The organism is Streptomyces melanosporofaciens (assembly GCF_900105695.1).
Classification (GTDB): domain Bacteria; phylum Actinomycetota; class Actinomycetes; order Streptomycetales; family Streptomycetaceae; genus Streptomyces; species Streptomyces antimycoticus.
This window is the reverse complement of the sequence record NZ_FNST01000001.1, coordinates 281335-338214: the sequence shown is the minus strand read 5'-3', so window position 1 is coordinate 338214 and position 56880 is coordinate 281335. Positions and strand designations below refer to the sequence as shown.

Below are 56880 nucleotides of genomic sequence, written 5' to 3'. Positions count from 1 at the left end.
GGGTCCGACAGCCAGCCCGGCGGGCTCGCGGCGCCCAGCCCCCGCAGCAGGGTGTTGACCAGGCCGTCGTCGGACAGCAGAGCCATCCACACCACGCTCACCACCACCGAGCTGAGCACCACGGGCACGAAGAACACGCCGCGCAGCGCCGTGTAGAGCCGGCCGGGCCGGTCGAGGTCGAGCAGCAGGGCCACCGCGATCCCGCCCACGTTCGGCAGGATGACGATCATGAGCGTCAGGATCGTGGTCACGAGCAGCGAACGCAGAAAGGCGTCGTCCGACAGCAGCATCGCGTAGTTGTGCGCGCCGACGGACTCCGCATCGGGGTGGAAGAGATCGGCGTTGGTGAGGCTGTAGCCGAAGGCGAGCAGGATCGGGGCGAGGACGAAGCAGATGTAGACGAGGAGCCCGGGAGCGGCGAAGACGAGGGGGTAGGACCACCTTGCGCGCCGGCGGACACGGGCGCGGGGCATGGCCGCGGGCGGTGTGCCGGGGGAATGGGTATCAGGCGAGGTGTCGATGAGTGCCATGGATCACCGCCCGTCCGCCTTGGCCCACTCCTGGTCCAGGAGCCGGCCCGCCTGGGCGCCGTCGGTCTTCCCGGCGACGATCTGCTGGGCGATGGCGAACACCTTGTCGCTCACACCGGGCAGCAGTGCGTCGTCGCCGGTCTCCACGGTGAAGGCATTGGCGACCTTGCCGGATCTCAGCACCTTCAGGGTGTCCTGGTAGACCGGGCCCATCGCCGGTGGCTTGTAGCCCTTGATCGCGATGATGGCGGCGTCGGACTTCACCAGGACGTCGTTGTTGGCGGCGTTCTGGTTGAACTCGAGCGCGAAGGTCTTGGCCGCTTCGAGGTTCTTGGCATGAGCGTTCACGATCGGGCCGCCGCCGGTGTACGCGGGGACGACGGTCGTGCCGTCGTCGGTCGGCCAGGCGAAGACGCCGATGTCGAAGGGGAGTGTCTTGGCGTCGGCGGAGGCGGCGAACCATGAACCCATCGGATACATCGCGCCCTTGCCGTCCAGGAACGCCTTCTCGGTCGACGGGTAGTCGCGTGAGAGCCCCGCCTTGTCGATGTATCCCTTCTCCACCAGATCGGCGAACTTCTGGGTGGCCTTCACGAAGACCGGGTCGGAGAACGTCACCTTGTCCGCGCGCCGCTGGGCCAGGAAGTCGGGCTGCTCGCGGTAGACATCGGCCCCGACCAGCGCGATCCACAGGTAGGCGGCAGCGAAGGCGTCCTTGCCGCCACCGCCCACCACGAAGGGGTTGATGCCCTTGGCCTTCAACGCGGCGCCGTCCGCGAGGAGTTCGGCGTAGGTCTTCGGCGGGGCGGTGATGCCCGCCCGCGCGAAGAGCTTCTTGTTGTAGTAGACGAGCGGGGTCGGCTGGGTGTTGTAGGGGAGCTGGTAGATCTTGCCGCCCAGTGGGTTGGAGTGCGGGTACTGGTAGGCGGCCAGCTCCTTCTCGCGCCACGCGTACAGCCGGCCGCTCTCGGCGAAGCCGGACGGTGCGACGGCCTGCATGACGTCGGGGAGTTGGCCGGAGGCGAGGAGCTGCTTGGCGTAGGCGTTCCGCTCGCCCGCACTGGGCGCGACGATCTTCTTGACGTGGATGTCCGGGTGTCTGTCGGTCACCCGCTTGATCGCCTTGTCCCAGTACTCGGGTGTGAGGTTGGGCGTCTCGAAGACGAGGAAGGAGACCTCCTTCGCCCCGCCCGCGGGGCGGCGGATCCGGAGCCGCTGCCCACGGGGGCGCAGGCGGCGATCAGTAGGAGCGCGAGTGCGCCGGGACAGCGTGCCTTTCTCATGGTTCTCCCAGGTGGACCAGGGGGTCGGGGACCCGTGGATGCGGCACTGTATTATTAAATCTTGGAGGGTTTAATAATTCACGCCATCTTCTAGCATTGCTGCCTACGGTGCGGCAAGGGCAACCGCACCATGAGAACGGGGAGTTGCGTGGCAAAGCTGTCGGGCGGGGATCCGTCGTTGCTGCGTCGTCTCAACATCGCGGCCGTCCTGCGCACGTTGTACGACGCCGACGAGCCGACCCTCACCGAACTGGTGAAGTGGAGCGAGGTCTCCCGGGCCACCGTGGAGGAGATCATCGCCGACCTGGAGCACCAGGGGCTCGCCGAAGAGGTGAGGCTCCCGCCCGACGCGCCGCGCCGCGTGGGCCGGCCGGCCAAGCGCTACCGGTTCCGGCAGGACGCCGGGCATGTGGCGGGGCTGGACGTCGGCCCGCACAAGGTGCTGTGCCTCGTCGCGGATCTGCGGGGCGAGATCGTGGCCAGTGCCCGGGCGGACGTGGGACCACACATGAGCGCGGCCGAACGGCTGGACGTGGCCCGCGACATGGTCGAGCGGGCCACCGAGGGCCACGACGAGCTGCGCGCCCTGGGCGTGGGGACCACCGGTGTCATCTCAGCGGGCAAGGTGGTGCGCAGCGAGCGGCTCCCGGACTGGCAAGGACTCGATCTGGCCGCCAAGTTGGGCGCCGGACGCCCCTATCCGGTGCTGGCCGGCAACGACACCAAGCTCGCGGCGCTGGCCGAGCATTGGCGCGGAGCGGCGCGGGACGTCGACGACGTCGTCTACCTCCTGGTCGGGCGGAGCATCTCGCTCGGACTGCTGATCGGCGGGAAGCTGCACCTCGGCCACAACGGTGGCGCGGGCGAGATCGGCGTACTGCGCGACCTCGGCTGGTACACGGCGCTCGACCGGATGCCAGCGTTCGGCGAGGACGACCCGGACGCCGCCTCGGACGGAGAGGCCGCCAAGCGGGTCTTCGACGCGGTACGGTGCGGCGACCCACGGGCGGAGGCGGTCGTGACGGCGTTCGTGGCCGACCTCGCCACCGGCGTCGCGGCCACCGTGCTGACCGTGGATCCGCAGCTCGTGGTGATCGGTGGCGGACTGTCCCAGGCGGGGGCCCTGCTGGCCGAGCCGCTCCACGCGGAACTGAACCGGCTGTGCCTGTTCCCCGTACAGGTCGAGGCGTCGGTACTGGGCGACGAGTCGGTGGCACTGGGCGCGGTACGGCTGGCACTTGACCGGGTCCAGGCGGAGCTCTTCGACGTGGCGGAGGCGGCGGGCGGGCAGGCGCCGGACCGTGCCTAGGTGTGTTGTCCCGACACGTTGGTGACGGGCGACGCGCCGTGAGGGGTGCTTGAACGGGGCGAGGGCCTTCTGGTTTCGGTGGAGATTGCCACACCTACCGCCGATGCCCAGGAGGCCCTCGTTGATCCACCGTAACGCCCCGCTGACCCCAACCGGCAGGCTGCGCCTGGCCCGGTGCGTCGTGGACGACGACTGGCCGCTACGACGGGCCGCTGAACGCTTCCAGGTCAGCCACACCACCGCCGCCCGCTGGGCCCGCCGCTACCGCCACCACGGGCGGCAGGCATGACCGACCGCTCCAGCCGCCCCCACCACTCCCCCACCGGACACCCGCCACGTGGAAGAACAGGTTCTACGGATGCGCCGTGAACACCACATCGGCCCACTGCGGCCGGCCGCCCGTGCCGCCGTCGCCGCCTCCACCGTCCACCGCATCCTCCAACGCCACGGCCAGCCACCACTTGCCGCCTGCGACCCGGGCCACCGGCGAACCCGTCCGCCGCTACGAACGCTCCCAACCAGCCGAACTGGTCCACATCGACGTCAAGAAACTCGGCCGCATCCTCGACGGCGGCGGCCACAAAGTCCTCGGCCGCGCAGCCGGCCGGGCCAACCAGGACCGCCGCAACGGCACCGGCTACGCCTACCCGCACACCGCCCTGGACGACCACTCCCGCCTGGCCTACACCGAGAACCTGTCCGACGAGAAAGCCGCCACCTGCGCGGCCTTCCTGCGACGGGCCACCGACTGGTTCGCCGCACGCGGCGTGACCGTCGCACGGCTACTGACCGACAACGCCTGGGCCTGCACCAAGAACACCTGGCGCGACACATGCCGCGACCTGGGCATCAGGCCCCGCTGGACACGCCCCTGGCGCCCGCAGGCCAACGGCAAAGTCGAACGCTTCCACCGGACCCTGCTGGACGAGTGGGCCTATCAGCGGCCCTACACCTCTCGGGAAACGCAGCCTGGCGTTCGGTGTCCTAGCTGTTGCTGGCCATGAGGTTGTTGACGTTGCGCGGCAGGCGTGATGGCGCGGCTTCAGGCAGGTGATACAAGCGATGCGAGTCCGGCTTCTCCCTCACGGGTGATGTCGACGCTGCGTGGGACTTTGTTCCGGACGATCCACCCGAGGTCGAAGAGCCGGTCGGTGATCGCGGTGCCGAGCGGGCCGGCGAGGTGGTGGGCTTGCTCGGTCCAGTCGATGCAGTAGCGCAGCGGTCGAATGGTCGAAAGCACCCTGGGCGCGATGTCCCACGCTTCAAATGCTCGCGCTCCACTGGACGTGAGCCGGTACTGATCACCCTTGCTCGATGAGGAGAGTCTGTCGCCGGTGACCTCTGGGCGGTGGAGCCCGTCTCCGCCGATGATCCAGCCTGCCCCGATGAACCGTTGGAAGAGATCGACCCCGGCCTGCCCGGCGAGGTGGCGGTAGCAGGTCCGGGCGGTCCGCACCGCGTGCGCGCGGGTGTGGGCACGCAGCGAGGTGATCGGGGTTCGAGGTGCGAGCCTGGCAAGGGCTTCGAGGACTCCTTCGACCTCACTGGTCGTGAGGCGGTAGTAGCGGTGGCGGCCCTGCTGCTCGACGGTCACCAGGTCGTGGTTCAGCAGCACTGTCAGGTGGTTGCTGATCGTGGATGCGGACACGCCTGCCTCCTCCGCGAGACGTCCGGCCGGGAGCGCGCGGCCGTCGGCCAATGCCATCAGCACGTGAGCGCGCCGGGGATCGGCGAAGGCCGAGGCGACACCGGCGATGTCCGGCTCACCTCGTGTCGTCCCATCCTGGCTCATGCCTCGATGCTACGCGCGGAGTGCTTCGACGGCCGCTGAAACGTCCCGGACCGAGGATCAAGAACATGACACCGAATGACTCCCGATGGCCGCTGACCCTCGCGCTGTGCGGCGGATACTTCCTCGTCCTGCTCGACGTGACCGTCGTCAACGTCGCGCTCCCTCAGATCGGCGCTGAGCTGCACGCTGAGAGCACCGGGCTGGCATGGACCGTGGACGCCTACTCGGTGCCCCTGGCGGCGCTCCTGCTGGCATCCGGGGCGATCGGCGACCTCATCGGCCACCGCAGAGTCGTCCTGCTCGGCATGGTCGGCTTCGGCGCGGCTTCCGTGCTGTGCGCCCTCGCCACGACGATCGGCGTGCTTGTCGTAGCCCGCGCGGTCCAGGGCATCGGCGCGGCGCTGATGCTGCCCGGCACTCTGGCCCTCCTCGTCGACAACAACCCCGACGAGACCTCCAGGAACCGTCTCGTCGGGGTATGGGCCGCCATCGGCGGTGCCGCCCTCCCAGCAGGCCCCGTCATCGGCGGGCTCTTGGTCCAGGCAGCGGGGTGGCGAGCCGTGTTCTGGTTGTCCGTCCCGGTGATCGCCCTCGCACTGGTGCCGGTCGTGCAGCTGCGGCGGTCTCACCCGCAGCAGGGGTCGGAGCGGAAGGTGGACTGGATCGGCGCTGCGCTGCTCGTGATCGCGCTGACCTGTCTGGTCACCGCGATCATCCAGGCCCCGGCGTCGCTCGTCCTGGCGGCGGCGCTCGCCGCCGCCGCCGTCTTCGCGCTGCTCGGCTTTCTCGCCGTCGAACGGCGGGGGCGCAACCCACTCCTGCCCGTACCCCGTGAGGCGCGACACTCACTCGGGCTCGCGTCACTGGTGGCAGGTCTGATGAACCTGTGCGCGCTGGGCGGGCTGTTCCTGCTGACCCAGGTGTTCCAGGACGTGCACGGGCTGGAGCCCCTTGCGGCAGGTCTGCTGACGCTCCCGGCGATGCTGCCGCTCCCGCTCCTTGGCGCGCCCGCCGGGCGGCTCGCGAATCGCCTCGGGGTGTGGCGCACCGCCGCACTGGGCTTGGTCGTCGCCGCTGCTGGAATGGCAGGCATCGCCGCCACCCTCACCAACACCGGGATCAGCTACGTCGCCCTAGCGTTCTTCCTCGCGCTGTGGGGCACCGGCCTCGGCGTCCTCACCCCGGCGATCGTCTCGGCGGCGCTGAAGGCGACACCCTGCGCGCCCGGCCTCGCCTCCGGCGCGAGCAACACCGCCCGACAGACCGGCGGCGCACTCGGTATCGCAATCTTCGCAGCGGTCGCCGGCGCGGTGACCTCGCCAGGCTTCAGCTCGCAATCGGCCGCGCTGTTCATCGGTGCCGCTGTCGTATTCGTGCTCGCCGGTCTGCTCTGCTTCGGAATCGCGGTCAGTCAATGCGCTCGACTTTCATGACCCACCGCAACAGCCCCCTGACCTCAGAAGGTCGAAAGCGGCTGATCGAGCGTTGCCACACGCGTCCGATCGCGCACGTGGCCGCTGAGACGGGCATCTCCCGCGCGACCGCGTCGAAGTGGGTGAGCCGTTACAAGCAGTTCGGCGATCTCGGCCTCCTCGACCGTTCCTCAGCACCGGTCCGGCAGCCGACCGCCACACCAGGGCGTCTCGTGGAGCGGATCGAGTCGATGCGGCGTGAGCACAAGTGGTCGGCATCCCGCATCGTCTTCGAGTTCGAACAAGATGGGATCTCGATCAGCCGTCGAACGGTTACGCCTCTGCTCGCACAGCTCGGCTTGGACCGTCGAAAATTCATCGACCCCAACGGTGAGGTCAACCGCGAGCCGCAGAAAATCACTGCTCGCCGTCCCGGGCACATGGTCCACATCGATGTGAGGAAAGTCGGTCGCATCCCCGACGGCGGCGGGTGGCGTGCCCATGGTCGCGGAACTGACCGGGACAAGGCTGTCGCCCGCACCAAGAAGCGCGGCACACGGACCGGATACGTCTACCTCCACTCCGCAATCGATGGCTACTCGCGCTTCGCCTACACCGAAGCTTCCCGACGAGAAGGCAGTCACCGCGATCGCCTTCATGCACCGCGCCCACGTCTGGTTCGCAGCCCACGGCATCACGCGCGTCGAGCGAATCGTCACCGACAACCGAGCCTGCTATCGCGCCGACGCATATGCCCGGGCGCTGCTCGGCTCGCGCCATCCAGCGTCACGGCTGCCGACCGGCGTAAGCAAGGTCCTGGCCTCCCACAGCTAGGGCTGTTGGTCCACAGCATCCTCGGCGATGACCACGTCATGGCCTCCTCCGCCCTGTTGATGAATCTTCACGGATTACTCAGGGCTGCGGCTCTCTTCGTGCCGACACTGCTCTCGATACGCACCGGACTCTCCCACGCCGTGACGCATGGCGGCTCTGGTCGCTCTGGCGCGAGCTGGTGGCTGCCGTCCCCGAGGTCACCCTCACAACTCCCCGTGGGAGGTGCACGGAGCTGCTCTTCCCTCCTGTCCCCCACGACGTGTTGGCCTACCGCAAGGTGATCGAGATCCGGGACGCCCTTCTCGAACTCGGCCACTACATACCGCCGTACGCGTCCGAAACGTCGGGCGTCGAGACACGCCGGACCGCGGTCTCCGGATCCGCCGCCGACATCGGGCGCCTCTCAGCCCGGGTCGAGGAAGCGCTGGCCGCCAAACTGAACGGGGGCCTCGGTATCGGCGCTCGGAGGCAGACTTCGTCACCGCCTGCGAGGACCTCAGCGGCGAGAGGGACTTCCTCGTCGCCTTGTCCCAGGCATACGGGTCGCGTGCCGCGCGGGTGCCGACCGCGGCCTCCGGCCGGCTCTGAGGGAACGGCACCCTCACCGCGTACCGCTCCGCGCGGCGGCCCTTTGCCTCGCGGGCGCGAGAGGCGCGCCCGCCCGGTCGCGCACCTCGTCCGGAACGCCCGCTGGAGGCCGGACCTCCAGAACCCCCTACGGTCCGTAGTGGCCCCGTGCCCGGTGGGGGGGTACTCACACCGGGCGGCTCTTCTCGCGCGAGCCTGAGATCGTTCACCGTCGTCGCCGTACAAGGGTGTACCGCCAGAACAACCGACGCCGCTCTCGCGCCCCTGGAAGGATCTCGCGTGCTTCCCGATTTCGCCGAACGCCATGTCCGCCGGCCGGGTACGTGCCGTCATGGAGACCGGTCGGGGCGCGGGGCGGCCCCTGTTCTTCAACCACCCCACGACGGCATTGGCCGGACTGTCGAGGGCCGCCAAGATGTGGTCCACAGGAGCCTGGGCACGGTACAGGCCGACGACCACCACGGTCCCTCCCGGCGCCAGACGGCGGCGGAAGCAGGTGAGTACCTGGGCGAAGCGCGGGTGGTGGATCGTGGCGACACAGCTGATGGCGTCGTAGGGACCGTCGGGGAGGCCGGTCACCGCGTCGGCGACGGTGAAGATCACAGGGAGCGTGTCAGGGGTCAGGGGTCAGTGCTCGAGCCCGTGCCGTGATCATCGGATCGGCGTCGACACCTTCCACTGTGGCCGCGCGCTCGGCCAGGAGCCTCGCCAGGTCGCCGCTGCCAGACCCGGCGTCCAGCGCCCGGTCGAGTCGTCTCGGCAACTGCGGATGAAGATGCTGTCGCCCCGCCTCCTTGAGGCCCTTGAGCGGTTCAACGCGACCTACCCCTGGGACCACAACGCTCACTACCACCGCTGGATCCTGCGGGTCCAGGATCCGTCTTCTGACGGGCCCGCTGAGGCAGGAGGGGTTGGATGTCGGTCACCACGCTCGGCAGGCGTCGGGGTTGCCCACGTCACCGGGTTCGCGCGCACATGCCGTCACCGCCGACCGGGCCCTGCGGCACCACGAACCGCAGCCCGTCGACGGACGCGAGCAGGCCGTCGCCCCAGTGCTCCACGATCGGCACCCGCCCCTGGGCTTCGATCAGCTTCGCGTTCGCCGCGGCGATGGTGTCGGCGCGCAGGTAGTACTGGTCGACGTGGACCAGCCGGGCCCGGGTGAGTGCCTCGTCGTCCGCGTCGATGACGGGGGTGTAGCCGATGTCGCACGCCTCGCTCACCAGCAGCGCGACCAGGGATGTCTTCAGGTTCTCCATCCGGGTACGGCCGTCCCCGAGGTGCACGAAGGCGTCCAGGAACCCGGTCCAGGAGTCGACCTCGAACAACAGGTCCGGCAGGTCGATCTTCGGGAGCATCTTCGCGGTGGTCTTGCGCAGCCACTTCAAGGACTCGCTCTCGCCGAGCGCGCCGAGCCTGTCGACGTTCAGCTTCAACCGGCCGTTGGGCTGGACCTCGAAGCTGAGCTTCGCGTCCTGCCCGGCCTCCTCCAGTCGTTCGGCCATCAGCTGCCAAGCCGCGTCCAAGGCCCGCACCCGCCCGGCCAGGTGTTCGGCGACCGGCTCGTCCAGGCTCAGGCCGTGCAGTACGTCCTCGGAGACGGCCTCCCACTGCTTGCCGTCCAGTAGCCGCGCCCGCGGGTCCGCCCACCGGTTCGACGGCGAGGCGAACACGTCGCGCCGGTTCAGCGCGGAACAGCTGCTCCAGCACGCACACCGCATACGCTCGCGGTCCACCGCGCCCTCGGGCAGGTCCGGGTTGGAGTACACTGCCTTCTTCCAGGCCGCCGGCACCAGCTTGGCGTCGATCTCACGCGGCAGCAGCGGCTTGGCCTTCACCTTCCGCCGGGCCAGTACCGGGAGGCGCTTCACCGCCTCCAGAATCCGCTTGCCGCCGGAGGCCGCCCCCAGCGCGGGCGACTCCCCGAGCAGCGACAGGAAGGGGCGAACGGTGTTGTAGCGGGTGGCCAGCAGGCGTCGCATCTCCGCCTCCGCCTCCTCGTCCGCGGGCCCGATCAGCTCTCCCAGCAGCGCCGAGGCAGCCATCACCTCCTCGCGCGGCCCGATCTCCGTCTCCAGCGCCCGCCACATCGCACTCGCGTCGAGATCGGTGCCGCTCTCGGTGATCAGGTCCAACTCGCTCCACAGCCGGCCGTCGAGCATCCGCGACGCCTTCGCCATGCGAGGCCGGGCCGCGAGCCAGTCCCGGTCTGTCGCCCGCCGCGCGGCGCTGATCAGCTTCACCTGCATCAGCACCGAGAACAGATCCAGCGCGTCGTCTATCGCGGACGCCTCCAGGTGCCGCGGTCAGTAGCGAGGTGCGCTTCGGCTCCGGGGTGCGCCCCAGGATCGGCGCCTTCGACCCCAGGCCGACCCGTGCCAGCGTCGCCAGCCGGTTCGGCGGCACCTTGTCCAGCTGCACCCGGCCCAAACGGAACGCCGAGATCTCATCCACCCGCTCCGACGCCTTCGCCAGGCTCGCGCCCGTCGTCCGCGTCGGCGGCCGGCGCAGCCGCTCCAACTCCGAGATCCGCCGCCCCTCCGGCACGCCGAGCAGCGCCACCAGGTCGGCCGACAACGACGCGTCGCACGCCACCGTCGCGTACAGCCGCTTCTCCGCGACCTGCCGCACGGAGGCGACCTGCTTGGCCAGCACGGTCACGCCCGGCAACAGCACCCGGTGGCGCCGCCTACCGGCCCACGAAGAGAGCCGAGTACGTGCACATCGACGCCCTGTTCGGGGAGAGCGGCCGCAACGTCATCGACTTCGACCTGATCGAGTCCCAGTTCCGGCACCTGATGCGGGTGGCGATCTCGGTGCGCGAGGGCGTCATCTCCTCCACCCTGCTGCTGCGGCGCCTGCGGGCCGGGTCACGCAAGAACGCGACCTACACCGCCTTCCGCGAGGTCGGCCGCGTCATCCGCACCGTCCGGCTGCTGCGCTACCTCTCGGACGCCCCGCTGCGCCGGCGGGTGACCGCCGCGACGAACAAGGTCGAGGCATTCAACGGCTTCTCCCAGTGGATCGGCTTCGGCAACGGCGGCGTCATCACCGACAACGATCCCGTCGAGCAGGAGAAGACCGCGAAATTCACCGCGCTGCTCACCAACGCGGTGATCTTCCACAACGCGCTGGACATCGCCGAGATCGTGCGCCAGCTCCAAGAGGAGGGCTGGGAGATCGACCCCGAGGACCTGGCCCACATCTCGCCGTACCTGACCGAGCACACCCGCCGCTTCGGCGAATACTTTACCCACGAACTCGGCATCCAGCCCGAGGCGTACGACCCGCACCTGGACGTCGACTTCAGCCCGTCGCGCGGCGACGACCCCGGCACGGACGGATACGGCCAAGCGGCCTGATTCCGCCCCTGCCGGGGCCCACAGCCCGCCCCTAAAACGTAGGACAGCTTCTCAGCTTGTCCTACCTTCCAAGCGTGGGTTTGAGCCGGTCATTCGTAAGATCGGCGGACCCAGGGGTTCTGGGTATGGCTGTGAGCTTGTCGCCGTTGGATGGCTCAAAGAACTTGGCCGCCCGGAGCCCCGCGACGACTCGACCGCTAATTGGGATACGCGACTCGATCGCTGTGTAGGACAACGTCGGCGAGGTCGTCTGCGGGATCGATGTGTGACGACGAGCTGGCGGAGGTGACCCGTGCCCCAGATCTGGGCCGGAGTGGACATCGGCAAGGAACACCACCACTGTGTAGTGGTCGACGAACGCGGCGAACGCCTCCTTTCACGCCGAGTCTTCAACGACGAACCGGCCCTGCTGGAACTGATCGCAGACGTACTCGCGCTCTCCGAGGACGCCCTGTGGGCGGTGGACATCAACCACGGTGGGGCCGCCCTGCTCATCGGCCTCCTGCTCAGCCACGACCAGCCGATGGTCTACATCACCGGCCTGGCCGTGCACCAGGCGTCGACGGCCTACCGCGGCCAGGGCAAGACCGACGAGAAGGACGCGTTCGTCATCGCCGACCAGGCACGCATGCGCCAGGACCTTGGTCTCCTGCGGCCCGGCGACGAGATAGCCGTCGACCTGCGCACCCTAACCGCCCGCCGCCTCGACCTGGTCAACGACCGCACCCGTCAGACCAACCGGCTGCGGGCCCAACTTCTGGAGTTCTTCCCAGCGTTGGAGCGCGCGCTGAACCTGAGCAAGAAGGGTCCGGTCGTCCTGCTGACCGGCTACCAGGTGCCGGCCGCGATCCGTCGCAGCGGCGCCAGGCGGATCGGAACCTGGCTGAAGAATCGCAAGGTGAAGAACGCCGTCGCGCTCGCCGAGACAGCTGTCGAGGCGGCCAGGGCCCAGCACACCGCCCTGCCGGGAGAGACCCTCGCGGCCGCCATGGTCGCCCGCATCGCCAAGGGTGTGCTGGCCCTCGACGAGGAGATCGCCGAACTCGACGCGCTCATCGAGGCCCGGTTCAACGAGCACCGACACGCAACGGTGATCCGGAGCCTGCCCGGCATGGGCGCCCTCCTCGGTGCCGAGTTCATCGCCGCCACCGGTGGCGACCTGGAGGCTTTCGGCACGGCCGACCGCCTCGCGTCCTTCGCCGGCCTCTCACCCGTGCCGCGGGACTCCGGCCGCGTCAGCGGCAACATGCGTCGCCCGCGCCGCTACCACCGCGGCCTACTCCGTGCCTTCTACCTCTCCGCGATGGCCAGCCTGAGAACCTGCTCCGCCTCCCAGGCTTACTACGGGCGCAAGCGGAACGAGGGCAAGGGACACAAACAGGCCCTGCTGGCTTTGGCCCGTCGACGGGCCAACGTCTTGTGGGCCATGCTCCGCGACGGAGCGTGCTACCAGGTACTACCAACCGTCACGGCGGCGGCTTGACATCGTCATTGGGAAGTCCTTTGACCTCCGTCAGCGCCGTGAGTGCCGGGCCGTTGGATCCACTCCATCTGGCTGAACCAGTGTCTGTTGCCCTGGTTGGCGCCGCCCCTGACGCCATGATGGGCCGCTATGAGTACCGATATGTCTCGCACCGTAGTGCTATTCCGCCATTCGAAGCCGACTCCTCGTTCGAGGGCGGTGATCACCAGCGTCCGCTCGCCGAGCGCGACCGTCGTTTTGCCGGTAACCCGGGAGACGGACAGGACCATCCCCTGGGCGCGGGCTTCGCAGGGGGTGCCACGGACAGTCAGCGGAACAGGCGGAAGAACCCGCGCACCTGCTTGACCAGCGACTCCGGCTGCTCCAGCGCGGCGAAGTGGCCACCATGCGGCAGCTCCTCGAACCAGCGCAGGTCGGTGAACCGCAGCTCGGCCTCCCGCCTCGACGGGCGGGTTATGTCGCGCGGGTAGACCGACAGCCCGGATGGCGCGGTCACCTTGTCCCGGAAGTTGGCGAAGCTCTCCCAGTACAGGCGCGCCGACGACGTGGCCGACGCGGTGAACCAATAGACCGAGATCTCGTCGAGGATCGTCTGCCGCGACAACGCGTCCTCGGGATGGCCGTCGTTGTCCGTCCACGCCCAGAACTTCTCGGCGATCCAGGCGGCCTGCCCCGCCGGGGAGTCGGTGAGGCCGTAGCCGAGCGTCTGCGGCCGGGTCGCCTGGATCGCCGAGTACCCCCGGCCGGTGCGCTGCATCTCGTTCTCGGCCTCGAGGTTCGCCAGCTCCGCGGGCGTCGGGTCGTCGAACGTGCCCGCCGCCACGGATCCCAGGTTCAGGTGCACGCCGGCGACCCGCTCGGGCGCCACCTCGCCCAGCGCCGCGGACACCGCCGAACCCCAGTCACCGCCCTGCGCGCCGTACCGTTCGTAACCCAGCGAGACCATCAACGTGTCCCAGGCGCGCGCGGTGCGAGTGATGCCCCACCCGGTCGTCGACGGCTTGTCACTCCAGCCGTACCCGGGCAACGACGGCGCGACCACGTGGAACGCGTCCGCCGGGTCACCGCCGTGCGCGCGCGGGTCGGTCAGCGGGCCGAGGACCTCCAGGAACTCGAGCACCGAACCCGGCCACCCGTGCGTGAGCACGAGCGGGAACGCGTTCGGCTCCGGCGAGCGGACGTGCAGGAAGTGGATGCCCAGCCCGTCGATCGTGTCGCGGTACTGCGGGAACACGTTCAGCCGCTCGGCGAACCCGAAGTCGTAGTCCTCGGCCCAGCTGCGGCAAAGCTCCTGCGCATACGCCAGCGGCAAACCCTGTGACCAGTCGTCCACCGGCTCGCACTCGGGCCACCGTGTCCGTCGCAATCGTGTCCGCAGGTCCGCGATCTCGGCTTCGGTGATGCTCACCTCGAATGGCTCGGCGGACATGGCAAGGCTCCTTACCTGTCAAGGCGTTATCGGATCAGATGCAGGTGGACCGTCATCGCGGGCTCCCACGGGTGGCGTCGGGTTCGGGGCGGCGGTCGGCGGTAGGACGCCGGGTCAGGCTGAGGACGAGTCCGGCCAGAGGGAGTGCCGCGAGCACGGCGAGGGCCACCGGCACCGGCACGATGCCGGACAGACCCGCGACAGCGGCCGGACCGATCCCGCCACCCAGGGCGTTCATGAAGTTGAACAGGCCCTGTGCGGTGTCGCGGTCGTCCGCGGCGACCAGGTCCGGCGCGAGGCTCACCAGTACGGCTTGGGCGCCGGCGAACCCGCACACGGTCAGCGCCGTGCCGACGACAATCGGGATCGGCCCGGTGAAGATCGCGACCACGAGCACGCCGACGACGGTGAGTGCCGCAAGCCCGGCCGACACCTGCCAGCCGGTGAACCGGTCGGTCAAGGTGCCGACCAGCCGCCCGGCCAGCACCGAGCAGGCGGCGGCCGGGACCAAGAGCACGCCGGCTTCCAGGGGGCCGCCGCCCGTGGCCTGCTCGATCAGGGACGGGGCGCGGAACAGCACCCCGTAGTAGCCGGCGAAGACGGTCCCGCCGATGAGCCCGGCCGCCAGGAAGCCGCAGGATGCGATCACCCGCCGAGGCACGAACCCGTCGGGCGTGCTTCGCACGCGCCACCACAGTCCCACGGCGGCGAGCGCCCCGGCGGCGGCCACGACGAGCGTGACCGGAGCGGGCAGGCCGACCGAGTGTGCCTGCAGCAACGTGATCAAGGAGCCGGCGAGTACCGACAGCACGGCCGCGCCGACGATATCGAGTCGCCCGGTCGAGCCGTTTCGCTCGCCGCTACCGCTCCGCGTCAGCGCGCGCCTACTTGGCAATGCGGCCAGCAGGAGGGGCAGCGCGAGGACCGGGATCGCGAGCACGGCACGCCACCCGAGCCATGCGGTCACCGCCCCGCCCAACAGTGTCCCGCACCCCGACGCCGTCGCGCTGGCGGCCGCGATGATTCCCACGGCGCGGATCCGTTGCCGCCCGGGAAGGGCGGTGGCCGCGGCAAAGACGGCGATCACGGTCGCGCCCGCCCCGGCGCCGCCGATCAGTCGGCCGACGATCACGACGGACAGTGTCGGCCCGGCTCCGGCGAGCGCGGAGCCCGCGGCGAGCGCCACGACCCCGGCGACGAGGACCTGGAAGGGGCTCCAGCGGACCAGCAGCCGACCCGCGACCGGCATCGCGAGCGCGGAGGTCAGCGACCACGCGGCGAGAATCCATGCGGTGGCCCCGAACGGCACCGCGAGTGCGCGGCCGATGGCCGGCAGGGCCACCGACGGCGCTCCCAGTGCCACGTACATCGGCAGCACCAGCATCCCCAAAGTCAGCCCCAGCCGACGCCCGTCCGGGGCGTCGGTTCGCTCCGGTGCCGGGGCCCCTCCAGACGGGATCGTCTGCGGCGTCGTCCCCTGCCGGGTACGTTGTGACATGCGAAAGCTCATTTGCGTGTAACATTACGGAGCAGTGAGGAGATACGTCAAATGCGGGATGCGTGTTACAGCCCATTGGTGGTCCAGACGGCCGTCGACCTGGCCAACACCTTGAGGCCGATCAAGGGAGAGGACGCGCTCGAGACCGTGGAGCAGCTCCGGGACTTCCTTGACGACCATCCCGCGGCTGAGCCTCCGAGTTCGGCCGCGAACCAAGGGACCGGTCTGCGGCATCTCACCCGCGCCGACCTGGCGGAAGTCCGCGCGTTGCGCGAGACGGTGCGTGAGGTGCTCGAACGGGCGAACGCGGACGCGGTCGAAGCTGCGGCTCTGATCAACGACGGTCTGCGTCGCAGCCGCGCCACCCCGGTACTGCGCCACGAGGACGGCCGCTGGTGGACCGAGGTGACCTCCGACACCGACCGCTGCTCGGCGCACCTTGCCGCGACTACGCTCAGCGCACTGGCCTCCGTTATCGCCACGCTCGGTCCCGCTCGTCTCGGCGTATGTGCCGGGCCGACCTGCCGGGCCACTTTCGTGGACCTCTCGCGCAACGGCTCGAAGCAGTACTGCACCCGAACCTGCTCACACCGGGCCAGCGTCGCGGCCTACCGGAGCCGGCGCAGCCCGCGTTGAGCGCCGGCACCTGACCCTGCCAGGTCGGCACCGGGGTTTCGTCCGAGCCCGCCTTCGACGAACTCGCTCGGGCCTCCGGGGGCGTTCCTCGCGATGCAACCTACATCGCAGCGAAAGCCGCACTGCAGGCCCGAGACCGCACGCGCGATTCGACGGGCAATTCTCGACCTCGACGAGTTCCAAGCAACGGCGGATCTCAAGCAAGGTTGAGCCGAGCCATGGGGGCTGGTGACGGAAGCAGGCCCTGGGCACCCATGCCACACAGCAGGACTTGACACGGAAGAAGAGTGGGCCAAGGACCCGGCAGTGCACCCGATCAGCCGTTCAACATCCGGGATCGCAAACAGCTACTCACTCCGCGCTACACGCCACCTTGCCGTAGCGATACGAGAACAAGGCCGAGACCGGCAAGAAATGAACCGCACGAGGCCCTGCCGCACCGGGACACAGTTTCGTTTCACACCGCCCCCGCGCTGCCGGCCGCCGGTGCGCGGCCGGGTGTCCTGCCTGTGCGGGGGCCGCCGGTACAGCAGGCGCTGCCTCTGGGCGGCGGTGGGCGTCGCGCTGCTCAACTCAGCGTCGTGACCCGCCTGTCGGTCCTCTGGTCTAGGGTCGCCCGCATGGCTGAGCCCTCCTATCCGACCGCGGTGCCCGAGTCGTACGACGCGGTCGCCGCTGATTATGTCGAACGCGCCCCGCCTCCAGCCGCGATGGACCCGCTGTCACGTGCGATTCTGGCGGGATTTGCCGAGCTCGTGCGGACGGCTGGTCTGGGGCCGGTCGCGGACCGGGATGCGGGCCCGGCCGCGTGACGGCGCACCTGGCCGGGCTGGGAGTGTCCGCCTTCGGTGTCGATCTGTCACCGAAGATGATCGGGCTGGCCCGCCAGGCCTATCCGAACCTGCGCTTCACCGAGGGCTCGATGACCGCGTTGGAGATGAGGGGCGACGAGCTCGGCGGCATCCTGGCCTGGTACTCCACCCACCACACGCCCCCGCAGTGGCTGCCGGCGGTGTTCGCCGAGTTTCACCGCACGCTCGCGCCCGGCGGCTACCTGCTCTGGGGAGACTATGTCGGCGATGAACGGCTGCAGCCGACCCAGGGCTATGGCCGTCCGGTCTCCTACGAGTCACACCTCCCAGCAGGCCCCCGCCCAGTCGACGACGCCGGCGATCCGGACGCCTGCCGGCCTTGGGGGCTCCCCGTCGAACAGCACGTTGCCGGGTTGGAAGTCCCGGTGCGTCGCCTGGCAGCGGCACATCACGCTCGCCATGCTCGCCCTGGCCTTCCTGGCTGCCGTCGCCGCCGATGCCACCCCCAACCGGCCCACCGATCCTGACCACCCCGCCCACAGCAGCGACCCGATCAAGCTGACCGTCCCCGAGATCCGCCACCTACTCACTGCCGCCTTCAGCCAACCGGTCATCTCCGTGGCCAGGCTGCTGCACCGGTCCAACTGGCGCAGAGACCGCCAGGCAACGGCCCACCGCAGCCACGACCGACGACGATCCAGCGACGAACCACTGGATAGACCACGAAACCGCACTGGAGTATTAGGCGGCTCCACTGGAACCCCAGCCCGGACAGTGTCCGAGCTGGGATTCTTCGTATCAGCGGATACGTCGGCGGCGGCGTGCGTGGGCCGTGTGGCTGTCGGCGGTCTCAGTTCTGGTCTCAGTCGCGGCTTTCTGCTGGCGCATGAAGGCATCTCCCAGGTGGCGCATGGCGTCCTTCGAGATGCACCAGGCCGGGGCGCGGCTCGTCGTGAACGACGGTCATCGCCCAACTCATCCGGGCCGCGGCATCCTGTGGGTGGTCAGCGGTCGAGGACCAGCCTCGGACAGTTGGGAGCGGCGCGCGAGACGCAGACGAACATCACATCGTTGGCCGCTCGCTCGTCGGCCGTCAGCAATGCGTCGCGGTGGTCGATCGCGCCCGACCGGACGCCGGTCTCGCAGGTGCCGCAGGTACCTTCCCGGCAGGAGGAGAGGATCTCGATTCCGGCCTCCTCCAGCACGTCGAGGATCGACTTGTCGGCCGGCACTCGCAGAACCTGTCCGGAGTCGGCCAGCTCGACCTCGAAACCCGCGGATACGGCGTCCGGGTCGGCCTTGAGCGCCGTGAACCGTTCGGTTCGCAGCGTGCCGGCCGGCAGGGTCGCGCACGCGGTCTCCAGGGCGTCGAGGAGCGGCGCCGGTCCGCAGGAGTAGAGCAGCGCACCGGCCGGACGGCCGGCGACGATCCGGTCCAGGTCGAGAAGTCCGGTCTCGTCCTGCGGGCAGACGACGACGCCGTCGCCGTGGCGCGCCACAAGGTCGTCCACGAAGGCCATCGAGCCCCGGGTGCGGCCACCGTAGTAGAGCCGCCAATCGGCGCCGGCGGCGTCGGCTGTGGCGAGCATTGGGAGGATCGGCGTGATGCCGATGCCGCCCGCCACGAAGACGTACGCCGCCGCGGGCTCCAGCTCGAAGTGGTTGCGCGGACCGCGTGCCTTGACCGGGTCGCCCGCGCTGAGCTTGTCGTGGACGTGCGCCGACCCGCCGCGGCTTTCCGGCTCGCGCAGTACGGCCACCTGCCAGCGGCCGCGGTCGGCCGGGTCGCTGCACAGCGAGTACTGGCGTACCAGCCCGTCGTCGAGCAGCAGGTCGATGTGGGCCCCAGCGGACCAGGCCGGCAGCTTGGCCCCGTCGGGGCTGCGCAGTTCGAGGAGCCGAACGTCCGCGGCAGCCTCCGCGGCGGCCGTGACGACCAGCTCCAGCTCGGTCTCGGCGTTCACACGTCCACCAACTCGGGCTCGGGGTCGGGCGCGTCGGAGTCGGTCCGGCTGTCGCCGTGTGTGTCCGGGTGCGCCAGCAGCCACTCCCACAAGGCGATGGGGTCGATGTCCTCGTGGCTTGCGCCGCACCAGCAATAGCCGACGAGCACGTCGGTGTGGAGCTGCCACACCACTCGGTAGACGGTCCGCCCCTTGAGCATCTTGGTCGGCGACGGCAGATCCGCGCGCACAGGGGCGGCGGGACCGACCTGGTCCGGGCTGCTCACGGTGCGGCCACCGTCTTCGCTTCGGCCGTCTTCCCCTCACCCCGGGCGACCAGTTTGGCGAGGATCCGACGGGCGGCCAGGCCGCCGGTGTCGATGTTGATCGACAGCTCCTGGTAGTTCTCCTTCTCGCTCTCGACGACCTCTTCGAGCAGGTCGAGGGCGACGACATCCTGCATGACCACCGTGTGGTTGTTGGTCGCGAGGAACTCGGTGACCTTCTCGTCGTCGAGCGCGAAGTCACGCGAGACCATCCAGAAGTCGAGGGTCTCGTGCTCGGTCGAGGGGGTGATCCCGTAGGTCACCTCGACATGGAATGCCTGGTCGTCCGGGCCCTCCTCCGGCGGGAGGATGCCGGCCGGAGCGATCCGGCTGTGCAACAGATAGAGGCACGGCGCGTAATACTCGACGTCCTGCCAGCGGGTGATCCGACCCTCGATGCCCGTGGACTTGGAGTAGAACGGCGGGCACTCGGCGTCGTCCATGTGTCGGCTCACGTAGACGACGTTGGCGTCCTCGTCGACCTCGGTCGTGATCGGCGTCTCGGCGACCTCCGGCGTGCCGATGTAGCCGCCGTGCAGGTAGGTCTCGTGGGAGAGGTCCATCAGGTTGTCGACCAGCAAGCTGTAGCGCGCCTTGAGCGGCTCCATGCCGCGGACGACCGTGTAGTCCGGTGAGTCCAGCCATGGTGCCCGTGGGATGCGCGCGGTGTCGGCCAGTTCCTGGTCACCGATCCAGACCCACACCAGCGAGTCCTGCTCGCGGACGGTCCAGGCGGGGACGCGGGCCGTGCGCGGGATCCGCTTCTGGGCCGGCGCGGCGACGCAGACGCCGGTCTTGTCGTAGGTGAAGCCGTGGTAGCCACAGATGATCTGGTCGTCCTTGAGGTGGCTGCGCGACAGCGGGTATCGGCGGTGCACGCACCGGTCGGCCAGCGCGACGACGTCGCCTTCGCCGGTCCGGTAGAAGACGAGTGGCTCTCCGCAGATCGTGCGGCCGAGCAGGCCGTCGCCGATCTCTTCGCTGTACGCGGCGACGTACCACTGGTTCAAGGGCCAACTGGGCATCGGTGTCTCCTTCTGTCTCTCGACCGGCCGAACGCCGCAGCGAACGCCGGTCCGGGCCCCGGTACGAACCCCGGTCCGGGGCCTGGTGCGACGACCGGGTCGTGCCCAACATGGCCGCCACCGCCCTCCGGGGCCTAGGCCACTTCCGATGTTCGGAAGGAATCTCGGCCTGCGCCCATCGGAATCTCAGCTCGCGCCCATCGGAATCTCAGCTCGCGCCCAGCAGACGTCGGCCACCGGCCGGCCGGGCCGGCTCCCAGCCCAGGGCCCGGGAGATGCTGCGGCTCGCCGCCTGTACCGCGGGGGCCAGTGCCTTCGGAGTGAGGGGGCCGTCGGAGCGCACCACGACGGAGAGCGCCGCAACCACCTCACCGCCCACGCCACGCACCGGGCAGGCGACCGAGAACGCGTCCTCGGTCACCTGGCGGTCGCTGAGGGCTGTCCCGGCACACCGCACTTCGGCGAGCATTTTGCGGAGCACCGCGGGGTCGGTGACGGTGTACGGCGTCCAGCGCCGCAACGGCTCGGCCAGCACCCGCTCGTGAACCTCCCGAGGCGCATGGGCCAGCAGCACCAGTCCGACGCCGGTGGCCGGAAGGGCGAAGCGCCCACCGACCTTGGTGAGAACCCGGACCGCACCACGGCCGGTGATGCGCTCCACGTAGACGACCTCGAGCCCCTCGCGCACGGCCAGCTGCACGTTCTCATGGGTCGCCTCGTAGAGGTCCTCCATCGCCGGCAGCGCGGTCTCACGCAGCGCGAGCCCGCGGGGCGCCGCGCACGCCGCCTCCCAGAGCCGGAGTCCGACCTGGTAGCCGCCGTCGGCCTCTTCCAGCGCACCCCACTCGACGAGGTCGATGACGATGCGGTGGGTGGTCGTCAGCGAGAGGCCGCTCGCGCGGGACAGCTCCGAGAGAGTGAGCCGCGGCCGGGCGGCACCGAAGGCCCCCAGTACGTCGAGCGTGCGGACGCTGAGGGAACGGGCGTCGCGTCCGCCCGTCGCGGCGTTCTTACCAGGCATCAGCGGCTCCGGGATGCTCGGGCTCCTGGCGGGAGACCGTCGGGGGCGAGGCCCGTCCGATGATGTACCGGCCGGAGCGGGCCTCCTCGAGGACGACCGTGGAGCGCGGGCTCGTCACCGCGGATGACATGGCTACGACCGCGGTCGGTGCACGACCACCAGCCCGTTGTCGGCGTCGACCTCGACCCGGTCGCCGGTCGCGATCTTGGCGACCGGGTCGTCGTCGAGCTCGGTCACCGTGGGGACGCGGGTCACGATCGCGCCGAGGGCAGCCTTCGTGGTCAGGTTGGTGAAGATCATCGCCAGCGGCGCGGTGCCCATGAGGCGGGTCGACTGGAAGAAGCCGGACCAGCCCGAGGAACCCTTCGCCCCTGGGAAGACCAGCACCTTGCCGGTGAAGCAGACACCGTAGAGCTCGTGCCTGCGCTCGATGATGGTGCCGGTGGCCGGATCGATCCCGCCCCAGCCGGAGATGGTCTCGTGGGAGACCAGGGCCTGGCCCTCGACGCGTCCCGGGACGATGCCGCGGCCGCGGAGCACGAGCCGGGTCCCCGCGACGCTGGTCATCGGACCACCGCCGCGGGGGCCAGCGAACCACGCCAACGACCGGTCACGGCGGCATCGACACACTCCTCGGTGGTGCCGAACCAGGACTCGATGCCGAGGATCGCCGGTAGATAGTGCGCCTGCTTGGCCGAGTCCGTGGCGAACACCTTGGTGCCCGTGGGCGCGACCCGCGACATGGCCGGGCAGGAGTCGGTCAGGACCCGGCCCCCGGCGCGCTCGATGGTGGCTGTCCACCCGTTGCGGTCCGAGACGGCACGCAGCGCGCGCGGCGTCATGACCCACAGTTCGGTCCCGGCCGACAGCGTGCGTCCTTCGAGCGCCCGTGCGACTCGGCCGATCTGCTCGAGCGAGGCATGCGGGCAGCCGATCAGCACGAAGTCGACATCCTCACTGTTCCCGATGGAGTTGAGCGAGTCGTAGATCGCGTGGCGCTCCGCCTCGCCGTAGTGCAGCGGCTCGGGCGGCGCGGCGCCACCGAAGGCCGCCTCCAGTGTCGGCGCATCGGGAGTGCGTCCCGGGATGTGGTACATCTCGACGCCGCCCGAGGAGGCGGCGGCCGCCCCGAAGTGCTTCAGGTCCGCCAGGTCGGGTTGACCGAGGTCGCCGACCATGACGGGGCGCGCCTCCTGGACCATGTCGCCGACGAAGTAGCCGAACATGCCCCAGTCCTGAAAGCCGGTCATCCGAAGTCCGGATTCGATCAGATGGGTGCCGTAACGGTTTTCCACCAGGTGATTGCCCCAACAGGGAATCCGGCCGGTGATGCTCGCCGACCCGGTCGAGGCGCCCCCTTCGCAGTTGGTGCGCGCGCCGAGGACCGAGTTGGCGTAGACCACCGCCGAGGACTCCATCCAGGCGATGTGCTCGCCGTAGGTCGGCAGGTTGCCCACCTGGTACGGCGTGCACGTGGCCAAGACGTTGACGCCCTTGGAGCTGTAGAACGACTCGGCGTCGGCCTGGAGCTCGATGTTGCGCTCGGAGTACGGCATGATCCCCAGCGCGTCGTTGCCGAAGCCGTGCTGGAGCTGGCATGTCGGCACCTTCATCCGCGGCACCTCGATGTCGTCGTCGCAGTCGAGGCTGATCACCGCGAACGCCTTCGACCAGCCGCCCTCCTCGAACAGCTTCGTCTTGGCGGGCGAGGGCTGGGTGTTGGTCCCCGCCACGTTGCGGGTCTCGCACAGGTGCTCGGCACCGAGTGCGTCGGCGTATCTGATGAGCAGGTCCATCGCCGCCGCGACGGCATCGCCGTCACGGCCGTCGCGCATGGCTTTCTCTTCGTCTGTCAGGGTGACCATCGGTTCCTCCTCAGCCTTCGACGTTCTCGCGGACGCGGTCGCGCAGCGCCGTCAGGTCGACTTGGTGGACGTCCTCGCCCAGGGTCAGATCGAGGGCGTGCGCGGCGGCGAGGCCCATCGCCGAGCACGGACCCATCACCCGGACGCTCGAGAGAGCGGCGGCATCCCCGTCGACACAGCGGCCCGCGGCCACGAGGTTGCGTGCCTGCGGCGAGAGCATGCTGCGCAGTGGAACGTAGTGGACGTGGTCGGGGCCGAAGGTCTCCCATACATAGCCCTCGACCCGGTCGTGGAGCTCAACCGGCCAGGCCGTCCGGGCGATGGCGTCGTCGAACCTCGTCTCCTGCCGCACCTCGTCGAGGGTCAGCCGGTGGGCGGCGGCGAGCCAGCGGGTCTGTCGGCGCCCCGGGAATCCATAGGCCCGGACCCGGGCGTTCTTGAACGCCGCCGGGAACTCCCGCCGGAGGAATTCCACGACCCGGTCCGCCTGGGCGCGGCCCCGAAGCTGCGCGTCAGCGGCCTCGACCGCACCCAGGGGAGCCTCGACGTGGGTCATGTTCATCACCGCCGTGTTGCGGCCTGGGAAGAAGAACGCGAGCCCGTCGCGGCGGACCAGGCCGTACTCGGTGGCCTTCTTGTCGACCCGGGCCACCAGCTCGGCGGGCTCCGGCTTGCCGGACTCGTCGAGTCCCTCCAGGCGGATCTGCTGGGAGCCCCAGACGGTACGGTCCGGGACCTGGCAGGGCAGCCCCGCCTCCCAGGCGAGCGCCGCGTCACCGGTCGCGTCGACGACACCGCGGGCGGTGACGGTCACCGGGCCGAAGCGCGTGGCGAAGTCGACCCGCTCGATGAGGCCGCCCTCGATCCCGACGCCGCTGACGGAGGCGCCGAGGACCACCCGGATGCCGAGCTCCTCGACGATGTTCTCGAACCAGCGGCCGAGGGCGACCTCGTCGTAGGTCACCGTCTGGGTGTGGGTGCGGTTGTAGTGAAGGTCGTCGGTCTTCTCCAGCGCCTCGAAGAGCTCGCCGAAGATCCCGTAGGTGAGCTGGCGGTAGTCGGGCGCGTTGCCGTAGATCCCGCAGAAGAGCCCGATCATCGAATTGACGCACTGGCCGCCGAGGACCGGGAGCGCGTCGACGAGGACGACATCGCGGCCGAGGCGGCGCGCCTGTATGGCCGCCGAGAGCCCGGCGATGCCGGCGCCGACGACGAGGATGTCGGCGTCGAGCCGTTCGGCTGGATCGTCGACCGGCTTGGTGACCGTGTGGACGACGAGATCGGACAGGGGGTGGGGCATGGTGTCGTTTTCTCCCAGAAGATGGTCGGTCAGTTGGCGGCGGCCCGGCGCAGCGTGGCGCCTCGGTCGAGCGGCTCCACGGCGCCGGCGTACACGCCGAGCCAGGAGCCGGGCCGCGCCGGCCAGGTCTGCGGCCCACGTGTTTCGGCGTACGCCTCGATCCGGCGGTTCAGCTCTTCGTCGTCGACCAGAAGGTCGACGGTTCGGTTGGGGACGTCGATCGCGATCTCGTCACCGGTGCGGACGGCCCCCAGCGGGCCCGGCACGCCTCCCTCCGGCGAGATCTCGCCGACGACGATGCCCTTGTTGACGAGGCCCGAGAGCTGCCCGTCGGTCACGAACGCCACCCGCTCGCTCAGGCCGGCACCGGCCAGCGCGAAGACCACACTGGAGGCCATGCCCATCCCCGGTGTGCCGGTGACTCCAAGACCCCGCAGCACAAGGACCTCGCCCGGCAGCACCTCACCGCGCTCGATCGCCTCGGTGGCCTCCGGCGCGGCCTCGAAGACGCGCGCCGCACCGCGGAAGGTGCGGGCCCGGTTCTCCGTCACCGACAGCTTCACGATGCCGGTGTCGGGGCACAGGTTGCCACGCATCAAAACGATGGTGGACTCGGGGCGCATCGGCTCGGCGCGGATCACGTCCGTGTCGACGGGGGCGCCGGCGACGACCTCGGCCATCGACGTGCCCGAGACCGTCATGGCCGAGCCGTCGATCCTGTCGCCGAGCTGCCGGAGCACGCCACGAGCGCCACCCGCGGCGTCGAACTGGTCGATCGTCGTGGGCCCGTTGGGCTGGACCGCCGCTATCGGCCCGACTTCCCGCCCGATCTCCTCGAAGAGCCGGTGGACATCGATGTCGTACGGCGACTCCGCGGCGATCGCCTCCAGATGCTTGACCGCGTTGATCGAGCCGCTGACCGCGATGACCGCCGTCACCGCGTTGCGGAACGCGGCGGGCGTCATCACCGTGCTGGGGCGCCGGTCCGCCTCGACGGCCGCCATGACGACCGGGCCGGCGGCCCGCGCGGCCGCCCACATCGTCTCGCTGTTGGCCTGGGTGGGGGCCGAGCCGGGCAGCGCCATGCCGAGCGCCTCGGCGACGATGTGCATGGTGTTGGCGGTGCCCATCCCCTGGCATACGCCGGGGCCGGTGATGGCGCGGTCGGACATTTGGCAGAGGTCCTCGAAGCTGATGGCGCCCGCGGCGAGCTTGCCGGCATCGGCGAAGACCTCCTCGATGTCGACGCGGCGGCCGTTGTCGAGGACGCCGCAGCTCTGGTAGCCGCAGGCGACGATCACGGTGGGGACGTCGGTCCGCGCGGCCGCCATCAGCTGGCCGGGCGTCGTCTTGTCGCACGACGCGAGGCAGATCATCCCGTCGAGCTTCGCGCCCTCGACAACCGACTCGATGTCGTAGGACACCAGGTCGCGGCCCGAGAGCACATATCCGCCACCCCGTCCGGCGGCCATGATGAAGTCGGTCGGCGCGACGGTGCGGATCTCGAAGCCCAGCCCGCCGGCGTCGTACACCGACTGGCGGACGGCCTCCGCCACCTTGTCGAGATGGGCGAAGCACGGCGCGAGCCCGGAAGAGGAGTTGACGATGGCGATCTTCGGTCGACGAATCTCCTCGTCGTCGTAGCCCAGCGCCTTCCACTGTGTGCGCGTCGTCGCCCAGCGCGACGACCCGATCGGATGATTGCTACGCGGCTCGGTGGACATCCCTTGACTCTTTCCTCGATCTTCGTGGTTGTTTCTGTGGCTGAGGCGCCTGTCAGGAGGGGGCCGCCGTCCTCACCGGCGCCACGCGGGTCGTGGGTGCCTCCACGGACAGCGCTCCCTCCGCCTCGGCCGGCAGCCGGCGCTGGACCCGGCCGAGGACGAACAGCACCAGCACCATCACGGCCGGGCAGGCCGCGAATATGGTGAACGCCCCGTGTGCCCCGAGACCGGCGTCGAGGATGACACCGCCGAGCCAGGGACCGACCATGGCGCCGATCTTGGCGACCGAGGACGCCCAGGCAGCGCCGTTGGCGCGGATCCCTGTCGGGTAGAAGGTGCCCGCGATGCTGGTGATGCCGCCATGACCACCGTTGACGAACATCTTGGCGCCGATGACGAAAGCGACGTAGACGGCCGGGCCGAGAACTCCGGTGCCCAGTGTCAGCATGCAGATGACGGCCGCGAGCGGCATCCACAGGATGATGCCCGCCCCCTTGCGGTCGACGAACCGGCTGATGAGCAGCTGCGCGATGGCGCCCGCGACGCTCGCCAGGGCGGCGATGGTGGCGGCCGCGCTCACGCTGAAGCCCATCTGCTCGTTGATCATCGGGGTCCAGAAGACCAGGAAGTAGATCAGCGCCGAGGAGAGGAGGTAGACCAGCCACAGCAGGGGTGTGATGGCGGCGAGGTGGCCGCGGAAGAGCTGGGTGGGGGTGAACCGCTTCCCCGAGTGCGCCTGCTCCTGGGCCTCGGTGGTGAAGCGGGTCCCGGGCTCGATGGACAGGCCCGGCTGGAAGCGGCGCAGGATGCGGGAGATGCGCTCATCGCTGTCGGGGCGGGCCTTCAGCACCAGGAACTTCACCGACTCGGGCACCAGCGGCAGCACCGCGAGAACGGTGAGCAGGGAGCAGACGCCGCCGACGACGAACACCGATCGCCAGCCGTACTCGGGGATCAGCCAGTTGGAGATGGGACCACCGGCGGCGCCGCCGAGCGTGTAGCCGACCATGATGATGGCCACGGCGGTCACCCGGAACCGCTTCGGCGCGTACTCGGCCGCCAGGGCCCAGGTCAGTGGGAGCACCCCGCCGAGGAAAAGCCCGGACACGAACCGCAGAGCGAACAGATGTGCGTAGGTGTCCGCACAGGCGAAACCGAGCATGAAGACGCCGAAACCGGCGACCGAGGCGACGATGGTTGGGCGGCGTCCGATCCGGTCCGCCAGATATCCCATGATCAGCGCACCGATCATGGTGCCGAAGAGGCCGACCGTGCCCAGGGTGCCGAGCTGGGTCCCGGTGAGCCCGAAGTCCTTACGGATGTAGGTGGCGGCGAAGGACAGGATCTGGAAGTCGAAGCCGTCGAGGAAGGTGACCAGACAGCAGACGGCGTACATCAGCAGCCAGTGGCGGCTCGCACGCTGGCGCTCGATGATCGGGGCCAGTTCCACGAGGGGTTGTGTGGCGCTCATGGACGTCTCCTCGTCGTTGAGGCCGGTGACGATGGGAACGCGGGTGACGACCGCAGCTCTGTCAGGGCATGGGACATGAGGGCTCCGGGGGGAGGGGGCTGTGCCGCGAACGCGGCTCTCACCGCGTGCCCCGCACCGTAGACAGCCCGCTTCACCGGAGGGAATGCCCAGGTCAATAGAGCGTTCGACTGGACGGTATCAACGGCGTTTATGCCTCGAGGCAGGCTGCGGCCCGGGCCATCAGGTCACGCAGCCAGCTGTGCGCCGGGTCCTCGTCGTGGCTCGCGTCCCACCAGAGATACTCTTCCAGCGGTTCGAGCGGTACCGGGCAGACGAGTGTGCGCAGCCCGTGCGCGGACGCGAGCGGCGCGGCGAGCCGCTCCGGAACGAGCGCCACCCGCCGCGTTCCGGTGATGAAATCGGGTACGGCCCGGTAGCTCTCCACGCGTACGGCGATCCGTGGCCGGATGCCCAGGGCGGTCAGCTGCCGGGTCGCCGGAGCGGCCGACGGGTAGCCCTCGTCCCGGTGGTAGGGCACCACCCACGGCAGCCGTGCCAGATCCTCGATGCCGAACGACTCGGCCTCGCACAGCGGATTGCCGGCGGACGCGACGCAGACCCACCGGTCGTGGAAGAGCGGCGCCGACTCGACCCCTGGGGTGCGGAAATGGCCCAGCGGCGGAGAGACCATGGCATCGACGAGCCGGATCGCATCGCCCGCGCCACTGCCCAGGGTCTCCCTGATGAGCTGGATGTGGAGCGCCGCGTGCGGCGCCTCGCGGTCGAACAGCCGTGACAGCGTGGGGCCCAGGACCGTCGCCTGGTAGTCGGCCATCAGCAGCGTGAACTCCCGCTCGGTGGTCGCGGGGTCGAACGCTCTGCCGGCCGCGAAGAGCCTTTCGGCGGCCGCGCACACCGTCTCGACCTGCCCGGCCAGCTGCGCGGCGAGCGGCGTCAGGACGTAGGCACCGTGTACCCGGACGAGCAGCTCGTCCCCGAAATGCCGGCGCAGCCGGGACAGCGCGGCGCTGACGGCGGGCTGGGTGACGCCGAGGTTCCGGGCGGCCCGGGTGACGTTCCGCTCGCGCAGCAGCGCTCGCAGCGTCACCAGGAGGTTGAGGTCGAGGTTCGCGAGGTGTGTGGGGCGGGACTGCCGTGGGCTCATGTACTCCGGATTCTGCCGCACGCACGCCGGCTCTTTCCACCCTCCTTTCGGGCCGCCTCGGCCGGCTCCCTGATCTCGGCGACGGCAGCTTCGGTGTCGTCTTCGCCGCCAGCCCCGGCCGCCGTCCCGTCTGCCGCCGGCCTTCGGTCCGCGGCCGCGGTGGCGGGCCGAAGGCGTCCTCACGCGGTGCCGAACAGCTCCGGGCGCTTCGCCGCGAGCGCGATCAGGCCGCCGGCCTCCAGCATGTCGATCAGGAACGGGTCCGCCGGTGAGCCGGTGGCCCGTGCGCCCGTTCTGGTGTTGACCACCTCGCCGGCCGTGAGGTCGACGGAGAGCGCGTCGCCCCGGCTCACCAGGTCCTTGATACCGGGCACCTCGATGGCGGGCAGCCCCACCTCGAAGCAGTTGCGGTAGAAGGTGCGGGCGAAGGACTCGGCGACCACACAGCCGATGCCGGTGCCCTTGAGCGCCTTCGTCGCGATGGCGCGGCCGGACGACTGGCCGAAGTGCCGTCCGGTCACCACGATGTCGCCCGCGGCGACCTGGAGGGGGAACGTCGGGTCGAGGTCCTCCAGCACATGCTGTGCCATGACCTCCACGGGCTCGAACACGTACTGCGGTTTCACGAGCCGGTCCGTCGGGATGTTGTCACCGAACGTCCAGCACTTGCCCTCGAACCTCACCGGGTGCTCCTCTCGGCGATCTCGCCCGCCACGGCCGACGCCGCCACGGTCTGCGCGGACGCCAGGTACATCTCGGCCTGGGTGCTGCCGTTGCGCCCGGGGAAGTTGCGGGCGTGGGTGGAGATCATGGCCTCGCCCGCCGTCATCGCGCCCATGTTGATGGCCTGGTTGGAGCCGGTGCTCGGCGGGAACCACGTGGCGCCGGCCTGGTGCAGCGCGAGCACCAGACCCTCCTGCACGGCCTGCGCGAACACCTCACGGCTCGACGGCACGATGTTGAAACGGGTGTGCGGGTGGACGGTGCGGCCGTGCAGCACCTGAGCGGCCACCCTGATGTCCTCGATCCGGCAGCCGCCGTGGCCGCCGAGCTCCGCGTACTGCACAGGGCGGCCGGCCACGTCCGAGACGGCCTTGGCGTTGCCGACCGTCGGCGGGCAGGCGACCTGGGGCACCACGTCGCTCACGTCGTACCGCAGCACGGTCGCGGCCTCGCCGCTGTCACCGCGCGGCAGGTCGTACGGCAGGCCACCCGGCAGGGTGCGCACGAAAGCCTCGGTGACCTCGTCGGGCTCCACGTAGCTGCTCTTGGCGCCCAGGTCCACGCAGAGCAGCGGGAACAGCCAGCGGTCCCAGAAGCCCAGCTGCTTGACGTAGGGCCCGGTGAACTCCAGCGCCTTGTAGTTCATCGTGCCCTCGCCGATCTCCGCGGTCAGCCACAGGGCGATGTCCCGGGGTGTCGTGCCGGGCCGCACCACCCCCGACAGCTCGATCCGGACGGTCTCTGGCACCCGGAACCACGCCTTGCCGTACGGCAGCACCGTGCCGGCGTGCGAGTCGTTGCCGAGTGCCACGGCGAGGGCGCCGAGCGCGCCGTGCACGGGCGTGTGGCTGTCGGAGCCGACGACGATCATGCCGGGCTTGACGAAGCCGCCGCGCACCGCGGCGTGGTGGAGGTTGCCGTTGCCGCAGTCCAGGAGGTTGATACCGGTGCGGCGGGCCCAGGCGCGGTTGTGGTGGAGCACATCGGCCTGCTGCTCGGTGGGTGGCGAGTAGTGGTGGTCGAAGACCATCAGGGTGCGCTCGGGGTGCGGGATCGGCAGACCGACCTGCTTGTCGTAGACGCCGGAGGTGAGGTAGCCGCTGAGGTCGTGCATCAGCAGCATGTCCACCTCGGCGATGACGATCTCGCCTGGCTCCACGGACGGTTTGCCGCTCGCCCGGGCGAGGATCTTCTCGACCAGGTTCACTTCATCACCTCCGCGGGGTTGGTGATGACGCCGGTGATCGCGGAGACGGCGGCGGTCGCCGGGCTGCCGAGGTAGATGCTCGACTGGTAGCTGCCCATGCGGCCCTGGAAGTTGCGGTTGGCCGTGGACAGGGTGGCCTCGCCATCGGCCATCGCGCCGCCGTTGCCCGCGCAGGCGCCGCAGCCCGCGTTGGTGATCATCGCCCCGGCCTCGATGAGGGTGGCCAGCACGCCGCTCTCGGACGCCTTCGCCATGACCGCGCTGGACGCGGGGGTCACCACCAGGCGCACCCCGTGGGCGATCTTGTGGCCCTTGAGGACGCCGGCCGCGATCTCCAGGTCGTCGTACTTGGCGTTGGCGCAGGAGCCGATGAAGACCTGGTCGAGGCGGGTGCCGCTGACCTCGTCGACGTCCACGACGTTGTCCACGGTGTGCGGGACGGCGATCTTCGGGGTGAGGGAGCTGGCGTCGAGTGTGACCGTCTCGCGGTAGTCGGCTCCCTCGTCGGGCAGCAGCTCCTCGTAGCCGTCGGCGCCGACGCCCGCCTCGTCGGCGAGGTAGGCGCGGGTCGTGGCGTCGGGCGCCACGTAGGCGTTCTTGGCGCCCATCTCCATGGCGAGGTTGCAGAAGGTCATCCGCTCGGACACCGAGCGGGAGCGGACGTAGGAGCCGCCGAACTCGGCCGAGCAGTAGGTGAGCCCGTCGGCGCCGAGGTCGCCGATGAGCTTCAGCATGACGTCCTTGGCGTAGCTGCCCGCCGGGAGCTCGCCCTCGATCTCGACGCGGACCGACTCCGGTACCTTCACCCACAGCTTGCCCGTGACCCAGGCCGCCGTGATCTCACTGAAGCCGACGCCGGTGCCGAACGCGCCGAGCGCGCCGTAGATCGTGGAGTGGGAGTCGGTGCCGATGACGAACTGTCCCGGGCGTATGAGGCCGTTCTCCATCAGCACGATGTGCGCGATGCCCGCGTTGACGTCGTAGAAGTTCTTGATGCCCATACGGTCGGCGAACTCGCGGCACAGCCGGTGGTCGGCGGCCGTCTTGGCGTTCATCGCGGGTGAGATGTGGTCCATCACCATGGCCACGCGGTCGGGGTCGTACAGCGTGTCGACGCCCATGCGCTCCAACGTCCGGATGCAGCGCCAGCTGGCCGTGTGGCTCATGTAGACGTCCGGGTAGGCGTCCACGATCTGTCCGGGGACGAGACCGTTCATGCCGGACGCGCGCTCGATCGCCTTCTGCGCGAACGTCCTGGGTGCGGTGGTGGTCATCGGGCCGCGCCCTCCTGTCCTGTCGTGCTTGGTGCGGAGTCCCGCATGAGATGCGGGATGAGGCCGCCGTCGTCGAGGATGTCCTTGAGGCCCTGCGGGTACGGCGCGAAGTGGAAGGTCCGGCCCGCGACCTCGACCGTGCCGGCGTCGTAGTCCACCCACATGTCGCCCTCGCCGCCGGCAGCCTCAAGCGCCGCGACCGCGTCGGGGCATTCCACGGCGACCAGGCCGGTGTTGATGGCGTTACGGAAGAACACCCGTGAGAACGAGGTGGCGACGACGGCCTGGACGCCCGCGCCGATCAGGCACGTGGCGGCCTGCTCGCGGGCGCTGCCGCAGCCGAAGTTGCGTCCCGCGACGACGATCCTGCTGGCCCGCAGCCGCTGCTGCACCTCGGGGCCGAGCGGCTCGAACGCGTGCTCGGCGAGTTCCGCGGGGTCGATGCTGACGAGGTAGCGGCCCGGGATGATGACGTCGGTGTTGACGCTCTCGCCGAAGGTGATGGTGGGGCCGCCGACGCGATGGCGGCCGGCCGCCGCGTCCGCGGCGGCGTCCTGGGTCGGTGTGCTCATGGTGTGTAGTTCTCCTTTTGTCGTCCGTGGCCGGGCGGCAGGCCCGCCGGGGGGAGGGGGCGGGCCTGCCGGTACGTGGGCACGGATCAGGGGCTGGTCTCCTCCAGGAACCAGTCCGTCGGCACCTCGTTGCCCAGGCCCTCCCGTTCGGCGAGCTCCAGGGCACGTGCGCACACCGCGGCGAACTGCACGCCCATGCCGGTGTTGTTGGCGAACACGGTGATGTCGTCGGGGGAGGTGCGGCCCGGCGCGTCGCCGAGCAGCAGTTCGCCGAGCTCGCGTATGTCGTCCCAGGCGAGCCGGCCGCGCTCGACCGGCCCGAGGATGTCGAACTGCTTGTCGTGGTGCACCTGTTCGCGGGAGAGGACCGTGATCCGGTCGGCCCGGTCGAAGGTCGTGTCGTCCAGCTCACGGCGGGTCGCCGTGCCGTCGGGCGAGGTGATCGCCGTGACGTGGGTGCCCGGGTCGAGCCAGGCGCCGTCGAAGCACGGATCCATCGCGGCCGTGGCGCAGGTGACGATCTGACAGCCCGACACGGCGTCCCTGCGGTCGGAGACCGGAACGATCCTGCGGCCCGTGCGCTCGCTCCACGTCGCCGCGAACCGCTCGCGGTTCTCCGGCGTCGGGCTGTAGACCCGCACCTCCTCGATCCCGGGGCGCACCAGCAGCAGCGTCTCCAGATGCGCCTCGGCCTGCCAGCCCGAACCGAACATCCCGGCCACCGTGGCATCCTCGCGGGACAGCTCGCGGATGCCGAGCGCCGAGGTGGCGCCGACCCGCATCTTCTGCACGAAGCTGTCGTGCAGGATCGCCAGCGGCTCCAGTGTGGTGAGGCTGTAGAGCGTGACCAGGCCGACGTACCGCTTGCCGGGGGCCGCCGGGATCAGCCGGCGGCGCTGCACGCCACTCGGCAGGGTCTCGACGCCCGCCATGTCGGAGGTGATCCGCAGGGCCCACACGCCGCTGGAGACGTTGCCGCCCTCCTGCGACTTGAAGCGGAAGCCGAAGCCGGGCCAGCGGTCGTCCTTGACCGGGAAGTACGTGTGGTTGCGGGGGCGGTTGGCGCCCTGGCCGCGGGACAGCTCCCGGTAGGCGGTGGAGAGCGTGTCGAGGCACTCCTCGGCGGTCAGCACCTTCTGGATGTCGTCGTTGGACAGGATTCTCACTTCGCGGCCTCCTCGTGCGTGCCGGTCAGGTTCTGCGCGCCGTCCTCGGTGACGAGCACGGTGTCGGCGAGCGCCGCGTAGTCGCCCGTGGCGAAGAGCACGTCGACGGTGACGGCGACGACGGCCCCGGCGGGCAGCGGGTCCGAGGCGGCGCGCCTGCGGTACTCGCCGGCCGACGCGAGGTCGGTCTGGTTGACCCAGCGCACCTGTGCGTCGGTGCCCTCCGGCAGCTTCGCGAGCGCGGGGGCCGCGGCCGCGGCGAGCGTCTCGCCCGTGGCGCCGGCCCGGGCGGCGCCCACGGCGGCGTCCAGCGCGGCGCGCAGCGTGCCGCCCCAGGCGCTGTGCTCGGCGCCCGCGAGGCGCGCGGCGTGCAGCCAGCCGGTCCGGTACTGGCCGGTGACCTGGACGCCCACCACGCCGTCCGGCGCCTGAGTGGTGTTGGTCTGGACGTCGAGGAACCCCGCGCCGCGTACGATCCGCTCGACCGCGGCCGTGCGGACGAACGGCGTCAGGCCCGCGGCGCACGCCTCACGCGCCGCCCGTCCGACGACCTCCGCGCCGGTGCGCAGCAGTGCCAGCTCGTGTTCGGACACCACGGCGCGCCGGTCGCCGACCAGGCCCGGCAGCTCCCGCACCTGCCAGCCCGGCAGGGCGGCGCGGACCTCGTCCACGATCGCCGCGGGCCAGCGCGCCGCGTCGGCCAGGCCCACCGTTCCCGCGGGCCACTCGCCGAGCAGCTTCGTGACGAGCGCGCCGAAGCTACGGCCGCTCTCGATGCGCTCGACGGTGGAGATCCGCCGCATCCAGGGGTGGACGCGGGGCGACAGCTTCGTGAGGAAGACCGTCTCGCCGGAGGCGGGCACGACGAGCATGCCCTCGTTCCAGTAGATGCAGAGGTTGGTCAGGTGGGCGATGTCGTCGGAGGCGAAGACGTCGCCGTACACCAGCGCCACGTCGACGCCCTGGGCGGCGAGGTCGGCCTGAACGGCGGCCGTGCGCGCCTGCCACTCGTCGGCCGGCACCTCGGCCGGGTCGAGCACCACGAGTCCGCGCTTCACGCCGACATTCCCTTCTCGCTGTGGAACAGCTTGCGTTCGGTCGAGATCAGCGCTTCGCAGCCGTCCGCCGTCACCCGCACCGGGTCGCCGAGCACGTGGTAGCCGGCCAGCGGGGTGAAGGTGTTGGGGTGGATGATGAAGACCGCGTTCTCGGGCAGGACGGTCTCGTTGCCCTCGATGATCGGAGTCTCGTCCAGATGCAGACCGTGACCGTGGCCGCGGACCCGGGTGTACTGGCTCGTGCAGTACTCGCCGTAGCCGTGCGCGCGGAAGACATCGTTCTGCGCCTTGGCCACGTCGTGCGCGGTGACGCCGGGGCGCACGGCCGACATGCCGGCCTCCACGGCCTCGTTGAACAGGTCGAACGAGCGGTACTGGCCCTCGCTCGGCTTCCCGACGACGGCGGAGCGGCAGATCTGGAGCCAGTAGCCGTCCATCTGCGGGGTCAGCTCGGTGCGGACCATGTCGCCGGCCTGAAGGACCCGCGGCGTCGGCGCCGTCATGCCGCGCACCTCGTCCTTGCCGGAGGCGATCAGCATGAAGTTGTCCTCGGCGCCCAGTTCCTTGATCCGGGCCTCGACCTCGGCGACGATCCGGTACTCGGGCAGGCCCGGCTCCAGCACGTCGACGAACGCGTCCCAGCCGGCGGCGCATACGGCGGCGCTGCGCCGCATCCGCGCCAGCTCCCAGTCGCTCTTGACCATGCGCACCCCGTCCAGCAGGGACGTGGCCGAGACGAACTCGGTGCCGGGCAGCACGGTGCGCAGCGCTTCCGCGAGCATCGCGGGCAGCAGTTCGTAGTGGGCGACGCCGATGCGCCGTGGCCGCAGGTCGCGCAGCCGATCGGTGAGCGGCGCCGGGTCCCAGACATCGAGGATGTCCGCGCTGTCGACCCAGCCCCTGCGGCTCAGTTCCGGCAGGTCGCTGCGGCGGGTGGAGAAGGCGGCGACCTCACCGGACGCGGGGAAGAGCACGAAGGACGAACTGCCGGTGACGCGTGCGTCGGCGAAATAGCGCACGTTCTCCCGGCGCCAGCCGGGGCCGTACGCGAGAACGGCGTCGAGCCCGTTCTCCGCCATGGCCGCACGCACTTTGCCGTGTCGCAGTGTGCGTTCCGCGGCGTCGGCTTCAGGGCCGTCGGATGCGGTGGCCGATGCGGATGTCGCTGCATCGCTGACCGTGGTCATTCTTCACCTGCCTGTTTCTTGGTCGTACTGTGCGGTGAATCCGGTGACGGGATTTAGGGAAGAGGGGGAGGCCGCGGCGCCGACGAGGTTTTCACCGACGCCGTGCGCCCGGTCCGGCTCCAGAAATGCGGCGATCTGCTCGATCGTCTTTCCCTTGGTTTCGAAGATGGCGACGAGGCCGGAAATCCCGGCCAGCAGGGAGATCACCGCGAAGAGAACGAAAAAGATGTAACTGGAGGAGTGCAGAGCGAGGACCCAGCCGATGACGGTGGGAATGACGAGCCCGCCGGCTTTCTGCCATGCGGCCGCCCAGCCGAGCCCGGTGGCCCTGTTGAAGGTCGGATAGAGCTCGCTCGCGTAGACGAAGAGCGTACTGCCCGCTATTCCACTGCCGAAGAACGTCGCGACACAGCCGATCACGATGACGGGCAGCGTGGTGGACACGGCGCCCCACCACAGGCAGAGAAGACCGCTGAGCAACAGCCCACAGACAATGGTCGAACGGCGCCCCACACGTTTGGCCACATATCCGGCGAGCAGCGCGCCCAGCACACCGGCCGCGGTGATGATCCCCGTGTAGGCGAGGCTGCCGATGAGCCCGATTCCCTTCTTCTCCAGAATGGAAGGAAGCCAGGTGGAAAGGCCGTAGAGGAAGGCTCCGGCGCACAGTTCCATGAACCAGAGCGAGACCGTGAATTTCAGATAGCGGCCCGTGAGGAGTTTCCGTACGGAGCCGGCCGTGTGCTGCTCTGGCGGGGTTTGCGCAGGTGCGAACGCGACGTTCGCGGCGGTGTCCGCGGGCCGGGCCGCCGACGGCGCCGGCCGCGCGGTCGACAGGGCGGCGACCACTCGCTGTGCCTCCGCATGACGCTGCTTGCGCAGCAGATAGCGCACTGACTCCGGCAGGACGGCCAGCATCACGACGCTGACGACGACGGGCGCGATCCCGATGTAGAACATCGAGCGCCAGCCGAACGTGGGCACGACGGCCGTGCCGACGAGCGCGGACACCGGCAGCCCCACGAGCCAGGCCGCCGTGGCGGTCGTGACCAGCGGCGCACGGTGCCGCGACGGTACGAACTCCGTGATGTACGGCAGTACGACCGCGATCTCGGCGCCGAGCCCGATGCCCTGGCAGAACCGTGCCGTCATCAGTGACGGATAGCTCCACGACAGGGCCGCGAGCACGGAGAAACCGGCGAAGATCAGCAGGCAGACGGCGAGGGGGAACTTCCGGCCCAGCCGGTCGGAGACGATTCCCGCGATCGCCGCGCCGACCAGCATGCCGAGGAAGAGCGCCGAACTGAGGTAGCCCGCCTGTTTGCTGGTGATGTGGTAGGTGGCGATGACTCCCGGCAGGACGACGCCCGTCGTGTTGATGACGAAACCGTCGAGGAAATGCCCGGCGAGTGCGGTTCCATAGATGACTCCGTGCCGTTTGGTGAAAGCGGAGTCATCCAATGCGGTGAGAAGTTCCGACGAGCCGTGCTCGGTTTTCTGTCGGCTGCCGGTCGGGTATGCGTCGGTCACGAACGATGCCACCTCCTTGTGGCTTACGCCCCCTTGATCAGCGGTCGTCAAGGTCCCCCTGGACGTCGGTGAACAACTGTTGAAGGGCCGGCAGAATCTGGTCTTGGAGCTCCTGCGGCATACGCGTGGTGAGTTCAGAGGTGAACTTCGCCAGCGCCCGGTTTCCTGCGTCGAGGGCAGCGGCACCCTCGACGGTGAGCGCGAGTTGCATCGTGCGACGGCTGCTCTCGGAGGTCTTCCGGGTCAGCAGTCCCTGCTGGACGAGTTTGTCGACGCTCTGCGACATGGTGGAGAGATTCCTACGCGCCAGTTTCGACAGCGAAGTGAGTGACGTATTTCCCGCGTCGACCCTGGAGAGGATGCGGTACTGCCGGATCGTGAGGGGTTGTCCGAGCCCGGCGAGAATCTCCGTCTGTAGTCGGGTGAGGCGCCCGCCGAGTGCCAGAAGAACCTCTCCGAGAGTGGCGATGGGCTCCGGAACAGGCCCAAGGGAATCGTGATCCACCATCAGTTAGGTCTCCGTACTATCCGGTGCCCGAAGTGTTGTTGTGCGAGGAAGCTACATCCGCCCGGGCGGATGGGACAAGGGGTCGTTCCGAAGAAATTCCGCGGACGCGGATCCGAAAGTTCCCGGTGCGGGGAAAGGGACGTCACCGAGTGCTGTACATCTGTGACCTCGGTGCTCGTGGGCGCCGGCCCTCACCGGGCGCGCCCTGCGCGTCCTGGGGGCGCTCACGGCCGACGCCCCGCGGCGCCGATCGGACGGGGGGTGTGGCCGGTCGGCCGACGCGGAGTGTGCCCAGCGTCGTTTCGACCAGGGCACCGGGGTGTGAGGGGAACGATGATGGGTCAGCGATGGACACCGGGAGCGCATGCCGAGGGCGCGGCCGTGGCCGGGGCGACCGCGGAGTTGGAGCCGGACGTCATGGACCTGCTCGTGGAGACGCTGCGCCGGGCGGTCAAGAGCGAGCTGTCGGCCGTAGGCCGTAGGCCGTAGGGGCGGACACCCTGCTGGGGGAGCTCGCGTTGGGGGACACGGACGCCGGTGCGGCGATCACTCCGGAATGCGGAAGGCCGGTGCGCTCAGCGGCATGATCCGTGACCGGGCCGGGCCGGCCGCGGTTGGGTGAGCGACGACGAGGTGGACGGGGTGCCGGTCGCGGCCGGGACGCCGAGGCCGCGCTGAGCAGGATCGAAGAGCTGACCCTTGCCGAACGGGATGTCCTGCGGTTGCTCGGCACGGGCCTGTCCAACGCGGAGATCGCCGGTCAGCTGTATCTGAGTGCCGGGACGGTCAAGGCGCACATCAGCCGGACCCTCACCCGCACCGGCTGCGCCAACCGTGTGCAGGCCGCCGTACTCGCCCACGACGTAGGGCTGCTCAACGACCGTTGAGCAGCCCTCTGTGGGCCTGTCACCGGCCACCGTCACCCGGCTGACCACCCAGTGGCAGGCCGACCACAAGACGTTCAGCGAGCGCGACCTGTCCGCCACGGACTACGTCTACGTCTGGGCCGACCGGATTCACCTGCGGATACGCCTGAAGGCGGCGAAGGCCGCGGTCCTGGTCGTCATGGGCGTGCGCGCGGACGGCACCAAGGAGCTGATCGCGATGGCCGACGGCTACCGCGAGTCCTCGGAGTCCTGGGCGAGCCTGATGCGGGACTGCCAGCGGCGCGGCATGCGCGCTCCCGTCCTCGCCGTCGGCGACGGCGCCCTCGGCTTCTGGCACGCGCTGAACGAGGTCTTCCCCGAAACCCGCCACCAAAGATGCTGGGTTCACAAAACGGCCAACTGCCTCGACAGCCTCCCGAAGTCGGCCCAGCCCGCGGCGAAGAAGGCCATCCAGGACATCTACAACGCCGAGGACAAGGAGCACGCGGCCGCCGCGGTCAAGGCGTTCGCCAAGCAGTACGGGGCAAAATTCCCCAAGGCCGTCAAGAAGATCGTCGATCATGAGGCCGAGCTGCTGGCGTTCTACGACTTCCCCGCCGAGCACTGGATCCATCTGCGGACCACGAACCCGATCGAGTCAACCTTCGCGACCGTGCGGCTGCGGACGAAGGTCACCAAGGGTGCCGGCTCCCGCGCGGCCGCCCTGGCCATGGTCTTCAAGCTCGTCGAGTCCGCCCAGCAGCGGTGGCGGGCCCTGAACGCACCCCACCTCGTCACCCTCGTCCGCGCTGGAGTCCGCTTCGAACGAGGTCACCTCGTCGACCGTCCCCAGGCAGCCTGAGCGACCTCAACTGATCCGGACAATTGCCCCGACTGCTCCTCGTTGTGCTCCGGTGGTGGGCGTCGGGCATGGTGCAGTTGGCCGTTTTGGGCCTCGGGGCGGTGATGTTCGCATGGTTTGCTGATCGTGAGTAGCGGCTCCTGCAAGCAGGTCCCAGGCTGGCCGGCAGTGACCGAATCTCGCCGTGGCGGTTGAATCAAAGGGGTATCCCTGCGACGGGATGTCAGAGGATGAGCGTCAGCGAGATTCGCGCGTAGTCACGGGGGTGGATGTGGAGGCTTCGGAACTTGCGGTCATGGCAGTGGGGGTGGTTGTCGCTGCTGCCACTGGGGCAGCAACTGCTGTCGGAGAGGGAGCTGGGGCGGCGGTCACCGAACTGGTGCGCACCCGTCTCGCAGGCACGGAGCGGGGACGTACGACCCTGGAAGAGCTCGATGCCGGCAGAAGCCCGGCAGCACGATCTGATGCGCAAGACGTGCTGCGAGACGAGATCGAGGCGGATCCGGAGCTGAGACGGCAGCTGGAAATACACCTGTCCGCTCCGTCCACGCATACCGAGAACAGTGTGGTGATCACGGGCAGCCGGTTGTCGCGCAGCCCTATTTCCCTCGGCCCCCTGACCATCAACAACACACCCAGTGCCCGCGCCTTCCTGGTCGCGGCAACGGCCCTGCTGCTGGCCCTCGTCGCACTTGGTGTCTACGGCGGGGTGCATCTCCTCACTCCCAATGACTCCTCCCGCAGCTCCCAGCAGTCAGAAACGAGCGACGCCCAATCGGGCGCACTCAGCGGCAACGAGGGGAGCAGTGGCACTACTTCGCCCAGCGAATCAGGCGGGGCCGACCGCAAGAACACCGCGCTCAACGAGGCGGCAGTGGTTGAAGTGACCCTCCCCGAGTCCGAAAGTCTGCCCTCTGGCTGGGAGGCGACGCAGGACAAAGAGATCAATGCGGGCGTGCCCAGCGACTGCAGTTCGGCATGTACGGGGGCTTTGTACACCGGCACCGTCCCATTTGAGAATACAGACTCAGGAGAGGCAGCCTTCTTCTACATCCAGGCTTACGACACCGCCGACCACGCCGCCCGACGCTTCGCTGACGTCCGAGCGGACAAAGACGAACACTCCGACGGCCTCGAGCCGGTGTCGCTGCAGCCCATGGGCGACAAGAGCGTCGCCTATCGGGCAAAGATCGTCAATGCCGAGAAGGCTGAGGCGGGCGTGCTCGTGGGCACTGTCGTCACCTGGGTCACCTATCGAACGGCGGATAGTTCCCTCGACGCCGCTGCGCTTTCCTCCCTCGCCCAGATGCTGGCCGAGCGGGCCCAGCAGGCCCAGGACGGGACGATCCCTCCCGTCGCCAGAGCAGAGTTCTGACCGACTGAAGCCGAAGGCCCGATCGTGGGGTAGTGCAGGCCGCCTGGGCCTCGGGGCGTTCGGCCTGTCCCCGTTCGAAGCGGGCTCCGGCGCGGACGGGACGATGAGGCATGGCGACCTGTACTTGTACTACCCCACGATCCACAGGTCTTGACTATTACTCGGACGGCTCCGGTCTCGACACCGTACGCGGGCCCGACATCGCCCTGCGGCTCGGCGGAACAGACGGCTACGCACTGCACGGCAGCAGCTCCATGCCCGAGATCAGCCGCGAGTACTGGACCTGGTGGCCGCTACCCACGGTCCGCACCATCAATGCCCGGACGACTTCGTGTTGTTCACCGGAACGCTGTTCGCTCCTACCGAGGACACCGGCAGGCACCCGGCGCGGGCTTCACCCACGAGTACGGCGACATCGTGCGGATCTCCAGCCCGCGGCTCGGCGCTCTTGGTCAACACCGTCGTTCCCAGCGAGCAGGCCACGCCATGGACGTTCGGCGTACGAGCGCTGATGCGCAACCTCGCCGGCGCAGCGTGCTGTGAGATGGCCACATGCCAGACCGCGCGGTCCCGTGTGCGCAGTGCTGCCGCTGCTGCGACGCGCGCTGCGCACGCCCGGCTCATGCCCGGACCACCGGCTCCTGCCCGAACGTGGCGTGCAAGCGCCGCGTGTGATCCACGTGGCGCTCGGCTCCGGTCAACCTGACCCTGGCCGTCAGGCGCGGATCCGCGCTGGAGGCGGCCAACCGCATCTCCAGCTCGCCCGGTTCGACGACGCGCCGGCCGTCGCGTCCGGTGAAGGAAGCGACGTCCGCCGGGACCGTGACACGGACGCGGCGGGCCTCGCCCGGCTTCAGCGCGACGCGGGTGTAGCCGACGAGGCGCTGGACCGGCTGGACGACGGAGGCGACCGGGTCATGCAGATACAGCTGGACGACCTCGGTTCCGGACCGCCGGCCCGAGTTGCGGACGGAGAAGGTGAGGGTGAACTCGCCGTCCGTCGCAATCTCCTGGACGTCCACGGTCAGGTCCGCCCAGTCGAACCGCGTATAGGACAGGCCGTGGCCGAAGGCGAACGCGGGGGTCGGGTCGATGTTGGACACCTCGCTGGCGTGCGCGAGCCGCGCCCCGAGGTACGTGGTCGGCTGGGAGCCCGGCCCGCGCGGCACGCTGACCGGGAGACGTCCGGAGGGATTGACACGGCCGCTGAGCACCCCGGCGACCGCGTGCGTGCCCTCCTCCCCCGGGAAGAAGGACTGCACGATCGCGGCCGACTCCTCCACGGCGCGGCCGAGGGCGTACGGCCGTCCCGCGAGCAGCACGGTGACCACGGGAGTCTCCAGGTCAAGCAGGGTGGCGAGCAGGTGCTGCTGCGCACCGGGCAGCGCCAGCGCCTCGGCGTCGCATCCCTCGCCGCTGGTGCCCCGCCCGAAGAGCCCGGCGCGGTCGCCGAGCACCACCACGGCGACGTCGGCCTCGCGTGCCACCTGGGCGGCCACACGGATGCCGGAGAGATCTCCGTCGTCGATTCCGGTGCCGCGGGCGAACGTGATCTTGGCGTCGGGGAACTCGGCGGCGAGAGTGTCGCGCAGCGTGGGCAGCTCGATGCCGAGCGGGGTCCCGGGGTGGCGGACGCCGATGTGCTGGGGGAAGGAGTAGCAGCCCAGTACGGCGGTGGGCTCGGCGGCGTTGGGACCGAGCAGGGCGATGCGGCGCGGCCCCGCGAGCGGCAGGGCGCCGTCATTGCTCAGCAGCACGACCGCTTCCTCGGCGACCGTGCGGGCCAGCGCTCGGTTCTCCGGACCGTCCAAGTCGATCCGGCCGCGCAGGGCGGCCGGGTCGTCCAGGTCGGCCCCGCCGAGCGCGGCCGGTACGGGGTTCCAGTCCGGGTCGAGCAGGCCGAGCATCGCCTTCTGCGTGAGTACCCGGCGCAGGGCGCGATCGACCAACGTCTCCGGTATGCGGCCGTCGGCGACAGCCGCGGCCAGGGGCGCGCCGTACGTCTTGACGTTGGGCAGTTCGACGTCGATGCCCGCGTGCAGCGCCGTGCCGGCGGCGCCGGCCCAGTCGGCTGCGATGCCGTGCAGGGTTTTCAGGAAGGCGATGGCGAAGTAGTCGGCAACGACTGTACCGTCGAAGCCCCACGTGTCGCGCAGTAGCCCGGTGAGCAGATCCTCGTCGGCCGCGGAGGGCATGCCGTCGGTGTCGGTGTAGGCGTTCATCACCGACCGGGCGCCGCCTTCACGGATCGCCATCTCGAAGGGAGGCAGCAGAACGTCGGCGCGTTCACGCGGGCCCACGGAGGAAGGCGCGAGGTTACGACCGGCGCGGGAGGCCGAGTAGCCGACGAAGTGCTTGAGGGTGGCGACGATCCCGGCGGACTCAAGGCCCTGCACGTATGCCGTCCCGATGGTGCCGACGAGGTACGGGTCCTCGCCGATGGTCTCCTCGACCCGGCCCCAGCGGGCGTCTCGCACAACATCCAGGACGGGTGCGAGTCCCTGGTGGATGCCGACGGCACGCATGTCGCGGCCGATGGCGGCGGCCATGCGCCGCACCGTGTCCGGGTCGAAGGTGGCGCCCCAGGACAGCGGAACGGGATAGGCCGTCGCCCCCCAGGCGGCGAAGCCGGCCAGACACTCGTCATGCGCGATAGCGGGGATGCCGAACCGGTTCGTGGCGGCGATACGGATCTGGGTGCGGGCCAGGGAGAGCGCACCCAGGGCGGGGTCGACGGGGACTGTGCCGAAGGGCCGGGTCAGCTGGCCCAGTCCGGTGGGCAGGAGTGCTTCGAGATCGACGGCCTCCTCCATGTCGTGCTGATGAGGGGCCACTTCACCGCCCTGGTCGGAGGCGCCCACCCACACTCCGTACAGCTGGGCGGTCTTCTCCTGAAGGGTCATCGCGTCGATCAGGGCGTCGACCCTGGCGGTGACGGAAACGGTGGGGTCGTTCCAGAGGGAAATTTCGGGGGTGTTCTCTACGGCCACGTTGGCGTTCACTTTCCTCCCCCGCCCATCAGACCCTTGACCGGGGCGCGACGGGCGAACAGGTAGACGAGCAGTGCTCGGGACGTGCGAGCAACGGCCGCGGGGAGCCTGGCTTGCCTCGTCTCACCGCGTCCCGTCGGAATTCGATCCTGGAGCTCACAGAACGTCTCGGACCACAGGCCGGCCATCGGCCACAGCGTCGGCGTCGGTTCGGAGTCGGTCAACGGCTGAATCCGGCGGTCAGACCGCTCAGCAGCTGGCGGCGGCCGAACGCGTACAGGACCAGGACGGGCAGTGTGGTGAGGACGACGGCGGCGAGAACGGCAGGGACATTGACCCCGTACTGGCCCTGGAAGGTCCACAGTGCGAGCGGCAGGGTCCGGCGGTCAGGGCTCTGAGTGAGGACCAGCGGCAGCAGGAATCCGTTCCAGATGGTCAGTGCGTTGAAGATGGTCACGGTGAGGATGGCCGGTCGGGTGAGCGGTGCCGCCAGCCGCCACAGTGCCGTCCATTCGGTGGCGCCGTCGACCCGCATCGAGTCGAACAGTTCTTTGGGCACATCGCGGATGAAGTTGGCGAGCACCAGCACCGACAGCGGGATGGCGAAGGCGATCGACGGGAGGATCAGGGCCAGCAGACTGTCGTACAGACGCAGTCTGATGATGATCAGGTAGACCGGGATCACCGTCGCCTGCAGCGGGATGGCCAGACCCGTGAGGAACAGCCCGTTCATCGCCCGCAGGACCCGCATGCGCCAACCACGCACGATCGCGTAGGCGGCCATGAAGGAGAACACAACCGCCGGCACCACGGCGCCGGCAGTGACCACGACGCTGTTCACGAAGTAGCGAAGGAAGTCGGACTCGATGACCAGCCGGTAGTTGTCCAGTGTGGGGTCGCCCGAAGGCACCAGCGGGTTGCTCGCGTAATATCGGCTCCGGGCCTTGAGGCTGGTGATGAGGGTCCAGTACAGGGGTACGGCGACGACGACGAGCCAGAGCCATCCGGCCAGGCCGCCGGGCCAGTTGCGCCGACGGGCCGCCTGACGGGAGTGGCGTTGCCGCTCGCGGTGGGTGGCCTTCCGCGGTCGTCGCGGCTCGGTCAGCGTGGCGGACATGTCAGGCCCCCTCGAGTTGGCTCGCACCGGCGTCCCGGCCCCCGAGCCGGCGCAGCAGCAGGGCGAGGGCCAGACCCACCAGGACCAGGATGACCGCGATGGCGCTGGCCGGTCCCATCAGGCTGGCCTGGAACCCCCGCTTGTACATGTCCAGTGCGAGGACCCGGGTGGCGTCTCCGGGGCCGCCCTCGGTCAGGACGAAGATGAGGTCGAAGAAGGTCAGCGACCCGACCACCATCAGCGTGGACGAGGTGATGATGGTGTATTTCAGCTGAGGCAGCGTGATGCTGAAGAACTGCCGGATCCGCCCGGCTCCGTCCAACTGCGCGGCCTCGTAAAGGGAGTTCGGAATCTGCTGGACACCACCCTGGTAGATCAGTGAGTGGAACGGGATGAACTGCCAGGAGACGACGAAGATGACGACCCCGAACGCGAGTCCGGGTCGTCCCAGCCAGTCCTGGCTGAGCACCTGGATCTTCAGCCCGGCACCGAGCCCGAAGTTGGGGTCCAGCAGGGCCTTGTACGCGATGGCGATCGCCGCGGAGCTGAGCATCGTCGGGATGAAGTACACCACGCCCAGCACCGCACGGTAGCGCTGGCGGCCGGCCAGGAACGTGCCGAGCAGAATGCTCAGCGGGGTCTGAACGGCCCAGGACACGGCCATCACCAGGAACGTCACCCAGAGGGCGTGCGGCAGCCCGGGGTTGGTGAGCACCGCACGCCAACTGGTCAGCCCCGAGGGGTGGATGGCACCGATCCCGTCCCAGGTGGTGAAACTCAGCGCGAGGACACCGACAAGCGGAATCACGGCGAAGCCGACGAAGATCACTAGCGCCGGCGTTGCCAGCCACGGCAGGATGCTGCGCGGTTGGCGACGCGGCGGGTGGCCGGTGAGTGAGCTCATTTGCCGGTGACCGCGTTGAGGTCGCGGGCGAACCGCTCCGGTGAGATGGACAGTTGGAACAACTTGACGATGTTGTCCAGCAGGGTCTCGGCGGCCGTCGGACTGAGCGCTTGGTCCCAGGACTGGCCGAACGCCTTGGCCTTGCTGGCGATGTCGTAGGTGAACTGCAGGAAATCGGCGCTCTTGGAGTCGGCCAGCAGGTTCTCCGTGCCCAGCCGGATCGGAACGGACCCGTTGTCGATCCACTTCTTCGCCTCGTCGTCCTGGAGGACGCCTGTGGCGAGGAAGTCCTTGGCGATCTTCTTCTGCTCGGCGCTGGCCTTCGAGGAGATGGACAGGTACTGGGCGGGGTTGCCGACGGTGTTGCTCAGATCGCCCTTGCCACCTTCAACGGGCGGGAAGGTCATGTAGCCCAGCGCGCCGCTGGAGACGAAGTCCCCACCGTCGGCCTGCTGGATGCCGTACGACCAGGCGCCGTGCAGCATCATCGCGGCCTTGCCGGTGTACAGCAGCGCCTGGTCGGCGTTGGAGTCCGCGGTGATCGAGGAGAAGCCCTTGATGAACCCGTGGGCTTTGACCAGCTCCTGCACCTTGTTCAGCGCGGTGATGGCGTGCGGGTTGGACCAGGCGTTCTTCTCGCCCTCGATGATGGCCTGGAACACCTCCGGGCCGCCGATGCGGTCGAACAGGAACTCCAGCCACATCATGTTCGTCCACCGGGACTGGCCACCGAGGGAGAACGGCGCTATTCCCTTGGCGTTGAACTTGGGCACCAGCGCCATGATGTCATCCCAGGACTTCGGTGGTTTCACGCCGACCTGGTCGAAGACCTTTCTGTTGTAGTAGAGGATGATCGGCTGCACGGTCTCGCACGGCATCGCGTAGATCTTGCCGTCGACGGTTGCCGCGGCGAACGAGGACGGGAACAGCCGCTTCTTGACCTCGGAGTGCTCGTCGAACCACGAGGTGAGGTCCTCGACCTGGCCCGCTTTCACGTAGGTGCGCAGCGTCCCGCCTCCCCAGCCCCAGATGAGGGTGGGCGCCTGCCCGGCACCGATGGCGGTCTTGATCTTCGTCTTGTACGCGTCGTTCTGGAAGGTGGTGTCTTTGATCTGCTCCTTGGGGTGGGCCTTGTTGAACGCGTCCACCGCGCCGGCTCTGACGCCTTCCTGCGGCTGGCCGTTCAGGTACCAGTACGTGGCCCCACCGCCGCTCTTGCTGGGGCCGGACGAGCCGCAGGCCGCCAGCGCAGCGGAGACCGGCACGCCGGCGGCCAGGCCGAGGAGGGTACGTCGGGAGAGAGGGATCGCCATGTCTTTGTCTCCGCACTCGAGAGCCACCGGCTTCTTGCGAGCCATAGTGAAAACTTTTCGAAATAGCCTTCTTCGAGCTCCGTTTCGTGCAAATTAGGTTTCGGACTGATGCCCTGTCAAGGCACCTGCAGGCACGTTGTCGGGCAGCAGCCAGCTGCGTAGTACCGGGGCGGGAGCGGCCCTTGAGAAACCTCGACAGTGACCGAAACATTTTCGATAGAGGCTGGTTGAGGGCCGGGGGGGGTGATACGAGGGCTACGGCTGACACCCTGTCGGTGCAGGCCATGCCGCCCCGGTCGGCCGGTTTCGGCCCACCGGCAAACCGCGGGTGCAGATCCCCCGCCGTCCGGGGGGTCGGCCCGGACAGTCCGGCAGTTGGCCCGCTTTGCCCAGGTACGGCTGGAGCCGGGCGCAAGCGCACGCGTACGGGTCGGCGTGCATGCCGATCAGACCCCGTTCACCGGACGCGAGCTCACGCAGATCGTCGGACGTGCCGAGGTCGAGGGGCTCGTCGGCACCTCCCCGGACGGGCTCGGTGCCGGGCTGCCGTAGAGTTGACCGGTTCCACCCGCGGTGCCGACCCGACCGGCGGCTCTCCACACCGGTGGACGTACATCTGGGAGGAACCGATGCGACCGAACACCAGGCGCACCACTTTGGCGGACATCGCCCAAGCGGCTGGGGTCTCCGTCGCAACCGTGTCCAAAGTGGTCAACGGTCGCGGTGACGTGGCGCCGCAGACCCGCGCCCGGGTGCAGGAACTGCTGCATCAGCACCAGTACCTCGCGCCCGTGTTCCGCCACACCGACGCCGTCGAAAGCCCGACCATCGAGGTGCAGTTCAAGGGCGGCCTCAAGTCGTACGTGGCCGAGACCCTGGAAGGCATCATCGACTCCGCCGCCGGATTGGGGGCCTCGGTGGTGATCGGTAAGGCGTCCCGCGCCCCACACTGGGCGCGGGACCTGGTCTCAGCCGGGCGCCGCGCCGTCATCGCGGTCACCAGCGTGTACACCACAGCGCACCTGAACGAACTGGCCCGGGCCGGGCTGCCGCTGGTCGTGCTGGACCCACTGCACCTGCCGGACAGCCGGGTCAACAGCGTCGGGGCGACCAACTTCGCCGGCGGCCTGGCCGCGACCCAGCACCTGCTCTCCCTGGGCCACCGCCGCGTCGCCTATCTCGGCGGACCGACCATGGCCGTATGCAACCAGGCACGCATGCACGGCTACCGTGCCGCCATGGAGGCGGAGGGAGCGCAGGTACCCGACGCCTACGTCCACTCCGGAGAATTCACGTACGAGACCGGGTTGCTCGGCGCCACGGCGCTCCTGGACCTGCGAGAGTCACCGACGGCGATCTTCGCAGGCAACGACGAGATCGCCCTCGGCGTCATCGAGACCGCCCGCGCCCGAGGGTTGCGCATCCCCGAAGACCTGAGCGTGGTCGGCTTCGACGACACGAGCCTCGCCCAGATGGCCTCACCGCCACTGACCACGGTGCGCCAGCCACTACGGGAGATGGGCGGTGCCGCCCTGCGCACCGCCCTCCGACTGGCCAACGGCGAAAAGGTCGAGTCCCATCACATCGAACTCGCCACCGAACTCGTGGTACGCGCCTCAACGGCGCCGCCCCGCGAAGAGACTTCGGCGCGTAGATAATCGCAGGTGAGAGCTCTTCGGGCAGGATTGGCGAACCGGTCTGAGACATCTGTCGGGCGGGTCGCCGTGAGCGGGTCATGGATTTCCGCCGACCGGAGAGCGCAGGCAGTGACTTCACCTTGCTCTCGGCCTGGGGGTCCGCGGTGGCCGCCGTCGTCCAGGCCGCGGGGCCGACACTCGCGGGGGCCACCGGATATCCGACGGCCATCGCAGTGGCCGCAGTGATGATCGCCTTCGCGGGACCTCCCCCTCATCCACTGGAGGCGCGCTCAACCATGAACTGGACGGCCCTCAGCGGGGATCCGGCCGAGACGGGGCGGTCGGAACTGCCGACGAGGGGGATGTCGTGGCCACGGGGCGATGCCTCTTGAGGAGATTGACGCCCGGAGCCGACCGTGACCCGCAGCCCCTCTACGCGGCGACGCGCCCCCGCACGAACACCTTCGCCCTCTCGGTCACCCGGCGCCCCAGGTGTCCGGCCGTGGCCACATCGGCCTTGTGCACGGCTTCCGGGCCCTCGTCGCTGTTGGTCCGGGCGGCCGCGCCCGCGAAGAAGCCGAGGCGGTTGAGGTCGTTCTCGGAACCCGTGCTGCTGTTCCAGCCGGGGTGCAGGCCGAGGTTGACCCAGTGCATGCCGTGCTGGCCGGCGAGGATCTGGAAGAACTGCAGGGTGTGCAGCTTGTCGCCACTCTTCGAGGCGGAGTTGGTGAACCCGGCCGCCAGCTTGTCCTTCCAGGCCGGCTGGAACCAGCGCTTGGAAGACTCCTCGGCGAACACATGAAAGGCCCCGGACGCGGTGCCCATGTACGTAGGCGAACCGAAGACGATCGCGTCGGAGCGGTCCAGCGTCTCCCACTGCTCGTCGGTGATCTCGTCCACCTTGATCAGGCGCACCTCGGCGCCGGCCTCGGCGGCACCGGCACGGACGGCCTCGGCGATCACGGCGGTGTGGCCGTAGCCGGAGTGGTACGCGATGGACACATCCGCCGGATCTCCCCGTACGCCGTGCGGTCGGATGCGGCGCGGGTGTCAGCCCTTCCGCCATCGCTTCACCATCGGACCTCGCCACAGCGGCCGCAAGAGAATCGGCATTCGGTCGGGGGTTCGCCTTTGTTGGGGCGTCTCGGGTGTGCATGGGAAGGCACGACGCGCAGCGGTTGATCTGGGAGGTGCGGATCCTCCGCGGATCGGCCAGCCGAACTTCATCCTCGCTCCGGGCACTCCCGTGGTCTGGTTCACCCCTGCCCCGCGACCGGGCCACGGGCTCCCTCCGCCACTGGACCGCTCCGGGATCGGTGGAGGCTCCATGCGGTGACTCCGACCTCCAGGTGCCGCAACGCGCCTTCACCATAGGGGGTGTCGGTGAGGAAGACTTGCTGGCGCACGCCGTCGTCCAGGTCGGACAAGGACAGCTGGGCGCCGGGATACGGGCGTTCCCGGCGGACGATGATCCGTGCGCCGACCGGATCAGTTCGTAAGGTCGATCACGCCGGTCGGCTCGGCGACCGGCACACCGGCGCGGAGGTCGCCGCGCTGTTCCAGCGCGGAGTGCCAGATGTGCTCGGGCAGGCCGCGGTTCGCGCGGCGGATCGGCTCGGTGGCGGGATACCCGACCGAGAAGAGGGCGCGGCAACCGGATTCGCTCGCGGCCCGTTGCGGGCAGCCGCATCCGGCTGCCCGCGTGCCCGGACATCCTCCGCGGCTCGGCACACCGGGACTTTCTCGTAACCCGTCGAGCTTCAGCTCCTCAGCTCCGTCTCACCCGAGGAACGTCATGAACAACGCACTCGGCACCGTCCCGCACGAGCCCCGGTCTCGATCAGACCTCGAACGGCTCGCGGAGTACGTGGGAGGTCATCGCGCGGCGGGTCCAGCACTCGGCCACCGGCGCGTGGATGTCGAGTTCCCCACGATCGACGAGCATGAGCGCTGCCAGGCTGGTGACGGCCTTCGTCGTCGACCACACATTGGTGATGGTGTGTTCGTCCCACGCCACGGTGTGACCCGGGTCGCGGAAGCCGCCCCAACAGGTCGATGACGACGTCGCCGTCTATGTCGAGGGCCAGGGACGCGCCCAGTTCCTCGCCGGAGGCCACGTTCTGTTCGAATTTGGCGCGGATGGTGCCGAATCGGGCGTCATGCCTTCCCTCTATGTTGCTACATGGACCACGCTTACCGACGGCCGCCGTATGCGTGATGGCACTGCTGACGATGTTGCTGGCGACCACGCCGACATGGCCGGCATCGGCGACGATGGTGACAGCCCCCCTGGTGAGCTCGGCGTCGGGGGGGTGTCCGGACGTCAACGGGGGGCACCAGCAACGGCACCGCGGTCATCCTGTGGGCCTGCGATGGCCAAAGCAACCGCAAGTGGAGCACACCGATACCTCCGCCCGGGTCCGGCGGGTCCGGACCATGCGACATCTACTCCGAGGGCGGTACGCCGTGCGTGGCCGCGCACAGCACGGTGCGGGCGCTCTACGGTTCGTACAGCGGCAGCCTCTACCAGGTCAGGCGCTCCTCGGACAACGCGACCAGGGACATCGGCGTGCTGGCGCCCGATGGCGTCGCCAACGCGGCGGCGCAGGACTCGTTCTGCGCGGGTACCTCGTGCGTGATCACGGCGGTCTACGACCAGTCCGGACACGGAAACGACCTGTGGTATCAGGGATCCGCCCAGGTCCCGGGCTCGAGTCAGAGCAGGCCCGCGAAGGCGACATCCGAGTCGCTGACCGCCGGGGGCACCAAGGCGTACTCGCTGTACATCAACCCCGGGAACAGCTACTGCCGGGACGGTCACCTTACGGGCGTGTCGACCGGAGCCGCACCCGAAGGGGCGTACATGGTGACCAGCGGCACCCACGTCAACAGCGGCTGCTGCTTCGACTACGGCAACAGTGCAGCGGACAGGAGCATGACGGCGCTCTCCGGCCGGGGCCGGAGAGCGCGGGGTGTGGAGACTTCGACCTCTGCCTTCTTTTTCGGGGGAGCGACCCTCCGAATTCGGTACTTATATTTTATTCGCAATCAGGGAAAGGGTAATCGCCATTCGGCTGAGCGTTTAGTCGGCAACTCCTTGTCAAGTTTCTGGGTATGGAAAATCAAAGCCGAGTGGGTAATATCGGCAATGATGGAAGCCTGCGGGAGCGGTTTAACCGGCCGTCACTCGCTGCTATGCTGGCGAATGCAGGAGCGCGGGCCTGTCCCTGCCTCATCATGTGATGACGCTCGTCGGTGCAACGAAAAGAGTTATTCTCGGCGTGCCGAGTCGCATAACCTGAAGGGGAGTAACCGCGGCCAACGTAGATGCAGTTCTGTTTCTCCGTCTCTATCGATCGGAACGAGGATTACCGTGCCACTTATCGACGTGCGTTTCTCCCGCCGTGCCGTGCTGACCGCTAGCGCGGGTGCCGGGCTGACTGCCCTGAGTGTGCTTGGGATGGCAGCCCCGGAGGTCCATGCCGCGACGCCGGATCACGGGCTGGCCCAGCGACTGAGGGCGCTCGAAACGGAGCACGGCGCCCGCCTTGGGGTCTTCGCCCTCGACACGGCCACAGGCAGGACCGTGACTTATCGGGCCGGGGAGCGTTTCCCGATCTGCTCGGTCTTCAAGGCGCTCGCCGCAGCGGCGGTGCTGCGTGACCTTGACCACGGTGGTGACGTACTCGCTCGGCGCATTCGCTACGACGCAGCCCTGGTGCGTCGATCCGGCTACTCCCCGGTGACCAGCAGGGCGGAGAACCTGGCTGAGGGCATGACCGTTTCCGAATTGTGCGCGGCGGCCGTCAGCGAGAGCGACAACACCGCCGGCAACCTTCTGCTGCGTCTGCTGAACGGCCCCACGGGCATCACCCGCTTCTGCCGCTCGCTCGGTGACGGTACGACCCGGCTGGACCGGTGGGAGCCGGAGCTCAACTCCGCCGAGCCCTGGCGCAAGACAGACACCACCAGTCCTGCCGCGCTCGGCGGCACCTTTGGTCGCCTCCTCCTCGGCGACGCCCTGTGTCTTGAGGACCGCCGACTGCTGACGGACTGGCTGGTCGCCAACACCACCAACGGCGAACGCTTCCGCAAAGCGCTGCCCACCGACTGGGTCCTGGCCGACAAGACAGGCGGCGGTGATGACTATGGAGTCGCCAACGACGTAGGCGTCGTGTGGCCCCCCAAGCGACAGCCACTGCTGCTTTCCCTGCTGTCGACGACACACGATCCCGCAGGTCCTTCGGATGACCTCCTGGTCGCCGAGGCGACCCGCATGGTGGCAGATGCCCTCAGCTGACGGCGTCGATCGGCCCGCGCCGCCCATCTCGCGCGGGCCGACCGGTCGCAGCGAGGACATCGCGGAGGTACCGCACGGCGTGTTGTTCAGCGTTTCGACGGCGCTCGACCAGCATTCCGCTCTCGTCGCGCCACCGGCCGTACAGATCGACGCAGGCCAGCAGGGCCCAACCGGCCTCGATTTGGTTCTCACCGCTCAGGGTCGCCCGCAGTGCACGGGCCTCGTCGGGAGCCACCGACTCCAACCGCCGCACGCCGCGTGGCGGCGCCCCCGCGCGTACGGCGGCCAGCGGTCCCAGTACGGCCTCGCGTAGGTAAGCCAGGAAGCCTGCGACCTCCAGGAGTTCGCCGCGGCCGAGCTTGGTGGCGCCGTAGTGCACCCAGGTCCAGAAGCGGTCCTCGATCCACTGGAGGTCCAGCCGTGATGCCTTCGCTGGTTGCTGGGCCAGCGCGTGCGACAGCTCCTCGTCTCGCTCCCACAGGATGTGCGGGTCCTCGCTGCGTTCGGCGAAGTCCGTCAGCCGCACGAACTTGAAGTCGACGTGTAGTAGGGGTGGGCCGACGAGCGTGATGATCAGGCGGGGCTCTCCGACGTGTTCGCCGGTGAAGCCAGCCACCAGGTCCGTCCAGGAGCCGATCAGTTCGAGTCGGCGCGTCATCACGGGCTCGAACGACGTCTCGTCGATGACGATGATCAGGTCGATGTCGGAGTAGGTGTCGGGGTTGCCGCTCGCGAGCGACCCCGAGGCAGCGACGCCGACTACGCCGGCCTCCCGCTGAATGCGGGGCAGCACGTCGTCGAGGAATTGGCGGTGGAGAGGGGGTAGGTCCATTGTGCTCCTTCCAGCGCGAGGGAAAGTTTTCCAACGTATCACGAGGCGCAGCCGCCCGATCCGGTAGGTGCGGTGTCCAGGGGCTCTCCGCGGGCCGACGCGCCGGCAAGTGGTTGGCCAACGCCGAGGAGTCCGGCCCGACATGCAGGAGGCGGCTGGTGTTGTCCAAGGGCGCTGGGCCGGGCCACGCGTTCGGCGTCGCGCAAGAATGCGAGCCGGGCCGCCTAGAGAAAGGGAAGGCCGTGCAGACCAAACTTAGTCTCTGGCGTCGGCAGCTCGGGGACGTGCCAGAGTCGGTCTGGCAGCACACCGAGCTTCGCATTCTGATCCTGGCAGATAACGGCCTCACGGCCCTCTCGCCGAAGATCGGACAGCTAGCTTGCCTGACCACGCTGGACCTGGGCCACAACGCGCTCACATCGCTCCCCGATGCGCTGGGTGACCTGGTGGAACTCAGAGACTTTCTCTACCTGCACGGCAACTGCTTGTCCCGTCTCCCGGAGACGTTGGGAAACTTGACACGGCTGCGTTACCTCAATGTCGCGGAGAACCTTCTCACTACCTTGCCTGAGACCGTCGGCCGGATGACGGAACTCATCGAGCTGCGAGCCCAGTGCAACCGGCTGAAGGAGCTTCCTCACTGTATTGGCCATCTCAAGAAGCTGCGTGAGCTCTGGCTGCGAGGGAACGCACTCAGTGTCCTGCCCTCCACGGTGAATGAGCTGCGTGAACTGCGGCATCTGGATCTGCGGGAAAACACATTCACTCAAGTTCCCGAATCCTTGTCCAGCCTTCCCCGGCTTCGTCAACTCGACCTGCGCAGCAACCGCATCAACGAAGTTCCCGACTGGGTCGTACAAATGCCCGCTTTGGAGAAATTGGACCTACGGTGGAATACCTGCACGATCCCTCGTCGTGTACTAGCAGGGCTGGAAAATCGAGGATGCATAGTCCTCCTGTGAGAGGGGAAGTGGTGAGCAGTCCGGTACAGGGCTGCCATCGCCACTCGACCGTTTCCCACCAGCCCTCCACTGCACACTGTCAAGCGTTGCCAGTACTGAGTCATGAACCATCTGTGCAATGCCGCTGACCGTCAAGGAACATGCCACTGCGCGTCATAGCTCTGCACGGCGTGACGCCCCGCGCTTGGTGTCAAACCCCCGTACCAACGTGCGCGCAAGCCCCATCCAGACACGATCCCAGGAGCAGTACGATGACCTCTTCGCCCGATCGGCACGGTGCGACCGTTCGCCTCTCCCGACGACGCCTCTCCCAACTCGCCGCCGCCCTCGTTGTCGTGGGCGCCGCCGGCCCGGTCGTCTCGGCTTCACCGGCCGCCGCCGGCACGGACGGACACGCCTGGTACGCACGAGCCCGCGTGCTGGCCGGGAAGGACCCGGTGCTGCGCTCCCTCGTTGCTGCCCTGGCCCCTGGCCACGAGGTACCGCATCCGGCCGCGCCGGCCCCGATCATGCTTTTCGACAACGTGGCCTTCTTGAGCGCCGGCTGGGTCTCGGCGACGGCGGTGCTGACCGATGACGGGATCATATTGCTCGACGCCCTCGGCTCGCCCGCCGAGGCTGAGGACGTAATCGTGGCCGGATTGCGCTCGCTGGGTGCCGACCCGGGAGCACTCAGGTACGTCGTCGTCACGCATGGGCACGAGGATCACTTCGGCGGTGCGCAGCACATCGCCGACCGCTACGGCGCACGCGTGATGATGGCCCCCTCCGACTGGGATCTGGTCACTCGCGACCCGTCGCCTTATGCCCCCGCCCGGGACTTGGAGATCGCCGACGGCCAAACGCTCACGCTCGGCGGCACGACGCTCCGGCTGTACTACACCCCGGGCCACACCCCGGGCACCGTCTCAACAATCCTGCCGGTGTGGACGGGCGGACGCCGCCACACCGCCATGCTGTGGGGTGGTTTGAACCCGCCCACCGGGGTGGAAGAGCTGCGGACCTACCGGACCTCCATTCGCTCCTTCGCCTCTCGCATGCGCGAGGCGAAGGTGGACGTCGAGCTGGCCAGCCACCCCTATGACCGCGGCTTGGAGCGCGCCGAGCTGCTCCGGCGCCAGCCATGCGGGCCTAATCCATTCGTCCTCGGCAGGGAGCGCACGCAGCGGTTCATGGCGGTGATGGACCTGATGTTGCGCGGACTCATCGAGGATGCCGAAGGAACGGCGGGGACCGGAGGGGCCGGCACGCCCGAAGCCTGAGCGTCTACGGTCGGGCCGTGGAGATCGCGGTGGTCGAGGAGTTCGAGCTGTGTCTCTTCACCGCCGCTCCTGCGAAGTGGCCGAAAGGCAGCGCGTGATGAGCTGGTCAGCTGCAAGCAACGCGTCGGCTTTCTGGCGGGCGATCCAGACGCCGAAGTGGGGAGCCGGTGGGACCCCACAGGTACCAACCGCTGTCGCTGTAGCCGTCTTTCGGATTGCGCTTGCGGTAGGCCAGCTCCCACCAGCTCTCGCGCCACCGCCACAGCCGTCGTGGCTCGGCGTCGCCCAGCCATCCGGCCCGCTCGACGAGGGTCTGGAAGCGGGCAAGGTCGGTGCGCATCAGGGCGTTCTCACGGAGGAGGTCGCGGCCCTCCCTCGCCGGTGCGTCGAGCACGGCCCGCTTGGCCTGGTACTGGTGCAGCGGGCA

Annotated in this window: 48 protein-coding genes and 11 pseudogenes (2 of these 59 cut by a window edge); 22 read left to right on the top strand and 37 right to left on the bottom strand. The window is 69.1% G+C overall.

Annotated features, from left to right (window positions below; all coding sequences use genetic code 11):
• Positions 1 to 473 carry the 5' portion of a carbohydrate ABC transporter permease gene (locus BLV72_RS01685; RefSeq protein WP_244320550.1) on the bottom strand. The gene continues 427 nt to the left of window position 1, outside the view, so the window shows 473 of its 900 coding nt (coding positions 1-473); the start codon lies at positions 471 to 473; its stop codon lies off the left edge, out of view.
• 60 nt (positions 474 to 533) lie between these two features.
• The gene (locus BLV72_RS01680) at positions 534 to 1640 is read right to left on the bottom strand and encodes an extracellular solute-binding protein (RefSeq protein ID WP_208905463.1); all 1107 of its coding nucleotides are present in this window, start codon (positions 1638 to 1640) and stop codon (positions 534 to 536) included.
• Between the two features lie 321 nt (positions 1641 to 1961).
• On the opposite strand from BLV72_RS01680, the gene BLV72_RS48595 reads away from it, so the two are divergent.
• Both BLV72_RS48595 and BLV72_RS01665 read left to right on the top strand, forming a co-directional pair.
• The gene (locus BLV72_RS48595; RefSeq protein WP_208905461.1) at positions 1962 to 3122 is read left to right on the top strand and encodes an ROK family transcriptional regulator; all 1161 of its coding nucleotides are present in this window, start codon (positions 1962 to 1964) and stop codon (positions 3120 to 3122) included.
• A 121-nt stretch (positions 3123 to 3243) separates the two neighbouring features.
• Positions 3244 to 4078 (top strand): annotated as a pseudogene (locus tag BLV72_RS01665) (IS481 family transposase); the annotation flags it as partial.
• Positions 4079 to 4164: 86 nt separating this feature from the next.
• Here the strand turns inward: BLV72_RS01665 and BLV72_RS01660 are convergent.
• Entirely contained in the window at positions 4165 to 4914 is a 750-nt protein-coding gene (locus tag BLV72_RS01660) for an ArsR/SmtB family transcription factor (protein WP_093459754.1), read from the bottom strand.
• Between BLV72_RS01660 and BLV72_RS01655 the strand changes: the two genes are divergently transcribed.
• From BLV72_RS01655 to BLV72_RS51790, 3 genes and pseudogenes are all read left to right on the top strand, one after another.
• Positions 4821 to 6347: an MFS transporter gene (locus BLV72_RS01655; RefSeq protein WP_342030636.1), complete on the top strand. Its 1527-nt coding sequence runs from the start codon at positions 4821 to 4823 to the stop codon at positions 6345 to 6347. The two genes, BLV72_RS01660 and BLV72_RS01655, sit on opposite strands and share 94 nt — an antisense overlap.
• Positions 6344 to 7106, top strand: a pseudogene (locus tag BLV72_RS01650) (helix-turn-helix domain-containing protein); the annotation flags it as partial. The gene BLV72_RS01655 and the pseudogene BLV72_RS01650, both read left to right, overlap by 4 nt.
• 127 nt (positions 7107 to 7233) lie before the next feature.
• Positions 7234 to 7947, top strand: coding sequence for a DUF6545 domain-containing protein (locus BLV72_RS51790; RefSeq protein WP_425288346.1), 714 nt, complete (start codon positions 7234 to 7236; stop codon positions 7945 to 7947).
• Positions 7948 to 7953: 6 nt separating this feature from the next.
• Here BLV72_RS51790 and BLV72_RS51785 read toward each other — a convergent pair.
• Positions 7954 to 8514 (bottom strand): annotated as a pseudogene (locus BLV72_RS51785) (class I SAM-dependent methyltransferase); the annotation flags it as partial.
• Between the two features lie 3 nt (positions 8515 to 8517).
• Here BLV72_RS51785 and BLV72_RS49315 point away from each other — a divergent pair.
• A pseudogene (locus BLV72_RS49315) lies at positions 8518 to 8616 on the top strand (SAM-dependent methyltransferase); the annotation flags it as partial.
• A 133-nt stretch (positions 8617 to 8749) separates the two neighbouring features.
• Here the strand turns inward: BLV72_RS49315 and BLV72_RS01645 are convergent.
• Positions 8750 to 10436: pseudogene (locus BLV72_RS01645) on the bottom strand (Tn3 family transposase); the annotation flags it as partial.
• 29 nt (positions 10437 to 10465) lie between these two features.
• Here BLV72_RS01645 and BLV72_RS01640 point away from each other — a divergent pair.
• The gene (locus tag BLV72_RS01640; protein ID WP_093459751.1) at positions 10466 to 11110 is read left to right on the top strand and encodes a Tn3 family transposase; all 645 of its coding nucleotides are present in this window, start codon (positions 10466 to 10468) and stop codon (positions 11108 to 11110) included.
• Between the two features lie 292 nt (positions 11111 to 11402).
• Positions 11403 to 12593, top strand: coding sequence for an IS110 family RNA-guided transposase (locus BLV72_RS01635; RefSeq protein WP_093459750.1), 1191 nt, complete (start codon positions 11403 to 11405; stop codon positions 12591 to 12593).
• Between the two features lie 307 nt (positions 12594 to 12900).
• Here the strand turns inward: BLV72_RS01635 and BLV72_RS01630 are convergent, their stop codons facing one another.
• Together BLV72_RS01630 and BLV72_RS01625 are read right to left on the bottom strand one after the other, a co-directional pair.
• Positions 12901 to 14022, bottom strand: coding sequence for an epoxide hydrolase family protein (locus BLV72_RS01630; RefSeq protein ID WP_093459748.1), 1122 nt, complete (start codon positions 14020 to 14022; stop codon positions 12901 to 12903).
• Between the two features lie 52 nt (positions 14023 to 14074).
• The gene (locus BLV72_RS01625; RefSeq protein ID WP_093459747.1) at positions 14075 to 15520 is read right to left on the bottom strand and encodes an MFS transporter; all 1446 of its coding nucleotides are present in this window, start codon (positions 15518 to 15520) and stop codon (positions 14075 to 14077) included.
• Between the two features lie 51 nt (positions 15521 to 15571).
• Between BLV72_RS01625 and BLV72_RS01620 the strand changes: the two genes are divergently transcribed.
• Positions 15572 to 16156 carry a CGNR zinc finger domain-containing protein gene (locus BLV72_RS01620; protein WP_093459745.1) on the top strand — a complete coding sequence of 195 codons (585 nt, stop codon included), beginning with the start codon at positions 15572 to 15574 and terminating at the stop codon, positions 16154 to 16156.
• Positions 16157 to 16776: 620 nt separating this feature from the next.
• Positions 16777 to 17294 (top strand): annotated as a pseudogene (locus BLV72_RS01615) (class I SAM-dependent methyltransferase); the annotation flags it as partial.
• On the opposite strand, the pseudogene BLV72_RS51395 reads toward BLV72_RS01615, so the two are convergent.
• Positions 17295 to 17396, bottom strand: a pseudogene (locus tag BLV72_RS51395) (phosphotransferase); the annotation flags it as partial.
• Positions 17397 to 17400: 4 nt separating this feature from the next.
• Here BLV72_RS51395 and BLV72_RS51780 point away from each other — a divergent pair.
• Positions 17401 to 17670: pseudogene (locus BLV72_RS51780) on the top strand (IS701 family transposase); the annotation flags it as partial.
• Positions 17671 to 17972: 302 nt separating this feature from the next.
• Here BLV72_RS51780 and BLV72_RS01605 read toward each other — a convergent pair.
• From BLV72_RS01605 to BLV72_RS01515, 20 genes are all read right to left on the bottom strand, one after another.
• On the bottom strand, positions 17973 to 18932 hold the full coding sequence (locus tag BLV72_RS01605; protein WP_093459743.1) for a PDR/VanB family oxidoreductase: 960 nt from the start codon (positions 18930 to 18932) through the stop codon (positions 17973 to 17975).
• On the bottom strand, positions 18929 to 19198 hold the full coding sequence (locus BLV72_RS01600; protein WP_342030635.1) for a hypothetical protein: 270 nt from the start codon (positions 19196 to 19198) through the stop codon (positions 18929 to 18931). Before BLV72_RS01600 ends, BLV72_RS01605 begins: the two co-directional genes overlap by 4 nt.
• Positions 19195 to 20262, bottom strand: coding sequence for an aromatic ring-hydroxylating oxygenase subunit alpha (locus BLV72_RS01595; RefSeq protein ID WP_093459741.1), 1068 nt, complete (start codon positions 20260 to 20262; stop codon positions 19195 to 19197). Before BLV72_RS01595 ends, BLV72_RS01600 begins: the two co-directional genes overlap by 4 nt.
• 208 nt (positions 20263 to 20470) lie before the next feature.
• Complete coding sequence (locus BLV72_RS01590) at positions 20471 to 21283, bottom strand: IclR family transcriptional regulator (RefSeq protein WP_093459740.1); 813 nt, start codon at positions 21281 to 21283, stop codon at positions 20471 to 20473.
• Positions 21273 to 21413: a hypothetical protein gene (locus tag BLV72_RS47685; RefSeq protein WP_167746244.1), complete on the bottom strand. Its 141-nt coding sequence runs from the start codon at positions 21411 to 21413 to the stop codon at positions 21273 to 21275. The genes BLV72_RS01590 and BLV72_RS47685 overlap by 11 nt, the downstream gene beginning before the upstream one ends.
• 2 nt (positions 21414 to 21415) lie before the next feature.
• On the bottom strand, positions 21416 to 21850 hold the full coding sequence (locus tag BLV72_RS01585; RefSeq protein WP_093459739.1) for an aconitase X swivel domain-containing protein: 435 nt from the start codon (positions 21848 to 21850) through the stop codon (positions 21416 to 21418).
• On the bottom strand, positions 21847 to 23148 hold the full coding sequence (locus BLV72_RS01580) for an aconitase X (RefSeq protein WP_093459737.1): 1302 nt from the start codon (positions 23146 to 23148) through the stop codon (positions 21847 to 21849). Before BLV72_RS01580 ends, BLV72_RS01585 begins: the two co-directional genes overlap by 4 nt.
• Before the next feature lie 10 nt (positions 23149 to 23158).
• On the bottom strand, positions 23159 to 24448 hold the full coding sequence (locus BLV72_RS01575; protein ID WP_093459736.1) for an FAD-dependent oxidoreductase: 1290 nt from the start codon (positions 24446 to 24448) through the stop codon (positions 23159 to 23161).
• Between the two features lie 29 nt (positions 24449 to 24477).
• The gene (locus tag BLV72_RS01570) at positions 24478 to 26172 is read right to left on the bottom strand and encodes a dihydroxy-acid dehydratase domain-containing protein (protein WP_093459734.1); all 1695 of its coding nucleotides are present in this window, start codon (positions 26170 to 26172) and stop codon (positions 24478 to 24480) included.
• A gap of 52 nt (positions 26173 to 26224) precedes the next feature.
• Entirely contained in the window at positions 26225 to 27643 is a 1419-nt protein-coding gene (locus tag BLV72_RS01565; RefSeq protein ID WP_093459733.1) for an MFS transporter, read from the bottom strand.
• A 208-nt stretch (positions 27644 to 27851) separates the two neighbouring features.
• Positions 27852 to 28829, bottom strand: coding sequence for a LysR family transcriptional regulator (locus BLV72_RS01560; RefSeq protein WP_208905457.1), 978 nt, complete (start codon positions 28827 to 28829; stop codon positions 27852 to 27854).
• Positions 28830 to 28987: 158 nt separating this feature from the next.
• Positions 28988 to 29491 (bottom strand): LeuD/DmdB family oxidoreductase small subunit, encoded by a 504-nt coding sequence (locus BLV72_RS01555; RefSeq protein WP_093459731.1) that lies wholly within the window; start codon positions 29489 to 29491, stop codon positions 28988 to 28990.
• Complete coding sequence (locus tag BLV72_RS01550; RefSeq protein WP_093459730.1) at positions 29488 to 30738, bottom strand: 3-isopropylmalate dehydratase large subunit; 1251 nt, start codon at positions 30736 to 30738, stop codon at positions 29488 to 29490. Before BLV72_RS01550 ends, BLV72_RS01555 begins: the two co-directional genes overlap by 4 nt.
• Positions 30735 to 32012, bottom strand: a complete 1278-nt coding sequence (locus tag BLV72_RS01545) for a 3-isopropylmalate dehydratase large subunit (protein ID WP_093459728.1) — start codon at positions 32010 to 32012, stop codon at positions 30735 to 30737. The genes BLV72_RS01550 and BLV72_RS01545 overlap by 4 nt, the downstream gene beginning before the upstream one ends.
• Positions 32009 to 32584 carry a LeuD/DmdB family oxidoreductase small subunit gene (locus BLV72_RS01540; protein ID WP_093459727.1) on the bottom strand — a complete coding sequence of 192 codons (576 nt, stop codon included), beginning with the start codon at positions 32582 to 32584 and terminating at the stop codon, positions 32009 to 32011. Before BLV72_RS01540 ends, BLV72_RS01545 begins: the two co-directional genes overlap by 4 nt.
• An 86-nt stretch (positions 32585 to 32670) precedes the next feature.
• Complete coding sequence (locus BLV72_RS01535; protein ID WP_093459725.1) at positions 32671 to 33750, bottom strand: ornithine cyclodeaminase family protein; 1080 nt, start codon at positions 33748 to 33750, stop codon at positions 32671 to 32673.
• Positions 33747 to 34808: a hypothetical protein gene (locus BLV72_RS01530; protein ID WP_093459723.1), complete on the bottom strand. Its 1062-nt coding sequence runs from the start codon at positions 34806 to 34808 to the stop codon at positions 33747 to 33749. The genes BLV72_RS01535 and BLV72_RS01530 overlap by 4 nt, the downstream gene beginning before the upstream one ends.
• The gene (locus tag BLV72_RS01525; RefSeq protein ID WP_093459722.1) at positions 34805 to 35995 is read right to left on the bottom strand and encodes a M24 family metallopeptidase; all 1191 of its coding nucleotides are present in this window, start codon (positions 35993 to 35995) and stop codon (positions 34805 to 34807) included. The genes BLV72_RS01530 and BLV72_RS01525 overlap by 4 nt, the downstream gene beginning before the upstream one ends.
• A 3-nt stretch (positions 35996 to 35998) precedes the next feature.
• Complete coding sequence (locus tag BLV72_RS01520) at positions 35999 to 37525, bottom strand: MFS transporter (protein ID WP_167746242.1); 1527 nt, start codon at positions 37523 to 37525, stop codon at positions 35999 to 36001.
• A gap of 37 nt (positions 37526 to 37562) precedes the next feature.
• Positions 37563 to 38033 carry a MarR family winged helix-turn-helix transcriptional regulator gene (locus BLV72_RS01515; protein WP_093459719.1) on the bottom strand — a complete coding sequence of 157 codons (471 nt, stop codon included), beginning with the start codon at positions 38031 to 38033 and terminating at the stop codon, positions 37563 to 37565.
• A gap of 336 nt (positions 38034 to 38369) precedes the next feature.
• Here BLV72_RS01515 and BLV72_RS47680 point away from each other — a divergent pair, with 336 nt between their 5' ends.
• From BLV72_RS47680 to BLV72_RS49310, 5 genes and pseudogenes are all read left to right on the top strand, one after another.
• Complete coding sequence (locus tag BLV72_RS47680; RefSeq protein WP_167746241.1) at positions 38370 to 38522, top strand: hypothetical protein; 153 nt, start codon at positions 38370 to 38372, stop codon at positions 38520 to 38522.
• Between the two features lie 101 nt (positions 38523 to 38623).
• Positions 38624 to 38920 carry a LuxR C-terminal-related transcriptional regulator gene (locus BLV72_RS01510; RefSeq protein ID WP_093459717.1) on the top strand — a complete coding sequence of 99 codons (297 nt, stop codon included), beginning with the start codon at positions 38624 to 38626 and terminating at the stop codon, positions 38918 to 38920.
• A gap of 13 nt (positions 38921 to 38933) precedes the next feature.
• A pseudogene (locus BLV72_RS01505) lies at positions 38934 to 39761 on the top strand (IS256 family transposase); the annotation flags it as partial.
• Positions 39762 to 40026: 265 nt separating this feature from the next.
• Positions 40027 to 41136: a hypothetical protein gene (locus BLV72_RS01495; protein WP_208905456.1), complete on the top strand. Its 1110-nt coding sequence runs from the start codon at positions 40027 to 40029 to the stop codon at positions 41134 to 41136.
• A gap of 164 nt (positions 41137 to 41300) precedes the next feature.
• A pseudogene (locus BLV72_RS49310) lies at positions 41301 to 41662 on the top strand (fumarylacetoacetate hydrolase); the annotation flags it as partial.
• Between the two features lie 94 nt (positions 41663 to 41756).
• Here BLV72_RS49310 and BLV72_RS01485 read toward each other — a convergent pair.
• The 4 genes from BLV72_RS01485 to BLV72_RS01470 form a co-directional block, all read right to left on the bottom strand.
• Positions 41757 to 44138, bottom strand: coding sequence for a beta-xylosidase/alpha-l-arabinosidase (locus BLV72_RS01485; protein WP_093459713.1), 2382 nt, complete (start codon positions 44136 to 44138; stop codon positions 41757 to 41759).
• Positions 44139 to 44346: 208 nt separating this feature from the next.
• Positions 44347 to 45243 carry a carbohydrate ABC transporter permease gene (locus BLV72_RS01480; protein WP_093459711.1) on the bottom strand — a complete coding sequence of 299 codons (897 nt, stop codon included), beginning with the start codon at positions 45241 to 45243 and terminating at the stop codon, positions 44347 to 44349.
• A gap of 1 nt (position 45244) precedes the next feature.
• Entirely contained in the window at positions 45245 to 46147 is a 903-nt protein-coding gene (locus BLV72_RS01475) for a carbohydrate ABC transporter permease (protein ID WP_093459710.1), read from the bottom strand.
• On the bottom strand, positions 46144 to 47454 hold the full coding sequence (locus BLV72_RS01470) for an extracellular solute-binding protein (protein WP_093460023.1): 1311 nt from the start codon (positions 47452 to 47454) through the stop codon (positions 46144 to 46146). The genes BLV72_RS01475 and BLV72_RS01470 overlap by 4 nt, the downstream gene beginning before the upstream one ends.
• Positions 47455 to 47835: 381 nt before the next feature.
• On the opposite strand from BLV72_RS01470, the gene BLV72_RS49305 reads away from it, so the two are divergent.
• Both BLV72_RS49305 and BLV72_RS01460 read left to right on the top strand, forming a co-directional pair.
• On the top strand, positions 47836 to 48012 hold the full coding sequence (locus BLV72_RS49305) for a hypothetical protein (protein ID WP_244320549.1): 177 nt from the start codon (positions 47836 to 47838) through the stop codon (positions 48010 to 48012).
• Between the two features lie 77 nt (positions 48013 to 48089).
• Positions 48090 to 49118: a LacI family DNA-binding transcriptional regulator gene (locus tag BLV72_RS01460; protein WP_093459708.1), complete on the top strand. Its 1029-nt coding sequence runs from the start codon at positions 48090 to 48092 to the stop codon at positions 49116 to 49118.
• Between the two features lie 411 nt (positions 49119 to 49529).
• On the opposite strand, the gene BLV72_RS01455 is transcribed toward BLV72_RS01460, so the two are convergent.
• From BLV72_RS01455 to BLV72_RS49300, 3 genes are all read right to left on the bottom strand, one after another.
• Entirely contained in the window at positions 49530 to 50099 is a 570-nt protein-coding gene (locus tag BLV72_RS01455; protein ID WP_093459707.1) for a flavodoxin family protein, read from the bottom strand.
• A 486-nt stretch (positions 50100 to 50585) separates the two neighbouring features.
• The gene (locus BLV72_RS01450) at positions 50586 to 50828 is read right to left on the bottom strand and encodes a hypothetical protein (RefSeq protein WP_093459705.1); all 243 of its coding nucleotides are present in this window, start codon (positions 50826 to 50828) and stop codon (positions 50586 to 50588) included.
• A gap of 109 nt (positions 50829 to 50937) precedes the next feature.
• The gene (locus tag BLV72_RS49300) at positions 50938 to 51114 is read right to left on the bottom strand and encodes a serine hydrolase domain-containing protein (RefSeq protein ID WP_244320548.1); all 177 of its coding nucleotides are present in this window, start codon (positions 51112 to 51114) and stop codon (positions 50938 to 50940) included.
• Positions 51115 to 51567: 453 nt separating this feature from the next.
• Here BLV72_RS49300 and BLV72_RS51775 point away from each other — a divergent pair.
• Both BLV72_RS51775 and bla read left to right on the top strand, forming a co-directional pair.
• Positions 51568 to 51972 (top strand): annotated as a pseudogene (locus BLV72_RS51775) (arabinofuranosidase catalytic domain-containing protein); the annotation flags it as partial.
• A gap of 585 nt (positions 51973 to 52557) precedes the next feature.
• Positions 52558 to 53397 carry a class A beta-lactamase gene (gene bla, locus BLV72_RS01435; protein ID WP_244320592.1) on the top strand — a complete coding sequence of 280 codons (840 nt, stop codon included), beginning with the start codon at positions 52558 to 52560 and terminating at the stop codon, positions 53395 to 53397.
• Here the strand turns inward: bla and BLV72_RS01430 are convergent.
• Positions 53390 to 54229, bottom strand: coding sequence for a nucleotidyltransferase domain-containing protein (locus BLV72_RS01430; RefSeq protein ID WP_093459704.1), 840 nt, complete (start codon positions 54227 to 54229; stop codon positions 53390 to 53392). The two genes, bla and BLV72_RS01430, sit on opposite strands and share 8 nt — an antisense overlap.
• A gap of 158 nt (positions 54230 to 54387) precedes the next feature.
• Between BLV72_RS01430 and BLV72_RS01425 the strand changes: the two genes are divergently transcribed.
• Together BLV72_RS01425 and BLV72_RS01420 are read left to right on the top strand one after the other, a co-directional pair.
• On the top strand, positions 54388 to 55191 hold the full coding sequence (locus BLV72_RS01425) for a leucine-rich repeat domain-containing protein (protein WP_342030634.1): 804 nt from the start codon (positions 54388 to 54390) through the stop codon (positions 55189 to 55191).
• A 335-nt stretch (positions 55192 to 55526) separates the two neighbouring features.
• Positions 55527 to 56453: an MBL fold metallo-hydrolase gene (locus BLV72_RS01420; RefSeq protein ID WP_208905455.1), complete on the top strand. Its 927-nt coding sequence runs from the start codon at positions 55527 to 55529 to the stop codon at positions 56451 to 56453.
• A 106-nt stretch (positions 56454 to 56559) separates the two neighbouring features.
• On the opposite strand, the gene BLV72_RS49290 is transcribed toward BLV72_RS01420, so the two are convergent.
• Positions 56560 to 56880, bottom strand: partial view of a hypothetical protein gene (locus BLV72_RS49290; protein ID WP_244320547.1) — the 3' portion only. The gene runs 99 nt beyond the window's last position; only the last 321 of its 420 coding nucleotides appear in the window; the start codon falls outside the window, past its right edge; its stop codon occupies positions 56560 to 56562.

What these genes read in the sequence shown, in the direction of transcription:
- BLV72_RS01480 (WP_093459711.1), bottom strand. Translation starts at nt 45,243, where the DNA reads ATGTCCGCCACGCTGACCGAGCCGCGACGACCGCGGAAGGCCACCCAC.
- BLV72_RS01525 (WP_093459722.1), bottom strand. Translation starts at nt 35,995, where the DNA reads ATGACCACGGTCAGCGATGCAGCGACATCCGCATCGGCCACCGCATCC.
- BLV72_RS01660 (WP_093459754.1), bottom strand. Translation starts at nt 4,914, where the DNA reads ATGAGCCAGGATGGGACGACACGAGGTGAGCCGGACATCGCCGGTGTC.
- BLV72_RS01625 (WP_093459747.1), bottom strand. Translation starts at nt 15,520, where the DNA reads ATGTCACAACGTACCCGGCAGGGGACGACGCCGCAGACGATCCCGTCT.
- BLV72_RS01585 (WP_093459739.1), bottom strand. Translation starts at nt 21,850, where the DNA reads ATGACCAGCGTCGCGGGGACCCGGCTCGTGCTCCGCGGCCGCGGCATC.
- BLV72_RS01630 (WP_093459748.1), bottom strand. Translation starts at nt 14,022, where the DNA reads ATGTCCGCCGAGCCATTCGAGGTGAGCATCACCGAAGCCGAGATCGCG.
- BLV72_RS01565 (WP_093459733.1), bottom strand. Translation starts at nt 27,643, where the DNA reads ATGAGCGCCACACAACCCCTCGTGGAACTGGCCCCGATCATCGAGCGC.
- BLV72_RS47680 (WP_167746241.1), top strand. Translation starts at nt 38,370, where the DNA reads ATGGGTCAGCGATGGACACCGGGAGCGCATGCCGAGGGCGCGGCCGTG.
- BLV72_RS01460 (WP_093459708.1), top strand. Translation starts at nt 48,090, where the DNA reads ATGCGACCGAACACCAGGCGCACCACTTTGGCGGACATCGCCCAAGCG.
- BLV72_RS01590 (WP_093459740.1), bottom strand. Translation starts at nt 21,283, where the DNA reads ATGCCTGGTAAGAACGCCGCGACGGGCGGACGCGACGCCCGTTCCCTC.
- BLV72_RS47685 (WP_167746244.1), bottom strand. Translation starts at nt 21,413, where the DNA reads ATGTCATCCGCGGTGACGAGCCCGCGCTCCACGGTCGTCCTCGAGGAG.
- BLV72_RS01430 (WP_093459704.1), bottom strand. Translation starts at nt 54,229, where the DNA reads ATGGACCTACCCCCTCTCCACCGCCAATTCCTCGACGACGTGCTGCCC.
- bla (WP_244320592.1), top strand. Translation starts at nt 52,558, where the DNA reads ATGGCAGCCCCGGAGGTCCATGCCGCGACGCCGGATCACGGGCTGGCC.
- BLV72_RS01475 (WP_093459710.1), bottom strand. Translation starts at nt 46,147, where the DNA reads ATGAGCTCACTCACCGGCCACCCGCCGCGTCGCCAACCGCGCAGCATC.
- BLV72_RS01575 (WP_093459736.1), bottom strand. Translation starts at nt 24,448, where the DNA reads ATGCCCCACCCCCTGTCCGATCTCGTCGTCCACACGGTCACCAAGCCG.
- BLV72_RS01580 (WP_093459737.1), bottom strand. Translation starts at nt 23,148, where the DNA reads ATGGTCACCCTGACAGACGAAGAGAAAGCCATGCGCGACGGCCGTGAC.
- BLV72_RS01620 (WP_093459745.1), top strand. Translation starts at nt 15,572, where the DNA reads ATGCGGGATGCGTGTTACAGCCCATTGGTGGTCCAGACGGCCGTCGAC.
- BLV72_RS01515 (WP_093459719.1), bottom strand. Translation starts at nt 38,033, where the DNA reads ATGGTGGATCACGATTCCCTTGGGCCTGTTCCGGAGCCCATCGCCACT.
- BLV72_RS01540 (WP_093459727.1), bottom strand. Translation starts at nt 32,584, where the DNA reads ATGAGCACACCGACCCAGGACGCCGCCGCGGACGCGGCGGCCGGCCGC.
- BLV72_RS01570 (WP_093459734.1), bottom strand. Translation starts at nt 26,172, where the DNA reads ATGTCCACCGAGCCGCGTAGCAATCATCCGATCGGGTCGTCGCGCTGG.
- BLV72_RS01545 (WP_093459728.1), bottom strand. Translation starts at nt 32,012, where the DNA reads ATGACCACCACCGCACCCAGGACGTTCGCGCAGAAGGCGATCGAGCGC.
- BLV72_RS01655 (WP_342030636.1), top strand. Translation starts at nt 4,821, where the DNA reads ATGCCATCAGCACGTGAGCGCGCCGGGGATCGGCGAAGGCCGAGGCGA.
- BLV72_RS01595 (WP_093459741.1), bottom strand. Translation starts at nt 20,262, where the DNA reads ATGCCCAGTTGGCCCTTGAACCAGTGGTACGTCGCCGCGTACAGCGAA.